The sequence below is a fragment of the Arthrobacter sp. NamB2 genome, from assembly GCF_005281365.1.
Lineage (GTDB): Bacteria > Actinomycetota > Actinomycetes > Actinomycetales > Micrococcaceae > Arthrobacter_D.
Genome location: NZ_SZWI01000002.1, coordinates 112,253 through 167,914 on the forward strand (window position 1 = coordinate 112,253; position 55,662 = coordinate 167,914).

General features: G+C 67.9%; 57 protein-coding genes and 1 tRNA gene (2 of these 58 only partly in view). 17 read left to right on the plus strand and 41 right to left on the minus strand.

The window, feature by feature from the left end; translation table 11 throughout:
• On the minus strand, positions 1-173 hold the 5' portion of the coding sequence (locus tag FDK12_RS04170) for a glycerophosphodiester phosphodiesterase (protein ID WP_137368396.1). Its footprint begins 700 nt before the window's first position; only the first 173 of its 873 coding nucleotides appear in the window; it begins with the start codon at positions 171-173; the stop codon falls past the left edge of the window.
• Between the two features lie 120 nt (positions 174-293).
• Between FDK12_RS04170 and FDK12_RS04175 the strand changes: the two genes are divergently transcribed.
• Positions 294-1,541: a DUF445 domain-containing protein gene (locus tag FDK12_RS04175; protein WP_189636277.1), complete on the plus strand. Its 1,248-nt coding sequence runs from the start codon at positions 294-296 to the stop codon at positions 1,539-1,541.
• 61 nt (positions 1,542-1,602) lie between these two features.
• On the opposite strand, the gene FDK12_RS04180 is transcribed toward FDK12_RS04175, so the two are convergent.
• The gene (locus FDK12_RS04180; protein WP_137368398.1) at positions 1,603-2,388 is read right to left on the minus strand and encodes a hypothetical protein; all 786 of its coding nucleotides are present in this window, start codon (positions 2,386-2,388) and stop codon (positions 1,603-1,605) included.
• Positions 2,389-2,579: 191 nt separating this feature from the next.
• Positions 2,580-2,846 carry a GlsB/YeaQ/YmgE family stress response membrane protein gene (locus FDK12_RS04185; RefSeq protein ID WP_104116674.1) on the minus strand — a complete coding sequence of 89 codons (267 nt, stop codon included), beginning with the start codon at positions 2,844-2,846 and terminating at the stop codon, positions 2,580-2,582.
• 347 nt (positions 2,847-3,193) lie between these two features.
• Here FDK12_RS04185 and FDK12_RS04190 point away from each other — a divergent pair, with 347 nt between their 5' ends.
• The 5 genes from FDK12_RS04190 (at position 3,194) to FDK12_RS04210 (ending at position 7,855) form a co-directional block, all read left to right on the plus strand.
• Positions 3,194-3,451, plus strand: a complete 258-nt coding sequence (locus tag FDK12_RS04190; RefSeq protein WP_137368399.1) for a DUF6458 family protein — start codon at positions 3,194-3,196, stop codon at positions 3,449-3,451.
• 187 nt (positions 3,452-3,638) lie between these two features.
• Entirely contained in the window at positions 3,639-4,406 is a 768-nt protein-coding gene (locus FDK12_RS04195) for a DeoR/GlpR family DNA-binding transcription regulator (RefSeq protein ID WP_137368400.1), read from the plus strand.
• On the plus strand, positions 4,403-5,425 hold the full coding sequence (locus FDK12_RS04200) for a 1-phosphofructokinase family hexose kinase (RefSeq protein ID WP_137368401.1): 1,023 nt from the start codon (positions 4,403-4,405) through the stop codon (positions 5,423-5,425). The genes FDK12_RS04195 and FDK12_RS04200 overlap by 4 nt, the downstream gene beginning before the upstream one ends.
• Positions 5,425-7,527, plus strand: a complete 2,103-nt coding sequence (locus tag FDK12_RS04205) for a fructose-specific PTS transporter subunit EIIC (protein WP_137368402.1) — start codon at positions 5,425-5,427, stop codon at positions 7,525-7,527. The genes FDK12_RS04200 and FDK12_RS04205 overlap by 1 nt, the downstream gene beginning before the upstream one ends.
• 49 nt (positions 7,528-7,576) lie before the next feature.
• The gene (locus tag FDK12_RS04210; RefSeq protein ID WP_137368403.1) at positions 7,577-7,855 is read left to right on the plus strand and encodes an HPr family phosphocarrier protein; all 279 of its coding nucleotides are present in this window, start codon (positions 7,577-7,579) and stop codon (positions 7,853-7,855) included.
• 276 nt (positions 7,856-8,131) lie between these two features.
• Here the strand turns inward: FDK12_RS04210 and FDK12_RS04215 are convergent, their stop codons facing one another.
• From FDK12_RS04215 to FDK12_RS04235, 5 genes are all read right to left on the minus strand, one after another.
• A complete protein-coding gene (locus FDK12_RS04215) occupies positions 8,132-8,869 on the minus strand; it encodes a hypothetical protein (RefSeq protein WP_137368404.1) in 738 nt (245 codons plus the stop codon).
• Positions 8,851-9,585 carry a hypothetical protein gene (locus FDK12_RS04220; RefSeq protein ID WP_137368785.1) on the minus strand — a complete coding sequence of 245 codons (735 nt, stop codon included), beginning with the start codon at positions 9,583-9,585 and terminating at the stop codon, positions 8,851-8,853. The genes FDK12_RS04215 and FDK12_RS04220 overlap by 19 nt, the downstream gene beginning before the upstream one ends.
• A 137-nt stretch (positions 9,586-9,722) precedes the next feature.
• Positions 9,723-9,926: a hypothetical protein gene (locus tag FDK12_RS04225; protein ID WP_137368405.1), complete on the minus strand. Its 204-nt coding sequence runs from the start codon at positions 9,924-9,926 to the stop codon at positions 9,723-9,725.
• A 253-nt stretch (positions 9,927-10,179) separates the two neighbouring features.
• Entirely contained in the window at positions 10,180-11,448 is a 1,269-nt protein-coding gene (locus tag FDK12_RS04230; RefSeq protein ID WP_137368406.1) for an endonuclease/exonuclease/phosphatase family protein, read from the minus strand.
• A 125-nt stretch (positions 11,449-11,573) separates the two neighbouring features.
• Positions 11,574-12,197 carry a hypothetical protein gene (locus tag FDK12_RS04235; RefSeq protein WP_137368407.1) on the minus strand — a complete coding sequence of 208 codons (624 nt, stop codon included), beginning with the start codon at positions 12,195-12,197 and terminating at the stop codon, positions 11,574-11,576.
• Positions 12,198-12,393: 196 nt separating this feature from the next.
• Between FDK12_RS04235 and FDK12_RS04240 the strand changes: the two genes are divergently transcribed.
• Positions 12,394-13,149 (plus strand): ZIP family metal transporter, encoded by a 756-nt coding sequence (locus FDK12_RS04240; RefSeq protein ID WP_137368408.1) that lies wholly within the window; start codon positions 12,394-12,396, stop codon positions 13,147-13,149.
• Positions 13,150-13,203: 54 nt separating this feature from the next.
• Here FDK12_RS04240 and FDK12_RS04245 read toward each other — a convergent pair.
• A tRNA-Lys gene (locus FDK12_RS04245) sits at positions 13,204-13,277 on the minus strand.
• A 145-nt stretch (positions 13,278-13,422) separates the two neighbouring features.
• On the opposite strand from FDK12_RS04245, the gene FDK12_RS04250 reads away from it, so the two are divergent.
• The 3 genes from FDK12_RS04250 to FDK12_RS04260 all read left to right on the plus strand — a co-directional run bounded on the left by FDK12_RS04250 (position 13,423) and on the right by FDK12_RS04260 (position 15,913).
• The gene (locus FDK12_RS04250; RefSeq protein WP_104116663.1) at positions 13,423-14,070 is read left to right on the plus strand and encodes a hypothetical protein; all 648 of its coding nucleotides are present in this window, start codon (positions 13,423-13,425) and stop codon (positions 14,068-14,070) included.
• Between the two features lie 214 nt (positions 14,071-14,284).
• Positions 14,285-14,902, plus strand: a complete 618-nt coding sequence (locus tag FDK12_RS04255) for a DUF47 domain-containing protein (protein ID WP_104116662.1) — start codon at positions 14,285-14,287, stop codon at positions 14,900-14,902.
• Positions 14,903-15,913, plus strand: coding sequence for an inorganic phosphate transporter (locus FDK12_RS04260; RefSeq protein ID WP_137368409.1), 1,011 nt, complete (start codon positions 14,903-14,905; stop codon positions 15,911-15,913).
• A gap of 170 nt (positions 15,914-16,083) precedes the next feature.
• Here the strand turns inward: FDK12_RS04260 and pstB are convergent, their stop codons facing one another.
• From pstB to pstS, 4 genes are all read right to left on the minus strand, one after another.
• Positions 16,084-16,863, minus strand: coding sequence for a phosphate ABC transporter ATP-binding protein PstB (pstB, locus tag FDK12_RS04265; RefSeq protein ID WP_137368410.1), 780 nt, complete (start codon positions 16,861-16,863; stop codon positions 16,084-16,086).
• A 30-nt stretch (positions 16,864-16,893) separates the two neighbouring features.
• Positions 16,894-18,000, minus strand: a complete 1,107-nt coding sequence (pstA, locus tag FDK12_RS04270) for a phosphate ABC transporter permease PstA (protein WP_137368411.1) — start codon at positions 17,998-18,000, stop codon at positions 16,894-16,896.
• On the minus strand, positions 18,001-18,933 hold the full coding sequence (gene pstC, locus FDK12_RS04275) for a phosphate ABC transporter permease subunit PstC (protein ID WP_137368412.1): 933 nt from the start codon (positions 18,931-18,933) through the stop codon (positions 18,001-18,003).
• Between the two features lie 147 nt (positions 18,934-19,080).
• Positions 19,081-20,199: a phosphate ABC transporter substrate-binding protein PstS gene (gene pstS / locus FDK12_RS04280; RefSeq protein ID WP_137368413.1), complete on the minus strand. Its 1,119-nt coding sequence runs from the start codon at positions 20,197-20,199 to the stop codon at positions 19,081-19,083.
• Between the two features lie 223 nt (positions 20,200-20,422).
• Here pstS and FDK12_RS04285 point away from each other — a divergent pair, with 223 nt between their 5' ends.
• The 3 genes from FDK12_RS04285 (at position 20,423) to disA (ending at position 24,347) form a co-directional block, all read left to right on the plus strand.
• Positions 20,423-21,550: an FUSC family protein gene (locus FDK12_RS04285; protein ID WP_137368414.1), complete on the plus strand. Its 1,128-nt coding sequence runs from the start codon at positions 20,423-20,425 to the stop codon at positions 21,548-21,550.
• A gap of 63 nt (positions 21,551-21,613) precedes the next feature.
• Positions 21,614-22,999 (plus strand): DNA repair protein RadA, encoded by a 1,386-nt coding sequence (gene radA / locus FDK12_RS04290; RefSeq protein WP_104116655.1) that lies wholly within the window; start codon positions 21,614-21,616, stop codon positions 22,997-22,999.
• Between the two features lie 271 nt (positions 23,000-23,270).
• Positions 23,271-24,347 carry a DNA integrity scanning diadenylate cyclase DisA gene (gene disA / locus FDK12_RS04295; protein WP_104116654.1) on the plus strand — a complete coding sequence of 359 codons (1,077 nt, stop codon included), beginning with the start codon at positions 23,271-23,273 and terminating at the stop codon, positions 24,345-24,347.
• Between the two features lie 91 nt (positions 24,348-24,438).
• Here disA and FDK12_RS04300 read toward each other — a convergent pair whose 3' ends face one another.
• A complete protein-coding gene (locus FDK12_RS04300; RefSeq protein ID WP_137368415.1) occupies positions 24,439-25,200 on the minus strand; it encodes a hypothetical protein in 762 nt (253 codons plus the stop codon).
• 86 nt (positions 25,201-25,286) lie between these two features.
• On the opposite strand from FDK12_RS04300, the gene FDK12_RS04305 reads away from it, so the two are divergent.
• The gene (locus FDK12_RS04305) at positions 25,287-26,306 is read left to right on the plus strand and encodes an A/G-specific adenine glycosylase (RefSeq protein WP_137368416.1); all 1,020 of its coding nucleotides are present in this window, start codon (positions 25,287-25,289) and stop codon (positions 26,304-26,306) included.
• 96 nt (positions 26,307-26,402) lie between these two features.
• On the opposite strand, the gene dhaM is transcribed toward FDK12_RS04305, so the two are convergent.
• The 24 genes from dhaM to dacB form a co-directional block, all read right to left on the minus strand.
• Positions 26,403-27,152: a dihydroxyacetone kinase phosphoryl donor subunit DhaM gene (gene dhaM / locus FDK12_RS04310; RefSeq protein ID WP_137368417.1), complete on the minus strand. Its 750-nt coding sequence runs from the start codon at positions 27,150-27,152 to the stop codon at positions 26,403-26,405.
• On the minus strand, positions 27,149-27,799 hold the full coding sequence (dhaL, locus tag FDK12_RS04315; protein ID WP_137368786.1) for a dihydroxyacetone kinase subunit DhaL: 651 nt from the start codon (positions 27,797-27,799) through the stop codon (positions 27,149-27,151). Before dhaL ends, dhaM begins: the two co-directional genes overlap by 4 nt.
• Positions 27,800-27,801: 2 nt before the next feature.
• Positions 27,802-28,803, minus strand: a complete 1,002-nt coding sequence (gene dhaK / locus FDK12_RS04320; protein ID WP_137368418.1) for a dihydroxyacetone kinase subunit DhaK — start codon at positions 28,801-28,803, stop codon at positions 27,802-27,804.
• 252 nt (positions 28,804-29,055) lie between these two features.
• Positions 29,056-29,235, minus strand: a complete 180-nt coding sequence (locus FDK12_RS04325) for a CsbD family protein (protein WP_137368419.1) — start codon at positions 29,233-29,235, stop codon at positions 29,056-29,058.
• Between the two features lie 131 nt (positions 29,236-29,366).
• Positions 29,367-29,876: an amino-acid N-acetyltransferase gene (locus tag FDK12_RS04330; RefSeq protein WP_137368420.1), complete on the minus strand. Its 510-nt coding sequence runs from the start codon at positions 29,874-29,876 to the stop codon at positions 29,367-29,369.
• 37 nt (positions 29,877-29,913) lie between these two features.
• The gene (locus FDK12_RS04335; protein WP_137368421.1) at positions 29,914-31,938 is read right to left on the minus strand and encodes a S9 family peptidase; all 2,025 of its coding nucleotides are present in this window, start codon (positions 31,936-31,938) and stop codon (positions 29,914-29,916) included.
• Positions 31,939-32,105: 167 nt separating this feature from the next.
• On the minus strand, positions 32,106-34,613 hold the full coding sequence (locus FDK12_RS04340) for an ATP-dependent Clp protease ATP-binding subunit (protein ID WP_137368422.1): 2,508 nt from the start codon (positions 34,611-34,613) through the stop codon (positions 32,106-32,108).
• 122 nt (positions 34,614-34,735) lie between these two features.
• Positions 34,736-35,065, minus strand: coding sequence for a histone-like nucleoid-structuring protein Lsr2 (locus tag FDK12_RS04345; protein ID WP_104116645.1), 330 nt, complete (start codon positions 35,063-35,065; stop codon positions 34,736-34,738).
• Between the two features lie 83 nt (positions 35,066-35,148).
• Positions 35,149-35,310 carry a hypothetical protein gene (locus FDK12_RS04350; RefSeq protein ID WP_317616710.1) on the minus strand — a complete coding sequence of 54 codons (162 nt, stop codon included), beginning with the start codon at positions 35,308-35,310 and terminating at the stop codon, positions 35,149-35,151.
• 37 nt (positions 35,311-35,347) lie between these two features.
• A complete protein-coding gene (lysS, locus tag FDK12_RS04355) occupies positions 35,348-36,805 on the minus strand; it encodes a lysine--tRNA ligase (RefSeq protein WP_104116785.1) in 1,458 nt (485 codons plus the stop codon).
• 104 nt (positions 36,806-36,909) lie between these two features.
• On the minus strand, positions 36,910-37,842 hold the full coding sequence (gene panC / locus FDK12_RS04360) for a pantoate--beta-alanine ligase (protein WP_137368424.1): 933 nt from the start codon (positions 37,840-37,842) through the stop codon (positions 36,910-36,912).
• 60 nt (positions 37,843-37,902) lie between these two features.
• The gene (locus FDK12_RS04365; protein ID WP_137368425.1) at positions 37,903-38,868 is read right to left on the minus strand and encodes a Rossmann-like and DUF2520 domain-containing protein; all 966 of its coding nucleotides are present in this window, start codon (positions 38,866-38,868) and stop codon (positions 37,903-37,905) included.
• A complete protein-coding gene (locus tag FDK12_RS04370; protein WP_223263087.1) occupies positions 38,855-40,633 on the minus strand; it encodes a PH domain-containing protein in 1,779 nt (592 codons plus the stop codon). The genes FDK12_RS04365 and FDK12_RS04370 overlap by 14 nt, the downstream gene beginning before the upstream one ends.
• A complete protein-coding gene (locus tag FDK12_RS04375; RefSeq protein ID WP_137368426.1) occupies positions 40,630-41,145 on the minus strand; it encodes a PH domain-containing protein in 516 nt (171 codons plus the stop codon). The genes FDK12_RS04370 and FDK12_RS04375 overlap by 4 nt, the downstream gene beginning before the upstream one ends.
• The gene (locus tag FDK12_RS04380; RefSeq protein ID WP_137368427.1) at positions 41,138-41,623 is read right to left on the minus strand and encodes a DUF3180 domain-containing protein; all 486 of its coding nucleotides are present in this window, start codon (positions 41,621-41,623) and stop codon (positions 41,138-41,140) included. Before FDK12_RS04380 ends, FDK12_RS04375 begins: the two co-directional genes overlap by 8 nt.
• Before the next feature lie 6 nt (positions 41,624-41,629).
• Positions 41,630-42,121: a 2-amino-4-hydroxy-6-hydroxymethyldihydropteridine diphosphokinase gene (gene folK / locus FDK12_RS04385; RefSeq protein ID WP_137368428.1), complete on the minus strand. Its 492-nt coding sequence runs from the start codon at positions 42,119-42,121 to the stop codon at positions 41,630-41,632.
• Positions 42,118-42,525, minus strand: coding sequence for a dihydroneopterin aldolase (gene folB / locus FDK12_RS04390; RefSeq protein ID WP_137368429.1), 408 nt, complete (start codon positions 42,523-42,525; stop codon positions 42,118-42,120). Before folB ends, folK begins: the two co-directional genes overlap by 4 nt.
• Positions 42,522-43,433, minus strand: a complete 912-nt coding sequence (folP, locus tag FDK12_RS04395) for a dihydropteroate synthase (RefSeq protein ID WP_137368430.1) — start codon at positions 43,431-43,433, stop codon at positions 42,522-42,524. The genes folB and folP overlap by 4 nt, the downstream gene beginning before the upstream one ends.
• A 10-nt stretch (positions 43,434-43,443) precedes the next feature.
• The gene (folE, locus tag FDK12_RS04400; protein WP_137368431.1) at positions 43,444-44,061 is read right to left on the minus strand and encodes a GTP cyclohydrolase I FolE; all 618 of its coding nucleotides are present in this window, start codon (positions 44,059-44,061) and stop codon (positions 43,444-43,446) included.
• Between the two features lie 65 nt (positions 44,062-44,126).
• The gene (ftsH, locus tag FDK12_RS04405; RefSeq protein WP_137368432.1) at positions 44,127-46,184 is read right to left on the minus strand and encodes an ATP-dependent zinc metalloprotease FtsH; all 2,058 of its coding nucleotides are present in this window, start codon (positions 46,182-46,184) and stop codon (positions 44,127-44,129) included.
• Positions 46,185-46,353: 169 nt separating this feature from the next.
• Complete coding sequence (gene hpt / locus FDK12_RS04410; protein WP_137368433.1) at positions 46,354-46,905, minus strand: hypoxanthine phosphoribosyltransferase; 552 nt, start codon at positions 46,903-46,905, stop codon at positions 46,354-46,356.
• A 3-nt stretch (positions 46,906-46,908) separates the two neighbouring features.
• Positions 46,909-48,012 (minus strand): tRNA lysidine(34) synthetase TilS, encoded by a 1,104-nt coding sequence (gene tilS / locus FDK12_RS04415; RefSeq protein ID WP_137368434.1) that lies wholly within the window; start codon positions 48,010-48,012, stop codon positions 46,909-46,911.
• On the minus strand, positions 48,005-49,141 hold the full coding sequence (locus tag FDK12_RS04420) for a zinc-dependent metalloprotease (RefSeq protein WP_137368435.1): 1,137 nt from the start codon (positions 49,139-49,141) through the stop codon (positions 48,005-48,007). Before FDK12_RS04420 ends, tilS begins: the two co-directional genes overlap by 8 nt.
• A 94-nt stretch (positions 49,142-49,235) precedes the next feature.
• Positions 49,236-50,675 carry a D-alanyl-D-alanine carboxypeptidase/D-alanyl-D-alanine-endopeptidase gene (gene dacB, locus FDK12_RS04425; protein WP_137368436.1) on the minus strand — a complete coding sequence of 480 codons (1,440 nt, stop codon included), beginning with the start codon at positions 50,673-50,675 and terminating at the stop codon, positions 49,236-49,238.
• A 178-nt stretch (positions 50,676-50,853) separates the two neighbouring features.
• On the opposite strand from dacB, the gene FDK12_RS04430 reads away from it, so the two are divergent.
• Positions 50,854-51,420: an inorganic diphosphatase gene (locus FDK12_RS04430; RefSeq protein WP_137368437.1), complete on the plus strand. Its 567-nt coding sequence runs from the start codon at positions 50,854-50,856 to the stop codon at positions 51,418-51,420.
• A 142-nt stretch (positions 51,421-51,562) separates the two neighbouring features.
• Complete coding sequence (locus tag FDK12_RS04435; protein WP_137368438.1) at positions 51,563-52,192, plus strand: hypothetical protein; 630 nt, start codon at positions 51,563-51,565, stop codon at positions 52,190-52,192.
• Between the two features lie 54 nt (positions 52,193-52,246).
• Here the strand turns inward: FDK12_RS04435 and FDK12_RS04440 are convergent, their stop codons facing one another.
• Together FDK12_RS04440 and serS are read right to left on the minus strand one after the other, a co-directional pair.
• Positions 52,247-53,083 carry an HAD family hydrolase gene (locus FDK12_RS04440; protein WP_137368439.1) on the minus strand — a complete coding sequence of 279 codons (837 nt, stop codon included), beginning with the start codon at positions 53,081-53,083 and terminating at the stop codon, positions 52,247-52,249.
• 44 nt (positions 53,084-53,127) lie between these two features.
• Complete coding sequence (gene serS / locus FDK12_RS04445; RefSeq protein ID WP_137368440.1) at positions 53,128-54,408, minus strand: serine--tRNA ligase; 1,281 nt, start codon at positions 54,406-54,408, stop codon at positions 53,128-53,130.
• Positions 54,409-54,476: 68 nt separating this feature from the next.
• On the opposite strand from serS, the gene FDK12_RS04450 reads away from it, so the two are divergent.
• On the plus strand, positions 54,477-55,613 hold the full coding sequence (locus FDK12_RS04450) for a diacylglycerol/lipid kinase family protein (RefSeq protein ID WP_137368441.1): 1,137 nt from the start codon (positions 54,477-54,479) through the stop codon (positions 55,611-55,613).
• Here FDK12_RS04450 and FDK12_RS04455 read toward each other — a convergent pair.
• Positions 55,610-55,662, minus strand: the 3' portion of a protein-coding gene (locus FDK12_RS04455) for a hypothetical protein (protein WP_137368442.1). Its footprint extends 292 nt past the window's final position; 53 of the gene's 345 nt are visible here — the last part of the coding sequence; the start codon falls outside the window, past its right edge; the stop codon is at positions 55,610-55,612. The two genes, FDK12_RS04450 and FDK12_RS04455, sit on opposite strands and share 4 nt — an antisense overlap.

Consider the following 55,662-nt stretch of genomic DNA (forward strand, 5'->3'; position numbering starts at 1 on the left):
CGGTCCAGCGTCGTGTCGTGGATGCACACCAGGTGTCCGTCGCGGCTCAGGTGCACATCGCATTCGACGCCGTCCGCGCCGTCGGAGAGCGCCTGGAGATAAGCGGCGCGCGTATGTTCGGCGTAGGTTCCGCTGCTGCCACGGTGGGCGAAGATCACTGGGGGCACAGGCATTCCTCACGTCGGTGGGTTGTCCGTACCACCGTACGGGAGCACGTGTTCGGCGCACCATCGGCCCGCCGCCGGGACGCATCGCGCACCACCATCGATAGACTCGGGAGGGTGGACGCTCAGATGACAGGCACCGATGCGGAGCGTGCCGCCGCCCTCCGCCGCATGAAGCTGCTGGCCACCGGACTGCTGGCGGTCATGGCGATCATCTTCGTGGTGGCCTTCGCACTCCAGGACGCCTATCCATGGCTCGAGTACGTGCGCGCAGCAGCGGAGGGTGGCATGGTCGGCGCCCTGGCCGACTGGTTCGCCGTGACCGCCCTGTTCAAGCATCCGATGGGGCTCAAGATCCCGCACACAGCGATCATTCCGCGCAAGAAGGACCAGATCGGCGAGTCCCTCGGACAGTTCGTCGAGGAGAACTTCCTGTCGGAGGACGTCGTTCGCGCCAAGCTGGACTCGGTCGGAATCGCCCAGAAGGCCGGCGCCTGGCTGGAGAAGCCGGAGAGCGCGGACCGCGTGGCCGCCGAGGGAGCGGCACTCATCCGCGGCATGTTCACGGTGCTGAACGACGACGCAGTCCAGGGCGTCATCGAGTCGATGGTGCGCAAGCACGTCCTCGAACCGCCCTGGGGTCCACCCATCGGCGGCATAGCGGAGCGGATCTTCGCCGAGGGACACCACCACCGGCTCGTCGACCTGCTCGTGGACCGCGCGGGCGACTGGGTGGACGCGAACTACGCCGTGGTCACCAGGGTCGTGGCACAGCGCTCACCGTCGTGGGTCCCGCGGCTCGTCGACGGCGTGGTCGGCGACCGCGTGCACGCAGAACTCTCGAAGTTCATCCGCGCGGTGCAGGACGATCCGCAGCACGATGTACGGCTCGCCATCGACAAGTACCTCCGCGACCTCGCACAGGACCTCCAGCACAAGCCCGAGACCATTGCCAAGGCGGAGGAGATCAAGGGCCAACTGCTCGACGATCCCCGCGTCCGCGACCTGACCGCCCGCACCTGGGCGACGATCAAGAACGCCCTCCTGGAAGCGGTCAACGACCCGGACAGCGAGCTGACGTCCAACTTCAAGGCGGCTGTGCGTGATTTCGGGTCACGCCTGACGAACGACGCCGGGCTCGCCGGCAAGGTGAACCGGTGGATCGCGGACGGAGCGTCCTACGCCGTTCGGACCTACCGCAGCGAGATCGCCGGGGTCATCTCGGAGACGGTGGGCCGCTGGGATGCCGAGGAGACCTCGCGCAAGATCGAACTGCAGGTCGGCAAGGACCTGCAGTTCATCCGGATCAACGGCACGGTGGTCGGTTCGCTGGCCGGGCTGTCCATCTTTGCCGTGGCCAACGCGATCTTCGGTTAGGGTCCATTCCCTCTCGGGTGGCAGAAGGCGTCCGAGCGCACAGACTGCTTTCGCCGGCGGCTTAGGCCTGCTGCTGCCGGGTGCCCGGCTCGGGAAGCTGCAGCACGTCGGCCAGCTCCCCGGGGATGGTCTGGGGCAACGGGCCGAACGCCTCGCGCGTCGTGCGGATCACGGCCTTGCCCATGAGGTGGTTGCCCGTCCCGCCGATCACAGCGCCCGCACCGAAGGGCAGGGCGCGTCCCAGCATGAAGCCTCCCTGTTTGGCAAGGAACTTCTTGAGGAACCGCCGCTGGATGGAGGCGGTCAAGGTCTTGACCATCGAGGACGGCGCCGATTTGTTGACCAGCTGACCCCAGTACTGCGGAGCACCCTGGCCGGCGGAGGCGCCGAGGATCGACCGGATCAGCGCGGTCCCCTCCTCACCCATGAGGATCGCCATGACCATGGCACGGGAGCGCTCGGGATCCTCGGTGTTCACACCATGCAGTTCGGCGATCGAGTCCGCGTAGAGGGCTGTCGCTTCGAGGAAGCCGATCGTCGCCGCTGCCGACAACCCGAGTGACGCGATCGTTCCGACGGCGGGGACCGCAGCAGTCGCTCCCACGGCGGCTCCAGCAGCCGTCGTCGCGCGGAGATAGTCACGCTCCAGGAGGCGGGCAAGCTCGGCAGGGGACGCCTCCGGGTGTCGGCGACGAAGCCGGTTCAGGTTCGAGATGATCAACGGACGCTGGACGTCGAGGGCCCGCTCGATACCACGGAGGATCGCAGGCTTGGGGTTTCCGTCCTTGTCGAACAGCGTTCCGTTCGCAGCCTTGACGGCTGGGTTTTCCTTGTTTCGGCCGAACATGGTGGTCCTCCCGGACCGGGCTGGATCGGATCGGTAAGCAGTCTGTGAAGAGTGTAGTGGCGCCGCGCGGAGAGGGCGGGGGCTTTCTTCTCCTGGCGCACGGGCCGTGAACAGCGAAGGGCGCCACCGTTGGTCGGTGGCGCCCTTCGGCAGCTGTTCCCCCCAAAGGTCCAGCTACATGCTGCTGATGCTTAGACGCGCGAGCCGCGCTTGGTGATGGCGCCGTAGATGACGAGCACGATCAGCGCACCGATGACTGCGAAGAGGATCGACATCAGCGAGAAGGTGCCACCGAGATCGACGCCCAAGAGGCTTCCGCCGATGAATCCGCCGAGGAACGCCCCGATGACGCCGAGCAGCATCGTGATGAAGATGCCGCCACCCTGCTTACCGGGCAGGATCAGCTTGGCGAGTGCTCCGGCGATGAGGCCGAGGATAAGAAAACCGATGAAACTCATAAGGTGCTCCTTGAGTGATTGTGAGCTCCCCGTCCGCGGACGGGATGCTGCCTAATATTCTGATGCACCGAAGCGCAACTGTTAACGACTGTACTTCATCAGCATGCTTAGAGTGCAATCCTAGCACCGTACTAATCGCGCTTCTCAAGTCGTCCCGGTGAATCTTTCCCAAAATGTAGCGTTGCGACTCTTCCGCACCTGGAGGGCCGAGAGCCGCAGAAGGACGGGGATTCGCCCGTATGATGACCAGCAGTGGGGTCGGTTCGATGATGATCCGCGCGCACGGTGAAACCCGTTGGGGGATTTCTCGAAACACATACGAACGCCAACCCGAAGGAGCTTTTCCAATGCGAATCGGTTCATCTATTTTCCTCATTGCACTCGGTGCAATTCTTGCTTTTGCCATTCGGGCCGACGTCATCAGCATCGTCGACATCAACCTCGTGGGGTACATCCTGATGGCGGTCGGCGTGCTCGGCCTCATCGCTTCCCTACTGCTCGCCGCACCCAGGAGGCAGAGCCGCATCTCCGAGTCACGGTCCGTCGTCGACCCACACACCGGAGAGACCGTCACGAGGAACGAGACGCGCGACACCGGCCTCTAGGCCGCGGGAAGACCCCAGGCCGCACTTCCAGAAGGGCCGGAGCGGACAACCGCTCCGGCCCTTCGTCATCTGTGTTTGCTTCTGGGAGAGGAAGAACCTGTTGACGATGCGCATTAACCACAGATAGAGTCACTCAAACACAGATAAAACCACACGCTGCACAGCAGTCGGAGACAACGGAGTCCTCATGTTCGCCGAAGAGCGCTATCGCCAGATCAGCGAGCTGGTGCTCGCCGACGGCCGGGTCACGGTAGCAGGCCTCTCCTCCCGCTTCGGCATCACGAAGGAGACCGTCCGTCGCGACCTCGCGCTCCTCGAGGAGGACGGCGTGCTGCGTCGCGTCCACGGTGGCGCCATCGCCGGTAGCGGTGCGACAACACACGAGCCGAGCCTCTCGAGCCGCTCCTCGCAGCACTCCCCGGAGAAGAAGCGCATCGCGCAGGCGGCACTGGCACTCACTCCCGACACGGGCGCCGTCGTGCTCGACGCCGGCAGCACCACCGGCGCCCTCGCCGAACTGCTCGTCGAAGAGGCCCGGTCGGATCTCTCGGTGGTCACCCATTCCGTTCCGATCGCGGCCCTCGTCTCCGGTGCCGGCCTGAGTGTGGAACTCGTCGGCGGACGTGTCCGTGCCCTGACCAGCGCAGCCGTCGGCAGCAGCACCGTGGCACATTTCGCCCGGCTCCGCGCCGACGTCGCGTTCCTCGGCGCGAACGGCCTCGCCACCGGCTTCGGCCTCAGCACGCCCGATGTCGACGAGGCCGCGGTGAAGACGGCGATCGTGCGCTCCGCGCGGCGGGTGGTGCTGCTCTCCGATTCGTCGAAGTTCAACGAGGAGACCCTGGTCAGTTTCGCCCAACTGGAGGATATCGATGCACTCATCACGGACCAGGCGCCCAGCGCCGACCTTGCGGCGGCCCTCGCCGACGCCGATGTGGAGGTGATCGTCACGTGATCCTGACCCTCACAGCGAACCCCAGCATCGACCGGACTGTCGAGCTCGCTGCCCCGCTCGTCCGCGGGGCCGTCCAGAGAGCCGTGCACGTCGTACAGGAGGCAGGCGGAAAGGGAGTCAACGTCAGCCGGGCCCTTGCCATGTCCGGTACCCGGACGCTCGCCGTCGTCCCGGGCGACGACGCAGACCCCGTCCTCGCCGGGCTGCGCAGCGTCTCCGTCCCGTTCCGCAACGTGCCGATCGGGGCGGGGCTGCGCACCAACACCGCAATCACCGAGCACGACGGCACCACGACGAAGATCAACGAGCCCGGACCGGCACTCAGCGCGGCACATCTCGAGGAACTCCTCGCCGTGGTCGTCGCCGAGAGCGATGGTGCGGACTGGCTCGTCCTTGCCGGGTCACTCCCGCCCGGTGTCCCTCCGACCTTCTATACGAGGGTCACAGCGGCCGTCCGGGAGGCCTACGGCCTGTCGGCGCCGCTCGTCGCCATCGATTCCTCCGGCGAACCCCTGATCGAAGCCGCCGCCGGTGTACCTGCGCCGGATCTCCTCAAGCCCAATGCCGAGGAGCTCAGCGAGCTGACGGGCATCGGGACGGGGGACGAACTCGAGAAGGACCATGAACTCGCCGCGAAGGCCTGCGCGGTGCTCATCACCGCCGGGGTGGGAGCGGTGCTGGCGACCCTTGGTTCCAAGGGTGCCCTGCTCGTGACGAATGCGGGAGCATGGCACGCCGTGCACCCGCCCGTCACGGCCCGTTCGACGGTCGGTGCGGGAGACTCCGCGCTGGCCGGCTACCTGCTGGCGCACAGCGCAGGCGAACTCCCGGAGAACTGCCTGCGCCAGGCGGTCGCCCACGGGTCGGCGGCCGCCGCCCTTCCCGGTTCCACCGTTCCATCGCTCGACCAGACCACGCCGGCCGCCGTCGCGGTCACTCCCCTCAAGATCACATTGCCCGTGATCGAACCAAGCGCAACCGGGCCCACCGCAGGGCCCCTCGCACAGGAGGAATTCTGATGTCCGATCTCATCACCCCGGAGCTTGTGGCTCTGGACCGGAACCTGGGGAGCGATCGCTCCTCGGTGATCCGTCATCTCGCGGAGCAGGTCGCCGCACAGGGGCGCTCCACGGAGGTGGACGGCCTGTTCGCCGATGCGCTCGCCCGGGAGGAGAAGACCGCCACCGGCATCCCCGGCGGCATCGCCATCCCGCACTGCCGTTCCACGGCGGTGTCGGAGGCCACACTCGTCATGGCACGCCTGTCTCCCGCCGTGGACTTCGGCGCCAAGGACGGCCCCGCCGACCTCGTCTTCTTCATCGCCGCACCCGAAGGTGCCGACCAAGAGCACCTGAAGCTGCTGTCCAAGCTCGCGCGGTCGCTCATCAAGAAGGACTTCACCGCTTCGCTGCGAGCGGCGCAGACCCCGGCCGACGTCGTCGCCCTCGTCAACGGGGCACTCGGGCTCGGTGACGCGCCACACACCGCCGGTGCCGGCGCACATGCCGGCAGCACCGCGGGCTCTTCGATGAACGACACCCGGTCGAGCGAAGCCGCCGCGACGCTCGGCACCTCGCCCTCGGGTACCGACACCACCGGACCCGCCGTCGACCAGGGCGGTACCGACACCAAGGTGCGCCGCCTCGTCGCCGTCACCGCGTGCCCGACCGGCATCGCCCACACCTACATGGCCGCCGACTCACTCGTCGCGGCCGCCAAGGAGCGGGGAATCGACCTCCAGGTCGAGACGCAGGGCTCCTCCGGCGCCACTCCCCTGGATCCCGCAGTGATCGCAGCGGCCGACGCCGTCATCTTCGCCGTCGACGTCGATGTCCGCGACAAGCAGCGCTTCGCCGGCCTCCCCGTCATCAGCGCTCCCGTCAAGCGCGGCATCGACGAGCCCGGCGTGATGGTCGAGGAAGCTGTCGCAGCCGCCCGGAACCCGAATGCTCGCCGGGTCGCCGGCACCGCCGGTGGCAACGAGCAGGCGGACGACGACGGAGCCAGGGACAGCATCGGCAGCACACTCAAGCGGGCCCTGCTGACGGGCGTCAGCTACATGATCCCGTTCGTCGCGGGAGGCGGGCTCCTCATCGCGCTCGGCTTCCTCCTCGGGGGTTACCTGATCACCGAGACGGCCGACACCGTCGTCCTGGAGAACAGCCTCACGAACCTGCCCGCGGGTGGGCTCGGCGAGTACCTCGGCGCCGTGGCCTTCAAGATCGGCCAGTTGTCCCTCGGATTCCTCGTCCCGGCCCTCGCAGGCTACATCGCGTACGCCCTCGCTGACCGTCCGGGGATCGCACCAGGTTTCGTCGCCGGTGCCGTTGCCGGGTTCATGGGTGCCGGGTTCCTCGGTGGCATCGTCGGCGGCCTGCTCGCCGGCTACGTCGCCATGATGATCGGGCGCCTCTCGGTCCCCCGCTGGCTCCGCAGCCTCATGCCGGTCGTCATCATCCCGCTCGTTGCGTCGATCGTCGCTTCGGGTCTGATGTTCCTCGTGCTGGGCGGCCCCATCGCCGCGATCACCGCCGGACTCAACACCTGGCTCTCAGGCCTCACCGGCACTGCCGCCGTCGGCCTCGGCGTCATCCTCGGGCTCATGATGGCCGTCGACCTCGGCGGTCCGGTCAACAAGGTGGCCTACTCCTTCGCCGTCGCCGGTCTGAGCGCCGGGTCCATCGACAACCAGGCGCCCTGGCAGATCATGGCGGCCGTCATGGCAGCCGGTATGGTTCCGCCCCTGGCCATGGCTCTGGCCACCACCATCGACCGTCGTCGCTTCACAGTGGCGGAACGCGAGAACGGCAAGGCGGCCTGGCTGCTGGGCGCGGCGTTCATCTCCGAGGGGGCCATTCCCTTCGCCGCCGCCGATCCACTCCGCGTCATCCCTGCTTCCCTGGTGGGATCGGCTGTCACCGGTGCCATCGTCATGGGGACCGGAGTGACCTCGCAGGCACCGCACGGAGGCATCTTCGTCTTCTTCGCCATCGGGAACGTCCTGATGTTCGTCCTCGCGATCATCGTGGGAACGGTGGTTTCGGCCCTCGCCGTGATCGCGCTGAAGCGCTACGCCACCCGCAAGAAGGACACCCCCGTCGTCGAGCCGGTTGCAGCCTGACCGGCAGTCCGCTTGGCTGTACTGGAACCAACTACAGAAGGAGCACATCATGGCAGAACGCAAGGCGACGGTAGCGAGCCGCGTCGGACTGCACGCCCGGCCGGCGTCGATCTTCGCCGAGGCGGCCGGCGAGCTTCCCCTCGAGGTCACCATCGCCATGGACGGTGAGCCGGCAGAGGAAGCTATGGACGCCTCCAGCATCCTGTCCCTCATGAGTCTCGGCGCCTCGAACGGCGACGTCGTCGTCCTGCGCGCCGAGGGCGAGGGCGCGGAGGAAGCGCTCGAAGGCCTGGCCCGCATCATCGAGACGGACCACGACGCCGAGTAGGCACTCAACGAGAAAGGGCACTCTTCGCCGCGATGGCTGGCGAAGGGTGCCCTTTTCGGCGTTCTGCGAGCTTAAGAACAAGTAGGTGGGTCCACCCGTTCTCATGGACTCACCTACTTGCCGGATAACGATCCGCTGACCCCCCACGGACAGCGGCAGTTACATAATCATTATTTTTGCACAGGATCATGAATACGTGAATACCGGCAGGACACGATTCGGTCACACTCGCCCCTGCGATGCAGCAGGCGGTATCCGTGCTCGCGGCGCGCACCCTCAGACGAGTTTGTTCGCCTGCTGATTGCGCCTCCGGCCGAGCGTGTGGCTCAGCCAGATCAGGCACAGGCCCACCACTGTCAGCACGATGGCCGAGAACGGGAGAACGATGTCCCACGCCATCAGGTTCACGGGCGTAAGCCTCAGAAGCACGAACACCACAACAATGGAGAATGAACAGGCGAGGAACGCAGAGGCAACCCTGTGGATGGTGCGGGCCTCGTGATCGAGAACCGCCGCTACCGCGGGGATGACCAGGCAGGCCGCGACGTAGCCGGGGTAGAGGCGCCCCGCCGCAGCATAGTGCTGCACCGTGTCCTGGTCCCCGAAGTCGCGTAGCGCGGTGGAACTGCCGGAGAGCTCGCTCGTCACGAAGAAGTACAGCGTTGCAGCGACCACCAGGGCCAGGATGGCCACTCCGACAGGTCCGACGACCAGGCGGCGGGCCAGGTTCGAGTCGAACGCTGCGGCCATCCTGATGCCGAGGAGCAGGAAGACGGCGTACAGCGCCAGCCGGAGCAGCAGGTTCGCGATGTTCGCACCGCCCAAGAGGCCGTCGACCGCCAGGTAGATGGGCTCGATCGACAGGGCGACGGCGACCGTGAGCAGGACGAGCGCCGCGAAGATCGTACGCCCATGCCGCTTGCGCAGTCCCGGGATGCGCACCGCAGCTCCCAGGACGCACAATCCCAAGGCAACCCACTGGATGATCAGCGCGTTCATCCGAGGTTCTCCCACATCGCGCGATCCTTGCCGTCGTCGAGCTCGGCTCGCCGGATCTGCTTGCCGAGCACGTCGAGCCGGTCGCGGGCCAGGAACACGAGGTCCAGGTCCGCCAACGCACACAGGGCGCGCGCCCTGCCGTCCGGCGGCCATCCGCCCTCCGCCGGGGTCAGCAGCCCCGTCACCACCAGTCCGCTGGTCAGGGACACCCCTGCTATCCGCGCCGCCTGCACCGCGATCTCCGGAGCGAGGCGGCCCGCAGTGAGTTGCGCCGAGAGGTTCTGGCGCGCAACACCGGTGCTCTCGGCAAGACGTTGCCGAAGATCCCCCGGATCCACGGCTTCGACCCACGCACGGACCGAATTGCGGTGCGGGAAGGGGGCGAGGTCCAGTTGCAGATCGGTGCCCGCACACTCCCTGTCCTCGCTGCGCGCAACGAGCAGTCGGAGGATGTCGATGTGCGAGACCTGACTGACGAGCTCGGCGTCCGTCGGGGCCTTGATGCCGGCCGGGAGGTCCTGGTAGCCGTCGAAGACGGCGAGCGCGTTCACCGGCGGGAGCCCGTACCCGCGAGCGATGGCGACGACGGTCGGCACCGAGACCTTGCCTCGGACGAGCTGCTGGGCGAGCGTTGATCGCTTGATTCCCGCAACGCGGCACACGTCGGACACCGTGTCCTGCGGTGCGATCCGGGAACGCCACAGCTGGAACGCTTTGGCTGTGACGGCCATCATCACCTTTCGATTGGACTTTTCGGTCTGTCGTCGCAGTATACTGATATGGCTGGCTCCGATTTCTGCGATTCCCCCATACGCAGAACTCGGAGCCAGCTCCACTTTAACCGTTCGGCAGCTGTCCCGGTTCGGGCCTACCAGCGCACTTTCTTCTCCTTCTTGCCCTGCTTGCTGCTCTCATGCACGGCCTTCGCATGGCCTGCGCCGGTTGCGGCCGTCGGGGCAGCGCCGTGGTTCTTTTTGGCGAGCGCGAGTTGCGCCCGGGGGTCGTCCTGCAGTTTCCGGGCCGCCGTAGCCTTGGCGGCACCGGGCTGATTCTTCTTCGGGGTGCTGGTCATGGTGTACCTTCCTGGTGCTTGCGCCCACCGGAAGCTCCAGACCAGGCACCACGGAACGCGTCGGGACGCGGCGTAGGTGCTCGAACATGGACACGATCAGTGGACGCCCTTGGAGTGCTGTCATCGACAAGTGGCGCTGAACTCGGCAGGAGCCGGCTCAGTTACTGAAAAAGAAGTGTCCTCATGATTTCGACGGTACACCCGCCGTCATGCGAAGGACAAGGGTCGCTCGGAGCCAGGGCGCCTGCGAGGCCTACCTCTGTTTGGTGCCGCTCACGACGATGTCGGCGTAGACCAGCCGGTGGTCGCTCGTGGGGAAGGGGAAGATGCCGGTCAGCTCGGAACCGGGCGAGCCCACGCGCGGCCAGAAGACGCCCGATCCCGAGACGCGCAGGGTGCGCGAGGGAAGCACGTAGTCCGCCCTGATGTTGCCGGCATTCCGATCCTCGAAATCGGCCGTGTCGAAACGCGGGTCGCTCCGGTGGGCCGCGTTCGCGCCACCCTGCAAGGCGGCAGCCTCCGTGGCTCCGGACGAGGACGGCTGGGGGTCCTGCACCAGCTTGTTGCCGAGGAGCTGGTCGATCGCCCCGGGCAGTGAGTCCCCATCGAGAGGGTCGCTGTTCTGGTCACCGAGGATCACGAAACGATCGCCGCGCTTGAGGCCGCCCGTAACGCCGCCGTCGTCGTAGATGTAGGAAGCACCGGGGCCGCCGGTCACGTAATCGGACCAGAACCGTATCTCGTCACTGTTGCGCCTGCCGTTGCGGTCCTCCTTGCCATCGAAGACGGGAGGAGTCGGGTGGCTTGCAAGGACGTGGACCGTCTTTCCGCCGACGCTCAGCGGGACGTCCCAGTGAGACTTGCTGGACAGGGGAAGGACGTCGAGCTCGGCCTCCGAGTACCAGTCGCCCTGCTCCGCGGTGGCCGGGTTGTCGGGAAGGAGCGCGCCTGGCATGTCCTTCCACAGGAAGTGCTGGAATGTCCGGACCGATTCGGTCTGGATCGGGTACTGCGAGTAGATGACCATGCCGTACTGGCCCTCGAACGCCCCGAATCCGAGCGCGTCCTCGGCGCCACCGACCGTGCCGTCGTTGTTGAGGTCCAGTCCACTGGGTACGCCCGTGTTCGACGGGGCGGTGTAGACGTAGGGGTAGTCGAGGGCCGCCTTGCCGTTCTGGCTGACGCGGAGGTAGTTCCGCTTGAAGAGGTCGGCCGCGGTGCCACCGGCGTCGTAGTCGAACTCGTTGAGCAGGACCACCTCGGGCCGGGTGATCTGGAGAACCTCGGCGATCGCCCTGGCCTGGGCGTTCTCCGGCGTACCGAGGTCCCGCACCAGTTCGCCCGCGGCCGACCGATTGAGGCTCGCGTTGTAGGTTGCGATCCGCAGGTTCTGCTTGTTGGCCAGCCCATCGGGAACCACGGAGCGTGTGTCGTCCGGTGGACCTGCAAACGCTCCCGGCGCACCCACGACGAGGAGGGACACGGCCAACAGGCCGGCCGAGCATCGCGCCAGGACACGCATGGTTCCCCCTTACATCTTGAGACCGGCATCGCCCGAAGGGGGACGTTCGGCACCGGAGGTGGTTTGCTCCGGTAACTTGAGCCTAGCCCGCGGAGTCCGCCGACAGGGGGCCCCCAGGTAACGATTCAAAGTCGACCAGAAGCTGCCCGGTGCCGTCCGGGCAGCCTTGTACCAGACGAGCGGACCTGATGCTCGGCAGCGTCGAAAGCACGCTCCAGACGCATCACCGCCTCCTCGTACCGGTGTGCGGCGACGGCACCATGCGAGCCCGGTCCCGCTCCGGCGTCCCGCTCGGCGCCTGCTGCGCGAAGCGCTCGGACCACCGGCCGGCACGCAGGGTCACCGGTGCGATGCATCCCGGGGAATGCGATTGCCTTCGCGGGATCGACGTCGTAGTCCACCCAGCGCGCGACGACCTCGTCATGTCTGCGGCACAGGTCCGCCCAGGCCTCGCCACGTGCCGATCCCTCGGCGAGGCGCCCGCGCTGCGCGTGCCGCAGCCAGGCCCATGCGGCGGCCGCCGGGATCGAGGCGGCTGCGACGGCTGCGGCAAGCCACGCGGGGCCGACGGATAGAAGGGCGGCTCCCGCGCCGGCTACGACGACGACGCCGCCGAACACTATCCAGAAGTAGTCGTCGGCCGCTCGGTTGCGACGCGACGCGACGTCGAACCGCCATGCCGTGACAGCGGCAGCACCCGCCATGGCGACGCATGCCGCCATGCTTCCGATCAGGCCTACGGCGTCCATCGATTCCTCCTCGATCGGTGCCGGGAGCCTTCCGGCTCCCGCCACAACCCCGTTCCTCGTACAAGTGCAAACGAGCGAGCGCGATGAGTCAATCCCTGGCCGAACTGCTGGATGTCGTGCCCGCGCCGGCCTGCTGTGACAGGCTGGGCCAGGTTTTTCGTCGTCGTGCCTGCTAGGCACCGGAAGGAGGCGCTCCGTGCCGTTGTGGCTGCAGGCGTTCGGATGGGGATCTGTCGCCGGAGGTGCGCTGGTCCTCGGGGCCGCCATCGCATGGAAGTGGAAGGTGCCGCCACAGGTCGTGTCCTTCGTGATGGCGTTCGGTGCCGGCGTCCTGATCTCCGCCCTCGCCTTCGAACTCGTGGACGAGGCACAGGAGGTGGGTGGGCTCGTGCCCACGGCGCTCGGTTTCCTGGTCGGAGCGGTGACCTACGTCGGAGCGAATGCAGTACTGGCGCGCAGGGGCGCGCAGCACCGCAAGCGGTCGGGTGGGCAACAGCCGTCGGAGAGCGACGACGCCGGCAGCGGCAACGCCATCGCACTCGGGGCCCTGCTCGACGGCGTTCCGGAATCGGTCGTCCTCGGGCTCGGCCTCGTGGCCGGTGGGGCGGTGAATCCCGCGGTGCTCGTTGCTATCTTCATCTCCAACGTCCCCGAGGGGCTCTCGAGTACCGCCGGAATGAAGAACGCCGGCCGCAGCTCCCGGTACGTCTTCGGACTGTGGGGCGGCATCGCGCTCACGTCCGGCATCGCCGCCCTCGTGGGCTACTCGCTTCTGGCGGGGGCGTCGGGCGTGACAATCGCCTTCATCACGGCGATCGCAGCCGGTGCGATCCTCGCGATGGTCGCCGACACCATGATTCCGGAGGCCTTCGAGCGGCAGCACCTGCTCACAGGGCTCATCGCCGCCCTGGGGTTCCTCACAGCGTTCGTCGTCCACGAGGTCTCCGCCTAGACCCGGACACGAAGAAGGACCCCGGACGATTCCGAGGTCCTTTTCGTTCACGGGTGGGCCCTGTGGGGCTCGAACCCACGACCCACGGATTAAAAGTCCGTTGCTCTAGCCAACTGAGCTAAGGGCCCGCCATTCCGTCCGCGCTCGGCCCCTCCGAGGATGGGACATCCGTGCGCCGACGACCCGCTCACTTTATCGCAATCGTGCCCGGTCGGAGGAATGCGCCCGCACCACGGCATCCGGTGCGAATGTGCGCAGGAGTATCCTCGTTCCATGGACGGCGACTACACGAACAACACCCCGCGGCCCCACAAGCCGAAGCCATTCGCTCCCGCGGATTTCGAGGTTTTCGCGGGTGGAGTCGATCCTTCGCGGGTCTCGGAGGCTGCCCACATGGCCGCGCACGCCCTGGTGCACCACGGTCGCGACGCCGACGATCCGGACGTGACACGCCGCCTCGTCGAACTGGCCGACCAGCAGGGCCTCGAAGCGATAGCGGAGATGTGGGCCGAGAGCCCGGCACGCTCACTGCCCGGCGCTCTGTGGCGTCTCTACGCGCTGCGCGCCGCAACACAGCAGAATCCCGAACGCATCGCCGCCTACTTCGCTTCCGGTAAGGAGGTGGCTCAGGTGTCGAAGGTCGTTGCTGGCGTCGCCGAACCGCCGGGCGCTACGGAAATGACCACGATGGCGGACACGATCCTGTCCGGGGCCTTCGAAGGAGACTTCGACGTCGCCCTCGAGCGGTTCGCAGCTTTCTGCCGCGTCGTCGCGCTGGGCCAGGCCAATCACGCCGACGACACCGAGCTCGCCAATGGCCCCCGCGCATCGAAGCTCACGCGCAACTCCCACCAGCTCATCAAGACAGCCGAGGATCTCGAACACGCCGCCGCGTCGTGGCGGCGGGGAGAACTGGACTGAACCGCCCGCTGGGGCTGATGTTGACAGCGGCACCGGGGACGGCAAGACTTAACACGGCGTCGGACCGTGGAACCCCCGGGCTTCAACACTCAGCCGCTTCGAGCGGCCTTCCGCCGAGAGGCGCTCCCGGTTCGGCGCCACTACTTTGCCCTCCGGCACCCAGCACGGTCGCTGGAGGCACGCCGATCCGCCCATATCCTTCGAGGAAGACTCCGTGAAACTACGCCTCTTCCCGCAGGAGAACGCTGGGCTCGAACTGCTCTCGAGCATGGCCCAACAGCTCGTGCTCGGGGTCGGGACGATGTCCGCCATCCTCGGCGCATCCACCCAGGAGTACGACCGCCTCTCGGAGGAACTGCACCAGCACGAGTCCGCCTCGACGGACCTGCACTTCGCCCTCCTGACCTCGATGCGGACCTCTTTCATCAATCCGCTCCCGCGAGAAGACCTCTACGTCCTGTCCCGGCTGCTCAATGAAGCCATCGAGAAGCTCGATGGCGCCGGCGAGCTGATCGCCCTGTACAAACTGAGCAAACTGAGCCAGCGGGCCGCCGACCAGCTCGAGGTCATCAATCGGCAGGCGGAGCTGACCGCCGTCGCCATGCAACGGCTCGGTTCGATGGAGGACCTCGAGGAGTACTGGATAGAGATCCTGCGGCTGGCCAGGCGGGCCGAGCGTACCCACCGGAGCTGGTGCGCCGAGCTCCTCAATGACCACAAGCCCCTCGTCTACGCACGGCACCGCGATGTGGCGAACCAGCTGGTCGATGTCACCAAGGACATCCGGAGAGTGGCCACCCAGGTGGGCAGCATCCTCGTCAAGGAATCGTAGGTGGAGCTCCTCCTCCTGGGCGCGGTGATCGTCGCCGCTGGCGGTTTCGCCTTCCTCAACGGCTTCCACGATGTCTCGAACTCCGTTGCCACAGCCGTCCGGACGCGCGCGCTGACGCCGACCCTGGCCGTCCTGCTCGCAGCATCGTTCAACCTCGTGGGGGCTCTGCTCAGCACGTCCCTTGCACTCTTCTTCACCGATGCGGGCATCGGTCTCCCCTCGGGCCCGACCGGGCTCGGTATCCTCATCGCGGCACTCGTCGCAGCATGTATCTGGGGTGTGTTCACCTGGTATCGCGGCAAGCCCTCGTCGTCGACGCACGCCCTACTCGGCGGCATCATCGGGGCGGGTGCAGCGTCGCAGGTGACGAACGGTCCGGCGATGAACGGTGCGGGCGAGGCGCTCCTGCTGCAGATCGCACTGCCGCTCGTGCTCTCGCCTGTCGTGGCCTATCTCCTGGCGTACGCTGCAGTCTTCCCCGCGACGTGGCTGCTGCGCCACGGCTCGCCCGCGAAGGTCAACCGTGGCAACCGCATGGCGCAGTCCGTCCTCGCCGGGGCGTTCGCGCTCGGGCACGGACTGCAGGACGGCCAGCGCACCATGGCGGTGATCCTGCTGGCGCTCGTGGGCGCGGGTTACGCGACCGGGTCGGACATGCCCCTCTGGGTGCAGGTCTTCGCCGCGGTGCTGCTGACAGCGGGGTCCCTGTTCGGAGGCTGGCGTATCACGCATACGCTCGGCAACCGCCTGGTGCACATCGATCCGCTGCGGGGGATGACGGCCCAGGGCGTCAGTTCGGCGATGCTGTTCATCGGGGCCATCTCCCTGCACTTCCCGCTGTCGAGCACGCACACGATGACGTCGGCGATCGTCGGCGCGGGAGCGAACCAGCGGTTCGCATCCGTGCAGCGGCCGCGCGCCATCCGGATCCTCGCGGTGTGGCTCGGCACGGCACCCGTCACCGCCCTGTTGGGAGCCGTCTTCTTCCTCGCCCTGAGCCCGCTGCTCTGACCGCACGCTGATGCACGTCCGTCCGGCAGGCGGGTTGGCGCCCGTTTCCGGAACACCGCGGCCGCTGCGCGATAAGCCGCGGCCCTGTCGCAGAGTCCCACCAACGACGACGGCGGCCCCCTCGGGAGCCGCCGTCGTCGTTCTTCTGCGCTTTCGGGAAGGCCGCTTCCCTATCCGAAGCGACCGGAGACGTAGTCCTCCGTGGCCTTCACGGCCGGCTTGTTGAAGATTGTGGTGGTGTCGCCGTACTCGATGAGCTTGCCCGGCTTCCCCGTACCCGCGATGTTGAAGAACGCCGTCTTGTCGGAGACCCGCGCCGCCTGCTGCATGTTGTGGGTCACGATCACCACGGTGTATTCGGCCTTGAGTTCGTTGATGAGGTCCTCGATGGCCAGGGTGGAAATAGGATCCAGTGCGGAGCACGGCTCGTCCATGAGGATCACCTGGGGAGATACCGCGATGGCGCGGGCGATGCACAGGCGCTGCTGCTGCCCACCCGAGAGACCCGAACCGGGTCGGCCGAGGCGGTCCTTGACCTCGTTCCAGAGGTTCGCGCCCTGGAGGGACTTCTCGACGAGCGAATCGGCGTCGGACTTGCTGATGCGCTTGTTGTTCAGTTTCACGCCGGCCAGCACGTTGTCACGGATGGACATCGTGGGGAACGGATTGGGCCGCTGGAACACCATGCCGATCTGGCCCCTCACGGTCACGGGGTCAACAGCCGTGTCGTACAGGTTGTCGCCGTCGAGCAGCACCTCGCCCTCGACGCGTGCGCCGGGAATGACCTCGTGCATGCGGTTGAGGGTGCGGAGGAAGGTCGACTTGCCACAGCCCGACGGACCGATGAATGCGGTCACAGAACGGGCTTCGATGTTGATGTTGACGTCCTCCACGGCAAGGAACTTGCTGTAGTAGACGTTCAGGTCCTTTACGTCGATTCGCTTGGACATTGCTTCCTTATCGGTAGGTACCGCGCGTGGTCAGCGGCTGGTCTTGGGGGCGAAGAAGCTGGCGACGAAACGGGCGGCCAGGTTCAGCAGCATCACCATGAGGATCAGCAGGAGGGCGGCGGCCCAGGCACGCTGCGTACTCGGATCCGGCGATGTCGGGGAGGTCGGAGTGAGGATCTGGTAGTAGATGAAGGTGGGAAGCGTACTCATCCAGCCACTGAAGACGTTCGTGTTGATGGAGCTCGCGAACCCTGCCGTCACAAGGATAGGTGCGGTCTCGCCGATCACGCGCGCGATCGAGAGCGTTACGCCAGAGGCGATACCCGAGATGGCCGTCGGGATGACCACCTTCGTGATCGTGCGCCATTTACGGACGCCCAGCGCGTAGGACGCCTCGCGGAGCTCGTTCGGAACGATCTTCAGCATCTCCTCGGTGGAGCGCACCACGACGGGGATCATGAGGACGGAGAGGGCGACCGCAGCGACGAACCCGGTCCGGGTACCGGGACCGAACAGCAGCGCGAAAAGCGCGGCCGCGAAGAGACCGGCAACGATCGACGGGATGCCTGTCATGACATCGACGAAGAAGGTGATGGCCTTCGTGAGGTTCTTCCCCGATCCGTACTCGACGAGGTACACAGCGGTGAGCAGTCCGATCGGCACAGAGATGAGCGTCGCCCACAGCGTGATCTGGAGCGTACCGAGAACGGCGTGGTAGGCGCCGCCCAGCACGGGCGTCCCGTTCTCGACCGCCTGGTTGTCCACCGCACCCGTCAGTCCGTTCATGGACGTGAAGAGGAAGTTGTAGCTGAGGCCGGGGACGCCCCGTTCGAGCACGGTCCAGATGACCGAGATCAGCGGCAGGAGCGCGACGAGGAAGGCACCGTACACGAGGAACGTCACGAGGCGGTCCTTCGCCTTGCGCTCGCCTTCCCCCACGGCGGTGACGATGGTTGCCGCGACCACGAAGACGATGGCGGAGATGATCGCCCACCCGACGACGGTGAAGCCGATCAGGGACGCGATCGCCGCTCCGAGGATGACCGAGGCGCCGAGGACGACCCACACGGCGTACGAGGGAAGGTGCCCGCGTGTGAGCTGGGACTGGCGACGTTGGAGCGTCTGGTTCGCTGCCATTTAGTTAGCTCCCGAGAATTCTTTGTGCCGGGTGATGATGAAGCGGGCGATCATGTTGACGATCAGCGTGATGACGAAGAGCACGAGGCCTGCTGCGATCAGCTCGTTCAGACGCAGGCCGAAGGCCTCGGGGAAGTTGAGCGCGATCTCGGCCGCGATCGTCTGGTTGCCCGTCTTGATGAGGCTCGCGCCGAGGGCGCCGGGCGAGAGCACCAGCGCAACCGCCATCGTCTCTCCCAGAGCCCGGCCGAGGCCGAGCATCGCCGCACTGATGATTCCAGGTCGGGCGAAGGGCAGGACCGCCATCCGCACCATCTCCCAGCGGGTGGCGCCCATCGCGAGCGCTGCCTCCTCGTGGAGGGTGGGCGTCTGGAGGAAGATCTCCCTGCTGAGGGAGGTGATGATCGGGATGACCATGACCGCGAGCACGACGCCGGCGGTGAGCATCGTCTTGCCCGTCTGGCTCGCAGGACCCGCGAAGATCGGGAGCCAGCCGAGATTCTCGGCGAGCCACGCGTAGGCCTTTGCCATCTGCGGAGCGAGCACGATGTACCCCCAGGCGCCGTAGATGACCGAGGGGATCGCCGCCAGCAGGTCGATGACGTAGCCGAAGGCGCGGGCGAGACGGCGGGGGGCGTAGTGGGAGATGAAGAGTGCGACGGCGATACCGATCGGTGTCGCGATCAGCAGGGCGATGGTCGCTGCGACGACCGTCCCGACGACGATCGGCAGGATGTAGGCGGAAAAGCCGTTGCCTCCCGTGACCTCCGTCGGATCGGCGGAGAAGGTGGGCGCTGCCTGCACCAGCAGGAAGACGGCAACGCTGAACAGCACTGCCAGGATCAATACCCCGGCGGTGAGGGATACTCCGGAGAAGATCTTGTCGCCTGCGCGGCCTCTGTCGGTCGACGCTTTCAGCGAGTTGGTTGACACGTCTTTGCCTTCCAGGCGGTCGATTTCAAGTGCAGTGACGGCCCGGGCGAGCCGGGCCGGAATACAAGGTCACTGCCGATTGCAGCCGTAAACGGCGGACGGTCCCGTCCGGTCTCCATTAGACCAGACGGGACCGGAGAGCCTTCGCTAGGAAGCAACCTTGATGGAGTCGATGGCGGTCTGCGCCTTCTCGCGCAGGGTCTCCGACAGCGGCGCGTTGCCGGCCGATGCCTCGGCTTCGGCCTGGCCGTCCTCGCTGATGACGTAGGAACCGAAGGCCTTCACGAGGTCGACCGTCTCCTGGCTGTCGTAGGAGGTGCAGTAGACGTGGTAGCTGACGAGGACGACGGGGTAGGCGCCGGACTCCGCGGTGTCACGCTCGAGCTCAAGGGACATGTCCAGCTCGGCGCGGCCTTCGACCGGCGTTGCGACCTCGACGGCCTTGGCCGCCGCGTCGGAGCTGATCTCGGTGTACTCCTCGCCGACCTTGACCTTCACGGTGCCGAGATCGCCGACCGCCGAGGCGTCGGCGTAGGTGATGGCGCCGTCGGTCGCGGTGACGGTCTGGACGACACCAGAGGTGCCCTTGGCGTTCTCGGACTGCAGGTCGGCGGGCCATGCGCCCTCGACCTCGTAGGTCCAGTCCTCGGGAGCGGCAGCGGCGAGGTAGTCCACGAAGTTCTCCGTGGTACCGGACTCGTCGGAGCGGTGCACGACGGTGATCGGGGTGTCAGGCAGCTCGACGCCCTCGTTCTGGGCCGCGATCGCGGGGTCGTTCCAGGTGGCGATCTCCTTCTTGAAGATCTTCGCGATGGTCGAGGCATCGAGGTTCAGGGACTCGACGCCTTCGAGGTTGTATGCCACGGCGATCGGGGAGATGTAGGCGGGGATGTTCAGAGCGCCGTCAGGTCCGCAGACTTCCTGCGCCTGGGTCATCTCTTCGTCCTTCAGGTAGGCGTCCGAACCGGCGAACTGGGCGCCGCCGCTCAGGAAGGCCTTGCGGCCTGCGCCGGAGCCGTCCGGTGAGTACTGCACCATGGCACCCTCGTTGGCGGACTCGAAACCGGTCTTCCAGGCTTCCATCGCAGAATTCTGCGAGGAGGCACCGATGCCGGTCAGGGTTCCGGTCACGGCGGTGCCCGCGGCGGAGGACGCGCCTCCGGTTGCGGCGGGCTCGCCGGTGGCGTTGTCGGAACCACAAGCGGTCAGCGCCAGCGCGGCTACGGAGATAACTGCCGCAGCGCGGCCAAAGCGAAGAGCCTTCACTAGATTTTGCCCCTTCCAGGGATGTGTTCATCGGTGCACGAGTGGCACTCGGTAGAGATGTACGCGTTCTTGTACATCCTTGAAGCTAGGCACTGCAGGTAAAGAGACTGACCAGCCGACATGAACGGAAGGTGAACAGAACAGGTCTATTGGCCGGTGCGGCCGATTCGCACTGGCGGATGAGACCAAGGTCTCCCCCGCCCGCACCTTCTAGACTTGGTTCATGCCGCCGCGCCAGGGAGTCTCAGCAGCCCTCGCCTTTTTGCGCAAGCGCTCCCGCATCGGCTTCAAACGCAGTTCCAATTCCGTCGTCACCGCTCTGCAGATGACGCTGTGCGCCGTAGGTGCCTACGCCTTCGCGGAGGAGGTGCTCGGTCACAACGGCCCGCTGTTCGCGGCGACGTCGTCGATGATCTCCCTGGGGTTCTCGCGTGATCCGCGCCTGCGCCGCGTGCTCGAGGTCGCGATCGGGTGCACGCTCGGCATCTCGGTGGGTGACCTCCTGCTCACCTTCTTCGGGACCGGGCTCTGGCAGGCCGCCGTCGTGCTATTCATCTCGATCCTGCTGGCCCGCTTCCTGGACAGTGGCACCATCTTCACCACGCAGCTCGGCCTCCAGTCACTGCTCGTGGTGTTGCTTCCAGCGCCGGAGGGTGGTCCCTTCACACGCAGTGTCGACGCGATCGTGGGCGGCCTGTTCGCCCTCGTCATCACGATGCTGCTGCCAAGGGATCCGCGGCGTGAACCCAAGACGAACGTCCGCGGACTGCTGTCCGAACTGTCCGCGGTCCTCCGGGAAAGCGCGGCCGCGCTGCGGGACAGTGATTCCACCCTGGCCTGGCACGCCCTGGTCCGCGCACGGAACTGCCAGTCCCAGCTGGACAGCCTGACCGGGAGCATGCGCGCGGCCCAGGAGGTCGCGCGTATCTCCCCCGCCTATCGCCGCCACAGGGACGAGCTCGGATCCCTTCGGTCTGCCGTCGAATCGATCGACCTGGCCATCCGCAACAGCCGCGTGTTCTCACGGCGCCTCACCTCCGCGATCAACCACGCGGCCCTGACCGACGAAGCGATCGAGAGCCTCGGTCAGTCGCTCGAGGACACCGCCGACGCCGTGGACCTCCTCAGCCGGGCCCTGTCCGCGCGGGACTCCGCGGAGCGCCGCCTCAATCTGCGCCAGGCCCGGAACGAGCTCGCCGCGGTGGCCACCGATCTCCATCCGGAGACACTGCACATCAGCCGACTCGAGGGCGAAGGCCTTGTGCTGCTCCTCCGTCCGCTGGTCGTGGATCTGCTCGAAGCGACGGGTCTCTCGCACGAAGATGCGGCCGACTACCTGCCCCGCCTCTGAACCCGCACACACTTATCGAGCCTCGAGCCTGGCTTGTCGGTGCCCGCCGGTAGCCTGAGGAGCATGGCCACGAAGACATCTCCCGCAGCGCGTGCGGGACGCAGCAACACCCCGAGCTACCGCTGCGCCGAGTGCGGCTGGACGACGGCGAAATGGGTGGGCCGCTGTGGTGAGTGCCAGGCCTGGGGAACCGTCGAGGAGACGGGCCAGGTGGTCGCGCGCACCACGGCTGCCACGGCGGTGACGACTCCTGCACGGCGGATCGCCGAGGTCGACGCCACACTATCCGGCTTCCAGCCCACCAGGATCGACGAGCTCGACCGCGTGCTGGGCGGAGGGTTGGTACCGGGGGCGGTGATCCTGCTGGCCGGGGAGCCCGGCGTCGGGAAATCCACCCTCCTCCTCGACGTCGCTGCGCGGGTGGCGCGGCTCGGCAAGGACGTCCTGTACGTCACGGGTGAGGAGTCCGCAGCGCAGGTCAAGCTGAGGGCGGACAGGATCGATGCCGTCGCGGACTCCCTCTTCCTCAGCGCCGAGACGGACCTCGGCCAGGCACTCGGCCAGGTGGAGAAGATCGATCCGTCCCTGCTCATCGTGGACTCCGTCCAGACCCTCAGCAGCGCGGCGGTGGACGGCAGCGCAGGTGGGGTCACGCAGGTGCGGGAAGTCGCGGCGTCCATCATCGGGGCGGCGAAGGCACGCGGCATGACGACGCTGCTCGTGGGGCACGTGACGAAGGACGGCTCCATCGCCGGTCCGAGGCTCCTCGAACACCTCGTGGACGTCGTCTGCCAGTTCGAGGGCGAGCGCCACTCGCGCCTGCGGCTGCTGCGTGCCGTCAAGAACAGATACGGTCCGACCGACGAGGTGGGGTGCTTCGACCTCACCGATGGCGGTATCGAGGGCCTGGCCGACCCCAGCGGACTCTTCGTGTCGCGTACCAAGGACCCGGTGTCCGGCACGTGCATCACCGTCACGCTCGAGGGTCGCCGCCCCCTGCTCGCCGAAGTACAGGCGCTGCTCGCGGAATCCCCCAATGCGCAACCTCGGCGGGCGACGAGCGGGCTCGACAGCTCGCGTGTCGCCATGTTGCTCGCCGTCCTGCAGAGCCGTGCTTCCGTGAGCCTGCACAAGGACGACAGCTACGTGGCGACGGTCGGCGGCGTGCGACTCACCGAGCCGGCGACGGATCTCGCCGTCGCCCTGGCGATCGCCTCGGCGAAGACCGACCACCCCCTGCCCGCCCGGCTCATCGCATTCGGCGAGGTGGGTCTCGCCGGCGAGGTGCGTCCCGTCCCCGGCATCGGCAGGCGTATTCAGGAGGCGGAGCGGCTCGGGTTCACCCATGCGATCGTTCCCGCATCCCCAGGGGGGACGGGTCCGGTGCCGAAGGGCTTCTCGGTGCGCGAGGTGTCGACGCTCGCGGAAGCACTGGCTCTCCTGTTCTAGGCGTACCGGTGGGACCGGTAGCGGTTGTCCGCGGAACAGCAGGTGGACCAGCCGCGTGCAGCTGGGTCTGACTGTCCTTCGAGGCGCGGCGGGCCGTGCCGGAGTGTTACAAATCTGCGACAACGGGCGGTAAGGCGGTTTCCGTGCGCGCCAGTAGTATTATGTTCGGCTGAGCGGGACACCGTCAGCCATCGCTCGCCGTCCGAGTCTCGACGGCGGCCGCCCGACTGCGCCGGGCCTTCAACAGCGCAGGCGGTGAAAGGATAGGCCCATGGTCCGCAGTCCCGAGGACTCGCTCAAAGCCACCCTCGCCAGAGTAGCCCCGGGGACGCAGCTGCGCGATGGTCTGGAGCGAATCCTGAGGGGCCGTACGGGCGCGCTTATCGTCCTCGGCTTCGACCGGACCGTCGACTCGATCTGCTCGGGCGGCTTCGACATCGGCATCGAGTTCTCACCGACACGCCTCCGCGAACTCGCGAAGATGGACGGTGCCATCGTGTGCGACAAGGACGCGAGCCGCATCCTTCGCGCCGCCGTCCAGCTCGTACCCGACCACACCATCGAGACGCAGGAATCCGGCACGCGCCACCGCACCGCCGAGCGCGTGGCGAAACAGACCGGCCTGCCCGTGATCAGCGTCAGCCAGTCGATGCAGATCATCGCCCTGTATATCGACGGACTGCGCCACGTCCTCGAGGGGTCCGAACCCGTTCTCGCCCGTGCCAATCAGGCCCTCGCCACCCTCGAGCGCTACCGCGCCAGGCTCGACCAGGTCACGAACTCGTTGTCGGCGCTCGAGATCGAGGCGATGGTCACCATCCGTGACGTCGCCGTCACCCTGCAGCGCCAGGAGATGGTGCGCAGGATCTCGGAGGAGATCTCTCAGTACGTGCTGGAACTGGGCGTCGACGGTCGCCTGCTGTCCCTTCAGGTCGAGGAGTTGACCACGGGCCTGGGCCCGGGCAGCGAGATGGTGCTGCGCGACTACATGGACCTCGGCTCCAGCACGGCGCCGGTCGAGGAGCGCGTCGCTACACTGCAGGGTTTCAGCTCGGCAGACCTGATCGATCTCGGGACCATCGCGAGCGTCCTGGGGTTCAACCCGTCGGTCGACTCGCTGGAGGCGGTCATCCAACCGAAGGGCTACCGTCTGCTCTCGGGCATCAAGGCCGTGCCTCCGGCTGTCGCGAACCGTCTGGTCGACCATTTCGACGGCCTGCAGAACCTCATGGCCGCGAACATCGAGGATCTCATGGCGGTCGATGGCATCGGCGAGCAGCGTGCACGTACCGTCCGGGAAGGACTCTCCAGGATCGCCGAGACGAGCCTCCTCGACCGTTTCATGTAGCGGGTGCCACCGCCGGCCCGCCATCAGGACCCGGACTCGAGGCGGTCCTGGAATCGATCCGTCACCCCGCCCCGGGAATGAACCCGAGGACCTACTGCAGTGTGAACTGCACCGGTTCGCTGCTCCTTGCGCCGAGCCTCGTGATCAGGGAGTAGGTCCCGGATCCCGGTTCGTCGGCCACGACGGTGCATCCCGGGACGGTGCGCTTGCGGGACCATTCGAACGTCGCGCGCTCCCTCCCACCGGGAGCGATGGTGCGCTCGAGATCCTGGGAAGCCTGTTGACAGTCGATGGATGAAAAGACCCGCTCGTCGTCCCTCGTCAGGACGAACTCCATCTGGGAGGTACCGACGTTGACCGTGCAGGGCGCCTCGCCGTCGTTGCGGACGACGAGCGACAGTGAGGGTTTCTCGCCCGGCCCATAGGCCTGTTTGTCCGTCTCGGCCACGACGACGACGGACGCGGACTCACAGGCATCCGGATCGGCGTCCGGCACGGCCGAGGGCTCCGGCGTGGTGGCGCTGGGTGAGGGCACGGCACTGGGGTCTGCACTGGGACCTGCACTTGCCGGGGCGGACTCGGACGGGACGGCACTGCCCGGGTCAGTGCTGGCGGTCGCCGCAGGGTCGCCCGCTGGTGACGGCGTCGCCTCCGACGTGGTGCTTCCGCCGGCCAGGGCATCCGAGCCGCGACCGAGCATCCCCGCCAGCGCCGCGCCACCGACGGCGATCGCCGACACCACGAGGAGCGCCAGGATGATCACCGCAAGCCTGCGCCGACGGTACACGGCGGGGCTCGATCTCCGCCCGCCGCTGGACCGCCTGCCCGTCCGGTGATCACCACTAGATGTCATCCATCAAGGCTAGGGAGCGCTCCTCGCATTCCTTCCGGCACCACGCCGGTGGATACAGTATTCACGACAAGGACACAGGAGCAACCATGAGCATCGACCCCGGAACCGCCGAGGGTTCCGCGCGCGCCGACGGCGCTGCCGGTGGCGCTGCACACTCGCTGGAGGACCTCCACCGTCGGATCGGCGACTGGTTCGCCGCGGCTGCCCGCGATCTGCCCTGGCGCGAACCATCGTGCTCGCCATGGGGCATCCTCGTCAGCGAGGTCATGCTGCAGCAGACCCCGGTCGTGCGTGTCCTGCCGGTGTGGCGTGAGTGGCTCGAACGCTGGCCCTCTCCCGCGCACCTGGCGGCAGAACCGTCGGGAGCCGCCGTCCGGCACTGGGGCCGGCTCGGGTACCCCCGCCGGGCCCTCCGCCTCCACGCCGCTGCGAGTGCGATCGTCTCGGATCACGGCGGCGTGGTGCCTGCCACGTACGACGAACTCCTGTCCCTGCCGGGGGTCGGCACGTATACCGCAGCCGCAGTGGCCGCTTTCGCTTTCGGGAAGCGCGAGACCGTCGTGGACACCAACATCCGGCGCGTCCATGCCCGTCTCGTCGGGGGCAGTGCGCTTCCTGCTCCGGCGCTGACGGCTGCCGAGATGAAGCGGGCGGTGACGCTCCTGCCGGACGACGACGCCGGGTCCGTCCGTTGGAATGCCGGGGTGATGGAGCTCGGAGCGGTCGTCTGCACGGCCCGCGCTCCCCTGTGCGACGTATGTCCCGTGGTGGACGCGTGCGCCTGGATTGCAACTGGGCGCCCGGCTCCGGAGTACGTGCCCAAGGGGCAGGCGTGGGCCGGGACCGACCGACAGGTGCGCGGCGCGATCGTCGCCGTGCTGAGGGACGCCGTCGGCCCTGTGCCACGCCCCCTCCTGATGCAGGGTCCGGTGGACGTGGTCATCGATACCGTAGCGAGTAGAACCGGCGCGGCGGGCCGCCCGGACGCCCTCACGCGACTGCACGGTCTACATGCTCCCGGCGAGCAGCTCGAACGTGCGCTCGCCGGGCTCCTGACCGACGGGCTCGCTGAGGAGACGCCGGCCGGGATCTGCCTGCCCGGCTAGGAGCCACTGACGGAGCAATCCGTGCTGCCCTGATGGGAAGGCCCCGGTGCTCGGAGGCCCCTGCCTCCCGACCGGTTGCCAGGCACGGCCCAGCCGTCAGTCCGGCTCGCCGAAGCCCGATTCGACGGCCTCACCGATGAAATCCACGGCGGCCTGCGCATCGGGGCCACTGGCCTCGGCGGTGACCGTCCGGCCCTGACCGAGACCGAGGCTCATGAGGAGCATCACCGACTTGCCGTCGACGCCGTTCACCGTCACCTCGGCATCGAGCTCCGCGAGCCCGGTGGCCAAAGCGGCAGCAGGCCGGGCGTGCAGGCCCATCTGGTTCGGCAGTACCCACGACCCCCTGGCCGTCGGCCCTCCTGCCGATGACGGCGCTTCGTCGGCGTCGCCCTGTCCAGGAGCGGCCGCAGCATGGCTGACGAATGGTTCGAGCTCCTCGGGCCGGATGGAGACGACGGCGCCCTCCGCCGCCCGGAGCACCTCATCGAGTGGGGAGCTGCCCTGTGCCTGCACGGCCGCCGCGACCGCACCCTCCACGAGGGCCGCCTGTGCCAGCCGGACGGACGCGCGTGCTTTCGGCTCCAGGAATTCGAGCACCATCTCAGCGGTCATGACGGCCGACCCGAGATCGGTCAGGATCACCACCCCGTCACCACTCGAGGCGCGCTCGATCGCGGCCTGCACGCGGTCGAAGCTCGTACCGATGCGAGCGGGGCGGCCCTCGCCGTCGTCCGCTCCCCCGGCCGCGACGATGACGACGTCGGGCGCCATCTGGGCTGCCAGTTCGACGACGCCCTCCGCGATCTTCTCGCTGTGCGAGACGATGACCAGCCCGACGCTCATGCCACCGCCCCACCAGCGGCGTCCGCAGCAGCCTGCAGGATCAGGGCTGTCGACACGGCGCCGGGGTCCTGGTGGCCCGCGCTGCGCTCACCGAGGTAGCTCGCCCGGCCCTTGCGTGCGATCAGGGGTTCCGTCGCCACAGCACCCGCATGGGCGGCGTTGGCGGCTGCGGCGAGGACGTCCGGGGCGCTCGCTCCTGCCTGGGCGGCGGTCTCTGCAGATTCCGAGGCAGGCGTCCAGGCGTCGACCATCGTCTTGTCTCCTACCTCCGCCTTCCCTCGCGCGACGATGCCGTCGCGTGCAGCCCTGATCATCGCGGCGGCAGCCTCCGCGTCGATCGTGTCGGCATCACCGACGGAGGTCGCCGCGCGCAGGAAAGCAGTGCCGTACAGCGGACCGGCAGCACCACCCACCGTCGACATCAGGGTCATCGCGACCTGCTTGAGGACGGCCGCCGGGGTGGACGGCACATCAGCGGAATCGAGCTTGGCGACGACCGCGCTGAACCCGCGGTCGAGGTTCTCGCCGTGGTCGGCATCGCCGATGGCGCGGTCGAGGTCGATCAGCAGTGCGCGGTTCTCGGCGACGACGCGGGCCGTCTCCCGCACCCACCGGACAGCCCACTGAGCGTCGAGGTCCGTCGTCATCCTCATGCCCCCCAGCGCAGCGCTGCGGTGTTGACGGGGCTGTCCCAGAGTTCGAGCATCTCGTCGTCGACCCGCAGGATGGTCAGCGACGCACCCTGCATCTCGAGCGCGGTGATGTAGTTCCCGACGAGGGATCGCTCGATCGTCACACCGAGTCCATCGAGCAGCTGAGCGACCTTCCGGAACACGATGTACAGCTCGCTCGCGGGTGTTCCGCCCATGCCGTTGACCAGCACGAGCGTGCGGTCTCCCGCTGTCAGCCGGAGGTCCGCGACGATGGGGTCGAGAAGTCGCTGCGTGATGCCGTCGGCGTCCTCCATCGCGATGCGGTGCCGCCCCGGCTCCCCGTGGATGCCGATACCGATCTCGATCTCGTCCTCAGCGAGCTCGAAACTCGGCACCCCGGCATGCGGGACCGTGCAGGCGGCCAGGGCGACACCCATGGAGCGGACGCTGTCCACGACACGCTGCGCCACCGCGGTGACGCCATCGAGGTCGTCACCGCGTTCCGCGGCGGCCCCCGCGATCCGTTCAACGAAGACTGTTCCACCCACGCCTCGCCGGCCGGCGGTGTACAGCGAATCCTCCACGGCGACGTCGTCGTTCACGAGCACGGAGCGCACGGAGACGCCGTCGGCCTCGGCCATCTCGGCCGCCGTCTCGAAGTTCAGGACGTCACCGGTGTAGTTCTTGACGATGTGCAGGACACCGGCACCACCGTCGACCGCAGCCGTGGCAGGGATGATCTGACCGGGAGTGGGGGAGGTGAAGACAGCTCCCGGGACAGCCGCGTCGAGCATCCCGCGACCCACGAAGCCCGCGTGGAGCGGCTCATGGCCGCTGCCGCCACCGGAGACGAGCCCCACCTTGCCCTGAACCGGCGCGTCCTTGCGGGTGATGAAGAGGGGGTCCGGATGCACGGTCACGAGGTCGGCGTGGGCCAGACCGAATCCTTCGACGGACTCGTCGACCACGGCTCTGGGATCATTGATGAGCTTTTTCATGACGGCTGCTCCTTGGCTGTGAACGAACACTACGACAGCCTGCAGCCCGCCTTCCATGGACCACCCCGGCCACTGGAAACGTTACCGCCCGTTCCTGCCCCTGCCTATAGCGGCACAGGGCCATCCGGGTGCCGCCCCGTCACCTCGGGCCGGCCTGTCCGAAGCCCGTTAAACGCCTGAGGAAGGGGCCCGGTATCGGGCGCCCTCCCTCAGAAGGCCGGCGCGCACGCTTGTCCGTGCGGCCGGGCTGGGTCAGCGACCCTGCTTGAATGCGTCCTTGACGTTCTCGGCCGCGTCCTTGACGTTCGAGCTGGCCTGGTCCTTGTGGCCCTCGGCCTCCATGCCCTCGTCGCCGGTCGCCTTGCCGAGGCCTTCCTTGAGCTTGCCGCTCAGGTTCTCGCCCTTGTTCCCGATCTTGTCATCCAGTCCCATAGTCGGACCTCCTTCAGCTCGGTGTACGGCCACCGGTTCCGGTGGCGTGCCGGCACTCCCACAGGAATGCTAAGCAGTCTTACCTTATCCCCGCCGAGCTGCGGAAAGCCAGCCCTGCCCTGCCGCACCGCTCACAGCTGGCGGATCATCCGCGTGTTGCCGAGGGTGTTCGGCTTGACCCGCGCCAGGTCGAGGAACTCCGCGATGCCTTCGTCGTGCGAGCGGAGCAGCTCGGAGTAGATCCGGGGATCGACGGCTGACTGGTCCGCCATCACCTCGAAGCCGTGGCGCCGGAAGAAGTCGACCTCGAACGTCAGGCAGAAGACGCGGTTCACGCCGAAGGCCCGTGCCTGCTCCAGCAGTTCCTCGACGAGGGCGTGGCCGACTCCCCGACCGCGCGCGGCAGGAGAGGTCGCCAGTGTGCGGACCTCGGCGAGGTCCTCCCACATGACGTGAAGCGCTCCGCAGCCCAGCACCTCGCCGCCGTCGGACTCTGCGATCCGGAACTCGGGCAGTCCCTCATAGTAGGCCACCGTCTCCTTCGCCATCAGGATGCGCTCCTGGGCGAGCGGCTCGACGAGAGCCTTGATAGCGGGAACATCGGTGGTGCGGGCCGGCCGGATCGTGAAGGACAGGGTCATCCACCCAACTCTACTGAGCGCGCGCGCTGCCCCGCTCCTACAGGCCCAGCTCGGTCGGGAGGTCCCGCTCCTCCCCCAGGACATTGGACGCCAGGAATGCCTCGACGACCCCGTACCAGATCTTTGCGTGCTGGGGCTTGAGGATCCAGTGGTTCTCGTCCGGGAAGTAGAGGAAACGGTGGGGCGTACTGCCCGCGTTGTCCGCAGGCAACCGGGACATGGACAACAGCTCGTACCAGAGCCGGAGGCCCTCCCCGATCGGGACCCGATAGTCCTTGTCGCCGTGGATGACGAGCATCGGTGTGCTGATATCGGCCACGAACCTGTGTGGAGAATTCTCGTCCCTGGCCTCGGGCGTCATCTCCCGCTCCCAGTAGTAGGCGACATCCGTCGTCGGCCCGAACTGATCGAGCGACCACAGGCTTGCATGGGTGACGATCGCTGCGAAGCGGTCCGTGTGTCCGGCGATCCAATTGGCCATGTAACCGCCGAAGCTGCCACCCATCGCTGCGATACGCGACCCGTCGATGTCACTCCTCGCCACCAGACCGTCCGTCGCGGCCATCAGGTCGGTGTACGGGGCGCGGCCCCACTGACCCCACCCGCGGTCGACCATGTGCTGGCCGTACCCCGTGGACAGCGCTGGATCGGGCAGCAGGACGGCGTACCCGCGTGCCGCCATGATCCACGGCGACCAACGCCACGTCCAGGCATTCCACGACCCGATCGGGCCCCCGTGGATCCACAGCAGCGCCGGTACGGGCGATTCGGCAGACGCGCCGTCGGGCAGCACGAGCCACGAGCTCACCGGCTGACCGTCCTCGCCGACCGATTCGACCCGCCCGAGTGACCCCGGCAACGCCGGCCGCTCCGCCGGGTTGAGCAACCGCTCGGTGGCACCGGAGGCAAGATCGATGCGCACGGCCTCTGCCGGGAACAGGTAGGAACTGCGAAGGGCATAGGCCATCGTGCCGTCCGGGGACACCTGGACGTCCGAGTAGGCCGCGGCGTCCTCCGTCACTCGGCGGACGGCGCCCGTGGCGACGTCGATCACGAAGACGGGTGCTCCGCCGTCGTCGTCCGCCGTGACCACGAGGCCCGAGCCGTCGGGTAGCCAGGCGAGCGGGGACGGCCATCGATCCCACTCCTCGGCCAGCGGCGTCGGAGCGCCCCCGTCCAGGGGAAGCAGCAGCAGGCTCGTCCGCGGTGCGAGCTCGGCAGTGGTGCGGCGGTCCTTGACCACCACGAGGTACCGCCCGTCCGGGCTGACGGGTCCCGGCTCGTAGTCGTTCTCCCGGTCGTCGAGCAGGACGGCGAGCTCTTTCGTCCCGAGGTCGACCCGGACGAGGACGGTCCGCTGCGAACCGCGCTCCTCCGGAACGGTCAGGGACGTGAAAAGCGCGGATCCGTCGGGGCTCAGCACCGGGTGGGCTTCGCGCAGCCCACCGCGGGCGGACGGGATGAGGTCGTCGAGAGACCGTCCGCCGTCGTCGTCGATGCCCTGCAGAGCGAAGTACCGCGGTTCGTCCGGGCCGAGATCGGCGTCCCAGAAGCGGACAGGATAGCCGGAGTGCAGGATAGCGGTCACACCCGACTCCTTGCGGGTCTTGCGGCGCTCGGCGTCGTCCTCCTCGTTCGCCGATCCGGCGAGCGAACTTCCGGTCACGACGACGACGTCCGTTGCGTGCGCCGTCGTCACTCCGGCGACGCCTCCTTCCCTCGCCAGGAGCAGCGACGCTTCACCACCCGTCGCCGGGAGGCGCCAGAGCGAAGGGCGTTTCTCGCCTTCTGGGTCGTCGGGATCCGGTCGCGCGGAGGTGAACAGCAGGTCACCGCTCGAGAGGAACGCTGCGCCGGACTCGCCGTCGGAACTGCGGGTCAGCCGCCGCGCGGGCTTCTCCCCCGTGGGGTCCACCTCCCACAGGGCCGTCTGATAGGCGGTCTTCTTGGGGTTCAGGGTGGCCACGGACGTGACGAGACGCGTACCTTCCCTGTTCAGCACGAGCCCGCTGAGGCGCGGTAGTGCGACGAATTCATCCAACGACGAGAAGGGTGTGGTCATGGACCATCCCTATCACCGCCTGGAGCTTGCGTCACGGCATTCCCCTCAGGGATGAATCTGGTTGCTGGAGGCACCGGATTGTCGGCACCACGAGTACTCGTTAAACGGAGAACCCGCCCTGGCTGGCAGGGCGGGTTCCGTGGAGCAGCCGGACCGGGCAGCCGGTCCTACTCGGGGACGGTGGCCTCGAGCGCTGCCGGAGCGTCCTCGAGTTCCTTGGGCGCACCGTGACCGATGAAGGTGAAGCGTGCGTCGACGCCCTCGCCCTCTACGTCGATGTCGATCCGCTCGCCCGCCTTGATCTCCCCGAAGAGGATCTTTTCGGAGAGTTGATCCTCGATCTCGCGCTGGATGGTGCGGCGCAGAGGCCGGGCACCCATCGCCGGATCGTATCCGCGGGTTGCGAGGAGGACCTTCGCAGCCGGGGTGAGCTCGATCGTCATGCCCTTGTCCGCCATCCGGCGGCTCAGGCGCTCGAGGAACAGGTCCACGATCTGGACGATCTCGTCCTGGATGAGCTGCGGGAACACCACGGTGTCGTCGACGCGGTTGAGGAACTCCGGCCGGAAGTGCTGCTTGAGCTCCTCCTGGACCTTCGCCTTCATCCTGTTGTAGCTCGTCGTCGTGTCGGAGCCGGACTGGAAGCCCGTCATGACACCCTTCGAGATGTCGCGCGTACCGAGGTTGGTGGTCATGATGATCACCGTGTTCTTGAAGTCCACCATGCGGCCCTGGCTGTCCGTGAGGCGTCCGTCCTCGAGGATCTGCAGCAGCGAGTTGAAGAGATCGGCGTGAGCCTTCTCCACCTCGTCGAACAGCACCACCGAGAACGGCTTGCGGCGGACCTTCTCGGTCAGCTGGCCACCCTCCTCGTAACCCACGTAGCCCGGAGGGGCACCGAAGAGCCGCGAGACGGTGTGCTTCTCGGAGTACTCCGACATGTCCAGCGTGATGAGGGCGTCCTCTTCACCGAAGAGGAACTCCGCGAGTGCCTTGGCGAGCTCTGTCTTACCGACACCCGTGGGGCCGGCGAAGATGAAGGAGCCACCGGGACGCTTCGGGTCCTTGAGGCCTGCACGGGTGCGGCGGATGGCCTGCGAGATGGCCTTGATCGCCTCGTTCTGCCCGATGACCCGCTTGTGCAGCTCGGCCTCCATGTTGAGCAGTCGCGAGGACTCGGCCTCGGTCAGCTTGAACACGGGGATACCGGTGGAGTTCGCGAGCACCTCGGCGATGAGTTCCTCATCCACCTCGGCGATGTCGTCCAGACCGCCCGACTTCCAGCGGCGCTCCTTGTCGCTGCGCTCGTCGTGGAGCTTCTGCTCCTTGTCGCGCAGCGCAGCAGCACCCTCGAAGTCCTGGGAGTCGATAGCCGACTCCTTCTCGCGCTTGACGTCGGCGATCCGGTCGTCGATCTCCTTGAGCTCCGGTGGGGCGGTCATGCGGCGGATGCGCAGTCGCGCTCCCGCTTCGTCGACGAGGTCGATCGCCTTGTCCGGCAGGAAACGGTCCGAGATGTAGCGGTCCGCCAGCGTCGCGGCGCTCGTCAGGGCGCCGTCGGTGATCGACACGCGGTGGTGGGCCTCGTAGCGGTCCCGCAGGCCCTTGAGGATCTCGATCGCGTGCGCCACGGACGGCTCCGCGACCTGGATGGGCTGGAAGCGGCGCTCGAGCGCTGCGTCCTTCTCGATGTGCTTGCGGTACTCGTCCAACGTCGTGGCGCCGATGGTCTGGAGCTCGCCACGCGCGAGCATGGGCTTCAGGATCGACGCGGCGTCGATGGCACCCTCGGCGGCACCCGCGCCGACGAGGGTGTGGATCTCGTCGATGAACAGGATGATGTCGCCGCGCGTGCGGATCTCCTTGAGGACCTTCTTCAGTCGCTCCTCGAAGTCACCGCGGTAGCGCGAACCGGCCACGAGGGACCCGAGGTCCAGCGTGTACAGCTGCTTGTCCTTGATGGTCTCCGGCACGTCGCCCCGCACGATCGCCTGGGCGAGGCCCTCGACGACGGCGGTCTTGCCGACCCCGGGCTCGCCGATCAGGACGGGATTGTTCTTGGTGCGGCGGGAGAGGACCTGCATGACGCGTTCCATCTCCGACTCGCGCCCGATCACGGGGTCGAGCTTGGACTCACGTGCAGCCTGGGTCAGGTTGCGGCCGAACTGGTCCAGTACGACGGAGCCGGCGGGAGTTCCCTCCTGCTGCTGGCCACCTGTGGTGGCCGGCTCCTTGCCCTGGTACCCGGACAGCAGCTGGATGACCTGCTGGCGCACGCGGTTGAGGTCTGCGCCGAGCTTCACCAGGACCTGCGCGGCGACACCCTCACCCTCACGGATGAGACCGAGCAGGATGTGCTCGGTACCGATGTAGTTGTGGCCGAGCTGGAGGGCTTCCCGCAGGGACAGCTCCAGTACCTTCTTGGCCCGGGGGGTGAAGGGGATGTGACCGGAAGGAGCCTGCTGGCCCTGACCGATGATCTCCTGGACCTGCTCCCTCACGGCACCCAACGAGATGCTGAGCGACTCGAGAGCCTTGGCGGCAACACCCTCGCCCTCGTGGATGAGGCCAAGCAGGATGTGCTCGGTGCCGATGTAATTGTGGTTGAGCATGCGGGCCTCTTCCTGGGCCAACACGACAACTCGACGGGCACGATCTGTAAATCTCTCAAACATCAGACACACACTCCTAGCTAACGCGTATTTCGATGCTACGGGCACGGGGTTCGCTTTGGGTGCGTGTTCGCCACAGGCGAGATAACGCCCGAGGGCTTCCCCTCAGGCGTCAGGTGGGGGTGTCAGCGCTGGGCGGCGCGGTACGCCTCGACGATCTCGCTGTTGACCCGGCCGCGGGAGGAGACGTTGTAGCCGTTCTCCTTGGCCCACTCGCGGATCTGTGCTGCTTCCTGGTTGCGGGAGGGAGCCGGCTGGCTCGAACGCTGCTGCTTGGGCTGGCTGCTCCGGCGGGCCGCTCCGACGTAGGGTGCGAGGGCTTCGCGCAGTTCCGAGGCGTGCGCCTCCGACAGGTCGATCTCGTATTGCACGCCATCAAGACCGAAGCGCACGGTTTCGTCGGCTTCCTCGCCGTCGAGGTCGTCAATCAAAATGATCTTTACCGTCTGCGCCACAATGGTCTCCTATTAGTTCCGCGATAATAATGCCCCCTGATCGAGTATGCGGCACTATTCAATGGAGGTCAAAGCGCGTATTCCTAAGTCGGATCGATATCGTCTTCACCATTCTTTTCCCGGCCCGATTCCTGGTTGCGTGCATCCTCGGCGTTCCGCGTCTCCTCGGCGCGAGCCATGGCTTCGCGCTCCGCGCGGTCGGCATTGAATATGGCCCTGATCACGAAGTAGAAAAGGACTGCCAAGCAGGCTGAGGGTAGGAGGACCGCTACATATTCCATGCTACTGACCCGTTTCGGGCTTGAGGATGGGGAACAGGATCGACTCGCGAATTCCGACGTTGGTGAAAAGCATGACGAGCCTGTCGATTCCGAGCCCGATACCACCCATCGGTGGTGCCCCGTACTCGAGCGCCCTGAGGAAATCCTCGTCCAGCTGCATTGCCTCGTCGTCTCCGGCGGCAGCCTGGCGTGACTGCTCCGTCAATCGTTCGCGCTGGATGACCGGATCGATGAGCTCGGAGAAAGCAGTGCCGCGTTCCATGCCTCCGATGATGAGGTCCCACGCCTCGATCAGGCGGGGATCCTCGCGGTGCGGACGAGCGAGTGGCTGGGCCGACGGCGGATAGTCGTAGACGAAGGTCGGTTGGATCAGCGTGGGTTCCACGATCTCCGAGAAGAGTTCGAGCACCACCTTCTCGGCGCCCCACTCCGGATGGAGCGACACCTCATGGCGCTCCGCGATGGACTGCAGTTCCTCGAGGGCGGTGTCCGGAGTGACGTCCTGCCCTACGGCAGCGGAGAGCCCGGGGTAGACGCCGAGCCAGGCCCATTCGCCGTCGAGGTCGATGGTGCCCTTGGCGGTCTCGATGGTGCGCGACCCGAGCATGTCGGCGCAGGCCAGGATCATCTCCTTCATCCGGTCCGCCATGACGAACTGGTCCGCGTAGGCCTCGTAGCACTCGAGCATCGTGAATTCGGGGCTGTGCGTCGAGTCGACTCCCTCGTTGCGGAAGATCCGGCCGATCTCGTAGACGCGATCGATCCCGCCGACGACAGCGCGCTTCAGGTATAGCTCGAGGGCGATCCGGAGGGTCATCTTCTGGTCGAACGCGTTGAGGTGTGTCTCGAACGGACGGGCCGTCGCCCCGCCGTGGACGAGCTGGAGGATGGGCGTCTCCACCTCGATGTAGTCGCGCTGGTTGAGCGTCTCGCGGAGGGTGCGCGTGATGGCGGCCCTCGTCCGCACCATCTGGCGGGCCTCCTCACGGACCATCAGGTCGACATAGCGCTGGCGTACGCGGGTCTCCTCGTTGACTCCGACATGGAGGGTCGGGAGCGGCCGCAACGCCTTCGACGCCATGGACCAGCTGTCCGCCATGACGGACAGCTCACCGCGCCGGGAGCTGATGACCTCGCCGTGCACCTGCACGTGGTCGCCCAGGTCGACCAGGGACTTCCAGTCGGCAAGACTGTCCGCGCCGATCTCGGCCAGGCTCAGCATGACCTGCAGCCTCGTGCCGTTCCCCTCCTGCAGGGTCCCGAAGCACAGCTTGCCCGAGTTGCGGATGAAGACGACGCGCCCGACGACCGAGACCTGCCGCCCGCTTGACTCCCCCGTTCCGAGGTCGGCGAACTGCTCCCTCACTTCGGCGAGGGAATGCGTCCGAGCCGGCTTGACCGGGTAGGGCTCCATCCCGGCGTCGAGCAGGGCTGCCCGCTTCTGCAGCCGGAAGCGCATCTGTTCGTTGAGGTCGTCCGCGGGGAGGGTGTCGTCGTGGGTCACGGAAGACAAGTTTACGGCTCAGTACCGGGAGCGCGGTGTGCGGTACACCCCGGCAGGGCTCAGCCCGCGTTCGGCAGGAGGGTGTTGTCGATCAGCCGGACGGCCCCGACCCGCGCAGCGACGACGGCCAGCCGCTGTCCCACACGCTCGCCGTCGTCCCCCGGCACAGCGAACGACGACGGATCGACGACCTCGAGGTAGTCGAGGTCCACGAGGTCCTCGGCGGCGATCTCGGCCCGGGCCGAGTCCAGATCGAGAGGTTCACCCCGCGATGCCCGGTCCTGGAGGCCCCGCAGCACCCTCGACAGCACCAGGGCCGCGCTCCGCTCGTCATGCTCCAGGAACCGGTTCCGGCTGGAGAGCGCCAGCCCGTCCGCATCACGCACGATCGGGACGCCCTCGATGCGGACCGGGACGTCGAGGTCCAGCACCATGCGGCGGATGAGCGCGAGCTGCTGCGCGTCCTTCTCGCCGAAGTACGCGCGATAGTCCGCCGTGGTGCCCGGCAGCCCGAGGTTGAGGAGCTTGGCGACCACCGTCAGCATGCCGTCGAAGTGGCCGGGCCTCGACGCTCCCTCGAGCACCTCGCCCATGCGACCGGCACTCACGCGGACCAGCGGCTCGCCGCCCGGGTACATCTCCTCGACGCCCGGCGCGAACACGACGTCCACGCCGCACGCTGCCAGCAGTCGAAGGTCGTCGTCGAGCGTGCGGGGGTAGCGGTCCAGGTCCGCCTGGTCGCCGAACTGCAGGGGGTTGACGAAGATCGAGACGACGACGACGTCGCTCGCGCGGCGAGCGGTGCGCGCGAGTGACGCGTGGCCCTCGTGCAGCCCGCCCATCGTCGGTACGAGACCGAGTGACGGCGGGACGTCACTGGAACCCCGACGGTCCCGAGCACGCTCCAGCAGCTCCGCCGTCGCCGCTCGGAGCTCGGCAGAGGAGGAGACGAGGAGAGGGGTTGCCGGGCTGTCGGTACCGGTCGAGGTCACGGAGGGTCCTTTCCAGACGGAGCGGGGCGCACGGGCGCCGTTGCGGTTCGGGCGGGAGGATCAGGCGGGTGGGTCCGATGCCGCATCCGGCGGGTCTCCCGGGGTGGTGCTGGTCGGCTCTCCCGTACCGGGCACGTCGGCGAGCGCCGCGAGGATCGCCTCGCCCTGCGCGGACGACAGGACACCGCGCTCGAGCGCGCGGACAGCGGTGGCACGGGCCATGCCGAGGTACGCCTGCCGCGTGTCCGCGGCGTCATGACCGTCCAGGGCCGCCCTGTGGGCGCGGACGGTCCCGGCATCTCCGCGTGCCACGGGCCCTGTCAGCGCACTCTCCCCGGAGGAGAGGGCGTTCTCGAGGGAAGCCTTCATCAGCGGGCCGAGCATGCGGTCGGGATGCTGGACACCGAGATCGGCGAGCACCTGGGCCGACTGCGCCGCGATGGTCACCAGGTGGTTCGACGCGTGGGCGAGGGCCGCGTGGTACAGGGCCCGGGACTCCTCCTCGATGACCACGGGCTCGGCGCCCATCTCCACGACGAGGGCTTGGGCGATCGGAAGCACCGCCGACGGGGCCGTGATCCCGAACATGCTGTCCGGCAGGCGGCCGAGGTCGAGGCTGAGCCCCGTGAAGGTCATGGCCGGGTGGATGGCGAGCGGGATGGCACCGGCAGCACGCGCAGGGGCGAGCACGGAGGTACCGTAACGCCCGGAGGTGTGCACCACGAGCTGTCCGGCCTGCCAGGCCTTCAGCTGGGCGAGACCCTCCACCAACGTCGGCAGGGCGTCGTCGGGCACCGTGAGCAGCACCAGCTCGGCGCGCTCGATGATGTCCGGCACCTCGAGGACGGGCACTCCCGGCAGCAGGTTCTCTGCGCGCTCACGACTCGCCTCCGAGACGGCGGAGACGCCGACGACGGCATGACCGGCGGATCTCAGCGCTGCACCCAGGACCGAGCCGACCTTCCCGGCTCCGACGATGCCGACCCCGAGCCGCCCGGGCCGGCGGGTCGCGTCAGCGATGGCCATCGGCAGCATCCTCACTCGTGGTCGCCGGAACATACCTCGGCACGTCGGGCATTACCTTGGGCTCGACTCGGGGCGAGACCTCGGGCTTGAGCTCGTCCTCGAGCCTGGCCCCGGTCCCGGGCCCGGGGACGACAATGGGATCGACCTCGTGCACGAACTCGCTGGGCACCTCGTTCGCGGACCCGTCCTCCTCCGCCGTGAAGTGCTGCGGCACGGCGGACGCAGCGCCATCCGCCGGACCGTCGCCGATGCTCCGGGATGTTGCTCCGGCGACTGCGGCACCCCTGGGAACGGGCTTCATCCACTGCTCCGGACCCCCGTGCCGCCGCGCCTCGGCCGCGCGCGCGGCCTGCCCGTGGAAGAGCTCCCACGCGGTTGCGGTATCGGCGAGCAGCACGCGGGGGTTCACGGGACCAGGCGTGGTCTGGAACTGCAGGTTCGACACGCGGAAACGCCGGTCCACCGGACCCTGCTCGATGGACAGCGACTGCGTCCGCTCGTGCGGCACGACGACGAGCTGACGCCACAGGACGCCCGAGCGCATGAGGACGGCCGTACCCGTCACCGCGAACCCGTTGCGGCGCCAGGCGAGCGGCGCCAGCCACCGGGCACGGCGCGGCGTCGTGACGAAGCCCTCAACGCCGTCGCGGCCGGTCATCCCCGCGGTGAACACCTCGACAGGGCGCGGCGTCCCGGGGTCGGGCAGGACGAGGGCGAGGATCTGCAGCACCTCGTCCCTCGTGCCCACGGGCAGCAGTGTGGCCCGTGCCTGCCCCTCCGTCGAGGCGGACAGGCCGTACCCGGCGACGTTCACCGTGACGCGGTACCACCCCTTCAGCCGCCACAGCGGGGACTGGATGATGCTGAGCGCCTGCACCCGGCCCGGCGGGACGGTCTGTGCTCGGGTATCGAGCAGGCCGTAGCGCACGCGAATCCCGTCGGGGGACGTAGCCGCCCGGAAGTTGTAGCCGGTGTTCAGCGCCGACCAGTAGGCACCGACCACGCCTATGAGGATGGGGATGAACGATGTCGCGATGATGGGCGTTTCGAACACGATGCCGAGCGTGATGACAACCACGACGGCCACGACCAGCGCGATGGTGGTTCCGGACAGGACCGCTGCCCCGATGACCCGCGCAGGGGGAATCGCCACCACTTCACGCTCGGGCGCCTCGACGATCTCCTCGGGATGCTCCGGATCGGCGGCAACGCCTGCCGCCCGGGCGAGGATCGTCGCGCGCAGCTTCCTCGCGTCGTCGAGCTTGAGGAAGGCGAGCCGGACCGCGGATTCGCCCGCATCCGCCACCTCGAACTTGAGCTCGGCGAGGCCGAAGATCCGTGCGAGGAAGGGCTGCACGATGTCGATGGCCTGGACGCGGTCGAGCCTCGCCTGCCGCTGCTGCCGGAAGACGACACCCGAATGCACCCGCACGTGCTCCGCCGTCACCTGGTAGCGCGTGAAGTACCAGGAGACGAGGAAGATGGCGGCGATGACCACCACCACTCCCACCAGGATCCCGCCCGCCACCAGGAGACCCACACCCTCGGGTAGCGGGTTCCTCCCCCTCGTCTCCGTGGCGAAGAGCCCCTCGAACCAGTCCCTGCCGACGAAGTAGAGGATGGCGACAAGGGCGATCCAGCCCCGCACGAGCGGTGAGATGAAATGGACGCGGTGCCAGACGTCGGCGCCGCCGCCGCCGGCATCCGGGTTCGTCGAACCCGCCGGCAACGGAATGTCGCCGGGAGGCTCGTGCGCCGTCGTCACAGCCCGGCCAGCCTGGCTTCTCCCCGCGCGGACAGTTGCTCACGGAGCCTCGTGCCCTCGTCCGTCGGCAGACCGGGGATGAACGCATTCGTCGCGGGTGATGCGGTGTGGAGTTTGAGGGTGCAGATCCCGAAGGCGCGCTCGAGGGGACCGACAGCGACGTCGACGTACTGCATGCGACCGTAGGGCACCACCATCGTGCGCTGGAAGAACACACCCTGACGGACGAGGAGGTCGTCGTCGCGTTCGGCGTAACCGATGGCCGCGACCTGGCGGGGCAGCAACACTCCGCGCCAGATGGAGATGACCAGGACGAGGCCGGGTAGCCCCCAGGCGATCCAGAGAGCCGGGAAGGAGTCCCAGACGCCCGAGAGGCGGAGCACCAGCGGAACGCCTGCGATCACGAGCCAGACCAGCGAACCGATGAGCCAGCCCAGCAGCCTGACACGCAGGTACTTCGGTGAGACCCTGGACCATTCGAGCCCGGACGGATCGATCGGTTCCCTACGCATACTCCCCCTCGGTGTCGCCCGGAGCGCCCGTGCCGTCGTCGTCCGGCGGGAGCCGGCAGAAGTTCTCGACAACCAATCCCACCATAATCATGAGGATCCCGCCCACCATCAGTGCCACGGACCCCCACAGGGGAGCCATCGTCGATCGGACCGACAGGAGGGTCAACTGATCGACGAAGATGCCTGCGTGCCACCCCAGACTGAGCGCGCCCGCGTAGGCACACGCCTGCGCGAGGACGAGCGTGCGCGTGGCGAGGATGGGATCCGGGGGACGGTCGCGCTTGCCGTTGCGCCACTGGAGCACGCGACGGCCGAACACCAGCGTGATGCAGAGGATCACAGCCGTCGTCACGAGCGACGTCAGGGGCAGGGTCGGCGTGCCGTACCCGTTGCGTGTGGCCAGCCAGTTCACCAGCCAGGCGGCGAGCCCGGCCACCAGTCCGACGAGGGCCAGCCAGCGGAACCGAAGAGGCGTCATCGCGACCTAGACTCCCTCGAAGGGCATCAGGCCGCTGATGTCCGCAGCTTCCGCGGCCAGCTCCGCGACCGGACGGCCCTCCAACTCGGCACCGGCGTCCATCCACGCCCACGGCTGCAGGACGAAGGCTCGGGACGCCGCACGGGGGTGCGGGACGGTCAGGACGTCGTCGTCGGACGTCCACGAGCCGTAGGTGATGATGTCGACGTCGAGCGTACGGGGACCCCAGCGGACGGTGCGCTTGCGGTGGTGCTTGTCCTCCACCGCCTGGCAATGGGCGAGGAGCTCGTACGGGCCGAGGCTGGTCTCCACCTCGATCACCATGTTCAGGTAGTCGGGCTGCTCCGGTCCGCCGACGGGCCTGGTCCGCACGACGGGCGAGACCGCGTGCAGCCGGACGTTCTCCGGCTCCACGAGATCGGCGACGGCGAGCACCAACGTGTCGTTGCTGGCACCGAGGTTGCTGCCGAGCGCGAGGACCGACCGGACGCTGCTCACGTGCGGCTCCGGCGCAGGGTGACGGCGACATCACCGAAAGGCACGTCGATCGGTGCCTTCGGCTTGTGGACGGTGACATCCACGGCTGCAACAGGCAAGGTTGTCAGGACCGCCGTCGCGATGGTTTCTGCAAGGGCCTCGATGAGATCGAACGGCTCGCCACCGATGATGCCGTGCACCAGTTCGGCGAGCTCGCCATAGTGCGCCGTCTGCGCCAGGTCGTCGCTCGTGCCGGCCGGCTGCAGATCAAGATGGAGCACGACGTCCACGACGAAGGGCTGCCCGTCCCGCCGCTCGTGGTCGAAGACGCCGTGGTACCCCTTTGCCGTGATGCCCCTGAGCACCACGGTGTCGAGGTGCCCCGAGGGCGAACCGGTGCGGACCGGGACGGACTGTCCGTTCACCGCCGTGGACCAGCCGCAGCTGCAACCTTGACGGCGTCGAGTGTCGGTCCGGGGGTGTGCACGCGCACTCCCCAGATGCCGGAAGCAGCGGCCAGGGTCGCGACGGCGAGCGAGGCGTGATCGCGCTCGGCGGGTGCGGCCGCCTTGCCCGCCGAGGTGAGCAGGGTCCCGAGGAAGCGCTTGCGGGAGGCACCGACGAGCACCCGGTGACCCAGCCCCGTGAACACATCGAGGTTCCGGAGGATCGCCCAGTTGTGGTCGTCCCTCTTGGCGAAACCGAGGCCCGGATCGAGGATGATCTTCTCCGTGGCGACTCCCGCGGCGACGAAGCGGTCCCGCAGGTCGGCGAGTTCCGCCGCGACCTCGGAGACGACGTCGCGGTAGTCCGCCATGCTGTCCATGGTCGTCGCGGTTCCCCTGCGATGCGTGAGGACATAGGGGACGCCGCGCTCCGCGACCAGGGCCGGCATCGCGGGATCGTAGTCAGCCCCCGAGATGTCGTTGACGATCCCTGCACCGGCGTCCAGCGCCTGCCGTGCCGTCTCCGCGTGCATCGTGTCGATGCTCACCAGGGCGCCGGCCTTGACGAGTGCCCTCACGACGGGGAGCACGCGCGCGAGCTCCTCCTCGACCGGCACCTGACGGGCGTTCGGGCGCGTGGACTCGCCACCGACGTCGATGATGTCCGCCCCGCCGTAGTGCATCCGCAGACCATGGCTGATGGCGTCGTCGGTAGTGGCGTACTTGCCGCCATCGCTGAAGGAATCCGGCGTGACGTTCAGGATCCCCAGGACCACGGCGCGCCCCGTCGGCAGATCGTCGAACGTCTTGGCCGCGCGGACGGGCCGGATCACCGGCAGTGGTGAGGTCGCGGGCCCTGTTCCGGGCGCTGCGGCGAGGGAGTCCATCAGGGCTGTCCTACTTTCCGAGTATGAGGCTCATGGCCTCTGCGCGCGTCGCCGTCTCGCGGATCTGGCCGCGCACCGCAGAGGTGACGGTCTTCGCGCCGGGCTTCCGCACCCCGCGCATCGACATGCACATGTGTTCGCATTCGATGACGACGATCGCGCCCTTGGGCTTCAGGTACTCCATCATCGCATCGACGATCTGCGTGGTCAGCCGCTCCTGCACCTGCGGACGGCGCGCATAGACCTCCACGAGCCGCGCAAGCTTGCTTAAACCGGTGACCCGCCCGTCCTCCGAGGGGATGTAGCCGACGTGCGCCGACCCGTGGAACGGGACCAGGTGGTGCTCGCACGTGGAGTAGAACGGGATGTCCTTCACGAGCACGAGTTCCTGGTGATTGATGTCGAAGGAGGTCGACAGCACCTCGCCGGCGTCCTGGTGCAGGCCGGCGAACATCTCCGCGTAGGCCTTCGCGACGCGCTTCGGGGTCTCGAGCAGTCCATCGCGGTCGGGATCCTCGCCGATGGCAGCCAGGATCTCGCGAACGGCCCGCTGGATGCGGAGCTGGTCGACGGGCGATCCGGTGGCGACCAGCGCGGCGTCCACCACTTCGTCGTCAAAATCTGTCACGGGTTGTCCCCCCTGTAGGCACTGCCCACCGTCAGCCCCATGGCCACCGGCGTATCACTGCGGAACTAGCTGTCCCTGCCATCCCTGGGGCCCTCGCCCGACTCGGGCGAGGGAAGGTCCGAGCTCTGGACATCGAAATCACGGGGGATGTTCGCATCCGCGATCTGGTCCTGCGGCGCCACCGACTCCGGCGCGGGCTGACCGCTCTCGAGGGCTTCCGCGCGCTCCTTGCGGGACGTCACGGGAGGCAGCGAGTGGACCGGGCGGGTCTGCTTGGAGAGCCAAACCTCGCGCAGCTCGCGCTTGCGCACGTTGTGGAACACCTCGGCGATCTCCGCCTGGTTGAGCGTCTCCCGCTCCAGCAACTCGAGGGCGAGACGATCGAGGACGTCACGGTTCTCGGTGAGGATCTGGTATGCCTCGTCATGCGCGTTGTCGATCAGGCGGCGCACCTCCTCGTCGACCACGAGGGCGATCTGGTCCGAATAGTCACGGTCGCTGCCCATGTCGCGGCCGAGGAAGGGCTCCCCCGCCCCCTGTCCCAGCTTCACGGCGCCGATGCGCTCGCTCATGCCGTACTGGGTGACCATCTTGCGCGCGGTTCCGGTGGCCTTCTCGATGTCGTTCGACGCGCCCGTGGACGGGTCGTGGAAGACGATCTCCTCGGCGACGCGGCCGCCCATGGCGTAGGCGAGCTGATCGAGGAGTTCGTTCCTGCTGACCGAGTACTTGTCGTCGCTCGGCATCACCATGGTGTACCCGAGCGCTCGTCCGCGCGGCAGGATGGTCACCTTGGTCACCGGGTCCGTGTTGCGCAATGCTGCTGCCACGAGGGCGTGTCCGCCTTCGTGGTAGGCCGTGATCTTCCGCTCGAGTTCCTTCATCACGCGGCTGCGCTTCTGCGGGCCGGCGATGACGCGGTCGATGGCTTCGTCGAGGGCACGGTCATCGATGAGCTGCGCGTTCGAGCGGGCTGTCAGCAGTGCCGCCTCGTTGAGCACGTTCGCCAGGTCTGCACCCGTGAAGCCCGGCGTCTTCTTCGCGACGGCCTTGAGGTCCACGCCGGCCGCCATCGGCTTGCCCTTGGAGTGCACCGTCAGGATGTGCTCGCGGCCCTTCATGTCCGGGGCCTCGACGCCGATCTGGCGGTCGAAGCGGCCCGGACGCAGGAGCGCGGGATCGAGGACGTCGGGGCGGTTCGTCGCGGCGATGAGGATGACGTTCGTGGTCGCGTCGAAACCGTCCATCTCGACGAGGAGCTGGTTGAGCGTCTGCTCGCGCTCGTCGTTGCCGCCGCCCACGCCGGCGCCGCGGTGGCGCCCGACGGCGTCGATCTCGTCCACGAAGATGATGGCCGGTGAGTTGTTCTTGGCCTGCTCGAACAGGTCGCGGACACGTGACGCACCGACGCCGACGAACATCTCGACGAAGTCGGAGCCCGAGATGGAGTAGAAGGGGACACCTGCCTCGCCGGCGACTGCGCGAGCGAGGAGGGTCTTGCCCGTGCCGGGAGGGCCGTACAGCAGGACGCCCTTCGGGATCTTGGCGCCGAGGGCCTGGAACTTGGCTGGTTCCTGCAGGAACTCCTTGATCTCGAGCAACTCCTCGACCGCCTCGTCGGCGCCGGCGACGTCGTTGAACGTCACCTGCGGCATGTCCTTCGAGATGAGCTTGGCCTTGGACTTGCCGAACTGCATGACCTTCGACCCGCCGCCCTGCATACGGCTGAGCAGGAACCAGAAGATGACGCCGAGGATCAGGATGGGGAAGATCAGACCCGCGAGGCTGAGCAGCCAGTTGCTCTCGGCCGGCTGGTCGGTGAAGCCGTCCGTGTCCGAGGTGTTGATGGCTTCAACGACGCTCTCGGCGCGCGCGGTGCTGTAGAAGAACTGAACGCTCTTGCCCATGTCCTCGTAGTCCTCGCGCAGCGTCAGGTCGACGCGCTGCTCGCCGTCGTAGATCTTGGCCTGCGAGACCTTGTCATCTTCGAGGAGCTGCAGCCCGACATTGGTGTCGACGCGGGATCCTCCCGAGCCGAAGATGCCGGGAAGTACCAGCAGGAGCGCGACGACCCCCAGGACGATCCAGAAAAGCGGACCCTTGAAGATGTTCTTGGATTTCATACGTCTCAGGGCAGCAAGCCCTGTCCCTCCTGCTGATGCAAGTCACAATGTGCGGGCGCACTGCCGTGGGTGCCCTTGGAGCACCTCAACATATACCCTCTCGGAGATTCATCACGCGCGGATTATGCCGATAGTTCCCTCTCGGCGTACCGCCACGTGCGGCCGGAGCCTATTCGTAGACGTGCGGTGCCAGTGTCCCGATGAAGTCCAGGTTGCGGTACTTCTCTGCGAAGTCGAGGCCGTAGCCGACCACGAATTCGTTCGGGATGTCGTAGCCCACGTATTTGACGTCGATCTCGACCTTCGCGGCGTCGGGCTTCCGCAGGAGGGTGCAGATCTCCACCGACGCGGGGCCGCGGGACAGGAGGTTCGCCTTGAGCCAGGACAGCGTCAGGCCGGAATCGATGATGTCCTCGGCGATCAGCACGTGCTTTCCCATGAGGTCCGTCTCGAGGTCCTTGAGGATGCGCACCACGCCGGAGGACTGCGTACCGCTGCCGTAGGACGAGACGGCCATCCAGTCCATCGTGATGTGGGAGTGGATGGCACGCGCCAGGTCTGCCATGACCATCACGGCACCCTTGAGCACGCCCACGAGGAGGATGTCCCTCCCCTGGTAGTCGGCATCGATCTGCTGCGCGAGTTCGTTGATGCGCTGCTGGATCTCTTCCCTGGTGTAGAGGACATGCTTGAGATCTGACTGGACGTCGTTGGAATCCACCGATTACTCCTGGGTTGGCCGGCGCAACTGCTTTACGCCGGGGCCGTTGTTTGTGCCATTGGTACTTAGGACAAGGTTGCCATAGCTTGGTTCCCCCCGAAGAACTGCCCGTCCCCGGACCTGGCGATAGACGCTCACCTTGCCGCCCAGCTGCACGGGTCCGGCGGAGCCTTTCCGGTCGAGCAGCGACTCGGCTGCGCGGAGGCGCTCGAAACTCGGCTGGAACGCGCCGAGTTCGAGTGCTGCGAGGGCCAGCACGCGCTGCCTCAGCGCGGCGGGCAGTCCCCTGAGACCGTCCTCGGGGAGCAGCACCGCGCCGTCGCCGTCCGTCCGTCTCAGCGATGCGTATGCCTCGGCGCTCAACTGCTCCAGGAGGTCCGCATCCTGTCCGAGGATGGCAGCAGTGCGGGCCAGCGCCTGGGCGATGCCCGGGCCGAGCTGCTCCTCCAGGAACGGCAGGACCTCGACGCGCACGCGCGAGCGCGCGAAGGCGGGATCGAGGTTCGTCGGGTCGTGCCACGGGTCGAGGCCGTAGAACGCACAGATGGCCTCGGTCTCGGCGCGGCGCAGTTCGAGGAACGGGCGGATGTACAGACCCCGGCGGGCCGGCATCCCTGCGAGGGAACGGGTACCGGAGCCACGCGCGAGCCCGAGGAGCACCTGCTCCGCCTGGTCGTCGAGCGTGTGACCCAGCAGGACGGCCACAGCCCCGAGCCGCGCGGCCGCTTCGTCGAGCGCGGCGTAACGGGCGCTGCGAGCGGCGGCTTCGGGGCCCATGCCCTCGCGATCGACGGCGACACGGCGCACCTCGACGGGTGCGAGTCCGAGCTCCCGCGCCACGTCCGCAGCCTGCTCCGCTGCCGATGCGCTACCCGGTTGCAGACCGTGATCGACGACGACGGCGCCAACCCGGCAACGCCCGGTGCGCGCCAGGTGGACCGCCACGGCAGCGAGGGCCAGTGAGTCCGGACCGCCGCTGCAGGCCACGAGTACAAGGGGCAAGTGCGGCGGGGCGGCTGCTGGGTCGACCAACAGGCCGTCGAGGCTCGCGGCAAGCAGGTTGCGGGCAGTGCCGACAGCGGGGAGCAGCCGCGGGCGCCTAGCCATGGCGGCGCAGGCTCATCCTGTCGATCCACTCGTCGGCTGCATGGATCTCACGCTCGGTGGGCAGGTGCGACGGCGCTTCCCAGACGGCGTTGAAGCCGTCCATGCCGGTCTGGCTGACCACGCGGCGCACGAACTTCGAGCCGTCGCTGTACTGGCGCATCTTGGCGTCCAGGCCCATGAGCTGGCGGATGACCTTCTCGAGCGGGCCCCTGGACTTGCCGCGCGCATTGAAGCGGCGCCGGATGGTCTTGACCGACGGGACGATACTGCCGTCCACGCCGTCCATGACCACGTTGGCGTGGCCCTCGAGCAAGCTCATTACGGCGGTGAGGTGCGAGAGGCGGGCCTTGTCCTCCGGGTCCTGCAGGATCGACAGCACGCCGGCGTTCTGCGGTTCCGGGTCGCCTTCCGCTGTGCTCTCCCCGCGTGATCGCGCCTTCGCGGCCGTGATGTTCCTCACCGCTGCTCCGAGCCGCTCCGAAAGGGAGTCCGCCTTGTCCATCAGCCCCGACGTCAGCTGCCCGATGTGATCGGTCATGTGGTCCTTCAACCACGGCGCGGCCGCGAACTGGACGCGGTGCGTCTGCTCGTGGAGGCACACCCACAGGCGGAAGTCGGACGGGTCGACGTTGAGCTCCCGCTCGACCGAGATGATGTTGGGCGCCACGAGCATGAGCCTCCCGCCCTGCCCGTTCCGCGACGGGACGAACGGATCGTACTGTCCGAGTACCTTGCTCGAGAGGAATGCGAGGATCGCTCCGAGCTGGGCACCCGTGACGGTTCCACCGAGGGCCAGGGATGCGGATTTCAGGACGTCCGGCCTGGACGCCGCGAGCTGGTCCAGTGCGGGTTCCATCAGGGTGCGGAAGCTCTGGGAGTTCGCCCGGGACCAGGAGGCGCGATCGACGATCAGCAGTTCCGAGTCACGCAGGTCACGCGCGGCGTCGAGCCGGGAGATGGCGTGGACGTGGCCCACGGAGGCGTCGGCCAGTTCGCGCATGTTCTGCACTGCTCGGGCGATGTCCGCGGGTTTCATCGTCGGTCCGGCGGGCGTCAGCGACGCCGCGGTGGAGGCCGCGATATCCCAGTTGACCAACTGCGGGCGGGGTGCGGGCTCGTTCCTGGACATGCGCCTATTCGATCACATCCCGCTGACGGCGGCTCCCACGGTTCGCAGAGGATCGGGTCGTCGGATCGGCGGCGCTTACAGGCCAGTGACGGTGCTAGCGGCAGCCGCACCGTGCCAGGACCGCCGCAGCAGCGTCGGCAGCGGCCCTGGCCTCGATCGTGGCGCCCTCGAGGCCCGTCGCGAGGAACGAGAACACGAGCAGGCGGCCATCGGCCGTGACCACGTGCCCGGACAACCCGGTGACGGCATTGAGCGTCCCGGTCTTCGCCCGCACTGTTCCCGCGCCGGCGGCCGCGGACCCGGCGTCGGGCGTGAAGCGCTCTTCCAGTGTGCCGGTCAGGCCCGCGATAGGCAGCGATTGCGCGACGGCGGCGAGCCCCTGGTCGGCCGATGTGGTCGTGCCGCGCAGCAGCGCTGCGAGCTGATGGGGCGAGACGGCGTTGCGGACGGACAGACCGGCGGCATCGCCCACGATCAGCCCTTCCTCGGGAACGCCGAGCCGCGTGGCGGCGATGGTCAGCGCCTCTGTCGCTCCTCCGAAGGATGCCGGGCGCCCGCTGTCGAGGGCGGCGATGCGGGCGAGGGCCTCGGCCAGGTAGTTGTCCGAGATCTCGAGCATCCGGCGCACCTGGTGCTGCAGCGGCGCCGACTCGACGGCTGCCACGGGTTCGGCGCCTTCCGGTGCCGCCTGGCGCCGCACGTCCGGCTGGACGACGATGCCACGCTCGGCAGCGGCTGTGACCAGGGCAGCCGCGAAGGTGCGGCCGGCGTCGAGGGCTGCGTCCTGGGAACGGGGGCCTCCGGCCCGGCCCTCCTGGATCCAGGCCGAGTTGATGGCGAGTGCGTGCAGCGGCGCGATCTCGCCCGCTTCGACATCACCGTCGGCCCACGTCGGGTTGAGGGTTGCGCCGGCGAAGAGGGTGTCGTCGAGGTACACGGTGTACGGGCCGGAGCCGTCCGGCAGGGCAGCGGCCGTCTCCACCGCGAGGGTGCCGAGACCCGCATGCCCCACGACCGCGTCCGGGTCCGACAGACCTGAACCGAGGAGGACATCACCGCCGCCGCGCAGGTACAGCGCGTGCGCGTCGGTCTCCGAGGCGAGCACCGACGTCGTCAGTGTCTCCCCCGGCTGCCCGAAGGTCATGGACGCCACGGCCGTGAACAGCTTGATGTTCGACGCCGGAGGCTGCACGCGGGTGGCCTCCCTCGCGTAGAGCACGCTCCCGTCGGTCGAATCGATGACCGTCCCCGCGAAGGTGCCCGGACCGGGGATCTGCAGCGCCTCATCCAGTTGCGCCCCCAGCACCGCAGGGTCCGGGGGCGGGGCCGAGGCCGAGAGCGGTGTGACGACGTCGGGCACCGCGACGGCCGTCGGCGGAATCTGCGGCGCAGGCGTGACCGGTGGAGGCGCCGGCGGCGCCGGGTCGACGGCTGCCAGGACTGCCGGCACGAGGTGGGAAGCCAGGGGTACAGCGATCGCGGCCATGACCAGGACGAGCAGGAGACCGGTCAGCAGGCGGAGCGGGCGCTTCATGGTGTCCTTTCGCAAGCTATCGCCGAGCAGCACTGAAACCACGGGGAATGCCCTTGTACCGGCGACCGACCGATATGTTAGGGCTGACGATTAACAGTAGACCGGCCGGCCGCCCCCTCCCCGGAGGGCGCGGCCGCCGGCTGCCGACCGGACCACCGACCTACCCATAGGAGTTGCCATGAAGCTTGACGTCACCATCGAGATCCCGAAGGGATCGCGCGTCAAGTACGAGATCGACCACGAGACCCACCGGTTGCGCCTCGACCGCGTCCTGTTCACGGCGATGCAGTACCCCACCCATTACGGCTACTTCGAGAACACGCTCGGCGAGGACGGCGACCCGCTGGACGCACTGGTCCTGCTGCAGGACTTCGACCTCATCCCGGGGGTCCTCGTCGAGTCGCGCCCCATCGGCGTCTTCAACATGACCGACGACGGCGGCGGGGACGCCAAGGTCCTCTGCGTGCCTGTCGATCCCCGCTTCGATCACATCCAGGAACTGTCCGACGTCTCGGATTTCCTGCTCGACGAGATCAAGCACTTCTTCACCAAGTACAAGGACCTCGAGCCGGGCAAGTGGGTCGAGGCCGCGGACTGGTCAGGTCGGGAGGAAGCCGAAGCCGAGATCGAGGCGTCCCTCAAGCGCTTCAAGGAGATCGGCGAGGGCAGCGCCCACGACGAGCCGCAGGGCCGCGACGTCGACGTCGACGCGAAGAACGCCACGGAGACCCCCGAGGGCCGCTAGCAGCCCCAGCACGACAGGAGCTCCCGTCGTCCCGCCCGTCGAGGGGGCGATGGGAGCTCCAGCGCTCTCCGAGCAAGCGGGACGCGCGTGGAAATCAACGCACTTCGGTTGATTCGAGCCCTCGGGCCTCCATACTGATGCCATGCACTATGTCCTGACGATCAACCAGCGCGACTCGCGCGAGGTCGGGGACCTCGTGGGTGATCTGCTCAAGGCCCTGCGCTACCTGCCGACCGTGGTGCCGTTCCAGCGATCGGTCGGTGACGAGGTCCAGGGCGTCGTCGACTCCGCGTCGACGGCGGTGGACGCCGCCCTGCGGGCCATCCGCTACCGCCGCTGGCACGTGGGCATCGGCGTCGGCGGGCTGACCCCCCCGGTGCCGGAGCGGCTCGTCGACGCGGAGGGCTACGGCCTCGTGTACGCGCGAAGAGCAGTGAACCGGGCCCAGAAGACCGGCGAGCGCATCCCGCTCGCCGTCGAGGGGCCCGACAGCGGGATCGCAGCCGAGGCCGAGGCCGTCCTCCGACTGCTCGGGCAGATCGTCTACACGCGCACCGACGCCGAATGGGCCGTCCTCGACCTGATGACCCCCGGGGCCCGCGGGCAGCAGAAGTACATCGCACAGGAACTGGGCATCACCGCGCAGGCGGTGAGCCGCGCCGCCGTCCGGTCACACTGGATGGAGGAGTGGGCGACGCGCCCCGCGGCGGCCCGCCTGCTGGATCTCGCGTACGGGCCCGCCTCCCTCCCCGAAGCCGGCCTGGCCTACTGACGGATACCGGCACGCAGGTCGGACGTGGGGAACGTCGGGCCCGGCGGAACGACGTCAGACGAGGGACCGCAGTACCTTCGCGGCGCCGTCGTCGTACACGCTTCCGGTGACCTCCGATGCGGCTGACCGCACTTCGTCCGGCGCCTGCCCCATGGCCACGCCGCGGCCGGCCCACTGGAGCATCTCGATGTCGTTCCGGCCGTCACCGACGGCGACGGTCAGGGCACGGTCCGTTCCGAGCCTCGTGCGCAGGGACTCCAGGGCGCTGGCCTTCGTGACGCCCTGCGCCGCGATGTCCAGCCACGCGGTCCAGCCGACGGAGTAGGTGACCCCGTGCAGCCCGATGGAGGCCACGGCGGCGCCGAACTCCTCGGCGGAGCTGTCCGTGCTGAAGACGACGACCCGTACGGCGTGGCTCTCGAGCATCTCCTCGAAGTCGACGCTCTGCGCCTCCGAGCCGAAGCTCGCGTCCTGGAAGCTCTCGGTGCACAGGAACCTGCCACGATCGTCCTCGAGCGCGTACTTCGCCGCCGGCAACCGCTCCCGCAGGGCGGTGAGGGCGGGCTTCGGGTCGAAGGTGACGCGCTCGACGACCTCGAAGCCCTCGGGCATCGAGCTGTCGACCCTCAAGGTGACGCCGCCGTTCGAGCAGACGGCGTACCCGCGCCTGATGCCCAGCAGGTCGATCACGGGGAGCGTCGCTCCGAGGGACCTGCCCGTGGCGATGATGACGTCGTGCCCGGCTTCGATGACGGCCCGCGCGGCGTCGCGTACCTCCTCCGTCATGTTCCCCTCGTGATCCACGAGGGTGCCGTCGACGTCGAGGGCGATGAGATGGCGTTTCCGGTTGTCCTGCTGGTCATCGATGCCAGCATTGATCAAAGTACTCATGACTCAGTGAACCAGACCCCACCGACGCCCCGGTAGGGCGGCGCTCACAGTACCGGAAGGGTTTCCAGTCCGTTAAGATACGGCCGCAGCGCCACCGGCACCGTGACGGAGCCGTCCGCATTCTGGTGGTGCTCGAGGATCGCGACGATCCAGCGCGTGGTGGCGAGGGTCCCGTTGAGGGTCGCGACGGCCCGCGTGCCCTTCTGTCCCTCCCCCTCCTGGCGTTCGCGGATGTTCAGGCGCCGGGCCTGGAAGGTGGTGCAGTTCGACGTCGACGTCAGCTCGCGGTAGTCGCCCTGCGTCGGAACCCACGCCTCGCAGTCGAACTTCCGTGCGGCGGACATACCGAGATCCCCTGCCGCCGTGTCGATCACGCGGTACGGCAGCTCGACCTTAGCGAGCATCTCCTCTTCCCAGGCGAGCATGCGCTCGTGCTCCGCGGCCGCGTCCTCGACGGTCGTGTAGGTGAACATCTCCACCTTGTTGAACTGGTGCACACGGATGATGCCGCGGGTGTCCTTGCCGTGCGAGCCGGCCTCCCGGCGGTAGCAGGAGGACCAGCCCGCGTACCGTACGGGCCCCTTGCCGAGGTCGATGATCTCGTCCGAGTGGTAGCCGGCGAGAGCCACCTCGGAGGTGCCCACCAGGTACAGGTTGTCCTCCTCCAGGCGGTAGATCTCGGCGTCGTGCGCGATGTCGAAGCCGGTTCCCTGCATGGTCTCGGGTCGAACGAGAGTGGGCGTGATCATCGGGATGAAGTCCGCCTTGATCGCCTGGTCGAGCGCCATCTGCAGCAGGGCGATCTCGAGGCGTGCCCCGACACCCTTCAGGAAGTAGAAGCGTGAGCCCGAGACCTTCGCCCCGCGCTCCATGTCGATCGCGCCGATGAGCTCGCCGATCTCGAGGTGGTCCCGGGGCTCGAATCCCTCCGCGGCGAAGTCGCGCGGGGTACCGACCTTCCGCAGCACGACGTAGTCGTCCTCGCCGCCCTCGGGCACACCCTCCTGCACGAGGTTCGGAAGTTTGCGCAGCAACGCTTCCTGCTCCGCCTTGGCCTCGTCGGAAGCCGCTGCCGCAGCCTTGACGGACGACGCCAGTTCTTTCACGTCCGCAAGGAGCGCCTGCTTCTCCTCGCCCTTGGCCTGTGCCACCTTCTTGCCGAAGGCGTTCTGTTCGGCGCGCAGCGTCTCGTATGCGGTCACGGCCTCGCGCCGACGGGCATCAGCGGCGAGGACGGCGTCCACCAGCGACTCGTCCGCCCTGCGTGCGCGCTGCGATGCTCGGAACTGCTCGGGATTCAGGCGGAGGTCGTTGACGTCGATCACACCGACAAGACTACCCAAACCCGCGGGCACGACCGCGCCGGGGAACGGTCCCGCTATTGTGGGTGACCATGCGCCGCAAAATCCTCGCCGGGACCGCTGCGGCGTCCGCCGCCGTCGCGTCCATCCAAAGTTACTGGGCCGTCCGTCGGCTGCAGCAGACGCGCACGCCCACGGCGTCCTTCCACAGGCCGGTACCCGTGGCCGAGGGGCCGCAGCGTGTGGCGCTCGTCCTCAACCCGTCGAAGCTGCAGGCGGCCAGTGCGCGCGCCCTCGTCGAGCAGGCCTGCTCCGACGCCGGCTGGGAGCCTCCCCTCGTCCTCGAGACCACCATCGAGGATCCGGGGACGGGCCAGGCGGAACGGGCCCTGGCGGCCGGGGCCGACGTCGTGATCGCGGCCGGAGGCGATGGAACGGTGCGCGCCGTCGCGCAGGCCCTCGCGCACAAGCCGGCCGCGCTCGGGCTGCTGCCACTCGGCACCGGAAACCTGCTGGTACGCAACCTCGGCCTGCCCTACCACGACGTCGCGGGATGCCTCCGGTCCGCCCTGCACGGCGACGAACGGCGCATCGACATGGCGCGCATCACCCTCCGCAACGACCGCACCCACGTCATCTCGGACTATCCCTTCCTGGTCATGGGCGGCGTCGGATTCGACGCGAGCGTCGTGGCCGACGCGAAGCAGGACCTGAAGGAGAAATTCGGCTGGCTCGCCTACAGCGAGGCCGGCGTCCGCCACCTGCCGGGCAGGCGACGCCGCATCTCCATCAGCCTGGACGGACAGCCTCCCCAGAGCCGCAAGGTCCGCAGCCTGCTGGTGGCCAACTGCGGGAAACTCCCGGCGGGCGTCGATTTCGTGCCAGACGCCGTGATCGACGACGGCTACCTGGACGTGGTGGTCCTCAGCCCCCGCAGCCTGCTCGGCTGGACCTGGATGGCCGCGAAGATCCTCCTGCGCCACCGGGGCGGCATACCGGTCATCAGCTACTACCGTGCGCGGGAGGTCACGGTCTGGTCCGCTGACCCGATCGCCACGCAGCTCGACGGCGACCCTTCCGGAGCCATCACCTCACTGACCGCCCGGGTGGACCCGGACGCACTGATGGTCCGGGTGCCGGTGTCGGCTCCCGGACCATCAGGGTCCACCGCGGTGCTGCCGCTGTCGGACCTCCAGGGCAGGTGGCGGCGGTTCCTGCGCCGCTCCTAGCGGTCGCGGTCCGTGTAGTCGCCCTCGCCTTCGGGCGTGTCGACGAGCG

What these genes read in the sequence shown, in the direction of transcription:
- FDK12_RS04175 (WP_189636277.1), top strand. Translation starts at nt 294, where the DNA reads ATGACAGGCACCGATGCGGAGCGTGCCGCCGCCCTCCGCCGCATGAAG.
- FDK12_RS04180 (WP_137368398.1), bottom strand. Translation starts at nt 2,388, where the DNA reads ATGTTCGGCCGAAACAAGGAAAACCCAGCCGTCAAGGCTGCGAACGGA.
- FDK12_RS04185 (WP_104116674.1), bottom strand. Translation starts at nt 2,846, where the DNA reads ATGAGTTTCATCGGTTTTCTTATCCTCGGCCTCATCGCCGGAGCACTC.
- FDK12_RS04190 (WP_137368399.1), top strand. Translation starts at nt 3,194, where the DNA reads ATGCGAATCGGTTCATCTATTTTCCTCATTGCACTCGGTGCAATTCTT.
- FDK12_RS04195 (WP_137368400.1), top strand. Translation starts at nt 3,639, where the DNA reads ATGTTCGCCGAAGAGCGCTATCGCCAGATCAGCGAGCTGGTGCTCGCC.
- FDK12_RS04205 (WP_137368402.1), top strand. Translation starts at nt 5,425, where the DNA reads ATGTCCGATCTCATCACCCCGGAGCTTGTGGCTCTGGACCGGAACCTG.
- FDK12_RS04210 (WP_137368403.1), top strand. Translation starts at nt 7,577, where the DNA reads ATGGCAGAACGCAAGGCGACGGTAGCGAGCCGCGTCGGACTGCACGCC.
- FDK12_RS04220 (WP_137368785.1), bottom strand. Translation starts at nt 9,585, where the DNA reads ATGGCCGTCACAGCCAAAGCGTTCCAGCTGTGGCGTTCCCGGATCGCA.
- FDK12_RS04225 (WP_137368405.1), bottom strand. Translation starts at nt 9,926, where the DNA reads ATGACCAGCACCCCGAAGAAGAATCAGCCCGGTGCCGCCAAGGCTACG.
- FDK12_RS04230 (WP_137368406.1), bottom strand. Translation starts at nt 11,448, where the DNA reads ATGCGTGTCCTGGCGCGATGCTCGGCCGGCCTGTTGGCCGTGTCCCTC.
- FDK12_RS04235 (WP_137368407.1), bottom strand. Translation starts at nt 12,197, where the DNA reads ATGGACGCCGTAGGCCTGATCGGAAGCATGGCGGCATGCGTCGCCATG.
- FDK12_RS04250 (WP_104116663.1), top strand. Translation starts at nt 13,423, where the DNA reads ATGGACGGCGACTACACGAACAACACCCCGCGGCCCCACAAGCCGAAG.
- pstB (WP_137368410.1), bottom strand. Translation starts at nt 16,863, where the DNA reads ATGTCCAAGCGAATCGACGTAAAGGACCTGAACGTCTACTACAGCAAG.
- pstA (WP_137368411.1), bottom strand. Translation starts at nt 18,000, where the DNA reads ATGGCAGCGAACCAGACGCTCCAACGTCGCCAGTCCCAGCTCACACGC.
- FDK12_RS04285 (WP_137368414.1), top strand. Translation starts at nt 20,423, where the DNA reads ATGCCGCCGCGCCAGGGAGTCTCAGCAGCCCTCGCCTTTTTGCGCAAG.
- radA (WP_104116655.1), top strand. Translation starts at nt 21,614, where the DNA reads ATGGCCACGAAGACATCTCCCGCAGCGCGTGCGGGACGCAGCAACACC.
- disA (WP_104116654.1), top strand. Translation starts at nt 23,271, where the DNA reads ATGGTCCGCAGTCCCGAGGACTCGCTCAAAGCCACCCTCGCCAGAGTA.
- FDK12_RS04300 (WP_137368415.1), bottom strand. Translation starts at nt 25,200, where the DNA reads ATGACATCTAGTGGTGATCACCGGACGGGCAGGCGGTCCAGCGGCGGG.
- FDK12_RS04305 (WP_137368416.1), top strand. Translation starts at nt 25,287, where the DNA reads ATGAGCATCGACCCCGGAACCGCCGAGGGTTCCGCGCGCGCCGACGGC.
- dhaM (WP_137368417.1), bottom strand. Translation starts at nt 27,152, where the DNA reads ATGAGCGTCGGGCTGGTCATCGTCTCGCACAGCGAGAAGATCGCGGAG.
- dhaL (WP_137368786.1), bottom strand. Translation starts at nt 27,799, where the DNA reads ATGACGACGGACCTCGACGCTCAGTGGGCTGTCCGGTGGGTGCGGGAG.
- dhaK (WP_137368418.1), bottom strand. Translation starts at nt 28,803, where the DNA reads ATGAAAAAGCTCATCAATGATCCCAGAGCCGTGGTCGACGAGTCCGTC.
- FDK12_RS04325 (WP_137368419.1), bottom strand. Translation starts at nt 29,235, where the DNA reads ATGGGACTGGATGACAAGATCGGGAACAAGGGCGAGAACCTGAGCGGC.
- FDK12_RS04330 (WP_137368420.1), bottom strand. Translation starts at nt 29,876, where the DNA reads ATGACCCTGTCCTTCACGATCCGGCCGGCCCGCACCACCGATGTTCCC.
- FDK12_RS04335 (WP_137368421.1), bottom strand. Translation starts at nt 31,938, where the DNA reads ATGACCACACCCTTCTCGTCGTTGGATGAATTCGTCGCACTACCGCGC.
- FDK12_RS04340 (WP_137368422.1), bottom strand. Translation starts at nt 34,613, where the DNA reads ATGTTTGAGAGATTTACAGATCGTGCCCGTCGAGTTGTCGTGTTGGCC.
- lysS (WP_104116785.1), bottom strand. Translation starts at nt 36,805, where the DNA reads ATGCGCTTCCGGCTGCAGAAGCGGGCAGCCCTGCTCGACGCCGGGATG.
- FDK12_RS04365 (WP_137368425.1), bottom strand. Translation starts at nt 38,868, where the DNA reads ATGGCCATCGCTGACGCGACCCGCCGGCCCGGGCGGCTCGGGGTCGGC.
- FDK12_RS04375 (WP_137368426.1), bottom strand. Translation starts at nt 41,145, where the DNA reads ATGCGTAGGGAACCGATCGATCCGTCCGGGCTCGAATGGTCCAGGGTC.
- FDK12_RS04380 (WP_137368427.1), bottom strand. Translation starts at nt 41,623, where the DNA reads ATGACGCCTCTTCGGTTCCGCTGGCTGGCCCTCGTCGGACTGGTGGCC.
- folP (WP_137368430.1), bottom strand. Translation starts at nt 43,433, where the DNA reads ATGGACTCCCTCGCCGCAGCGCCCGGAACAGGGCCCGCGACCTCACCA.
- ftsH (WP_137368432.1), bottom strand. Translation starts at nt 46,184, where the DNA reads ATGAAATCCAAGAACATCTTCAAGGGTCCGCTTTTCTGGATCGTCCTG.
- tilS (WP_137368434.1), bottom strand. Translation starts at nt 48,012, where the DNA reads ATGGCTAGGCGCCCGCGGCTGCTCCCCGCTGTCGGCACTGCCCGCAAC.
- FDK12_RS04420 (WP_137368435.1), bottom strand. Translation starts at nt 49,141, where the DNA reads ATGTCCAGGAACGAGCCCGCACCCCGCCCGCAGTTGGTCAACTGGGAT.
- dacB (WP_137368436.1), bottom strand. Translation starts at nt 50,675, where the DNA reads ATGAAGCGCCCGCTCCGCCTGCTGACCGGTCTCCTGCTCGTCCTGGTC.
- FDK12_RS04430 (WP_137368437.1), top strand. Translation starts at nt 50,854, where the DNA reads ATGAAGCTTGACGTCACCATCGAGATCCCGAAGGGATCGCGCGTCAAG.
- FDK12_RS04435 (WP_137368438.1), top strand. Translation starts at nt 51,563, where the DNA reads ATGCACTATGTCCTGACGATCAACCAGCGCGACTCGCGCGAGGTCGGG.
- FDK12_RS04440 (WP_137368439.1), bottom strand. Translation starts at nt 53,083, where the DNA reads ATGAGTACTTTGATCAATGCTGGCATCGATGACCAGCAGGACAACCGG.
- FDK12_RS04450 (WP_137368441.1), top strand. Translation starts at nt 54,477, where the DNA reads ATGCGCCGCAAAATCCTCGCCGGGACCGCTGCGGCGTCCGCCGCCGTC.